The 53,239-nt window shown below is 46.9% G+C and carries 37 protein-coding genes; 17 read left to right on the top strand and 20 right to left on the bottom strand.

Going from position 1 to position 53,239, the window contains the following annotated elements; all coding sequences use genetic code 11:
* Positions 1-81: 81 nt before the first annotated feature.
* From cobT to QT979_RS18835, 4 genes are all read right to left on the bottom strand, one after another.
* Positions 82-1,188: a nicotinate mononucleotide-dependent phosphoribosyltransferase CobT gene (cobT, locus tag QT979_RS18850; protein WP_333311381.1), complete on the bottom strand. Its 1,107-nt coding sequence runs from the start codon at positions 1,186-1,188 to the stop codon at positions 82-84.
* A 72-nt stretch (positions 1,189-1,260) separates the two neighbouring features.
* Positions 1,261-2,016 (bottom strand): DUF2232 domain-containing protein, encoded by a 756-nt coding sequence (locus tag QT979_RS18845; RefSeq protein WP_333215244.1) that lies wholly within the window; start codon positions 2,014-2,016, stop codon positions 1,261-1,263.
* Between the two features lie 257 nt (positions 2,017-2,273).
* Positions 2,274-2,771, bottom strand: a complete 498-nt coding sequence (locus QT979_RS18840; protein ID WP_333215242.1) for a universal stress protein — start codon at positions 2,769-2,771, stop codon at positions 2,274-2,276.
* 89 nt (positions 2,772-2,860) lie between these two features.
* The gene (locus tag QT979_RS18835) at positions 2,861-3,574 is read right to left on the bottom strand and encodes a Crp/Fnr family transcriptional regulator (protein WP_190663937.1); all 714 of its coding nucleotides are present in this window, start codon (positions 3,572-3,574) and stop codon (positions 2,861-2,863) included.
* Positions 3,575-3,847: 273 nt separating this feature from the next.
* Here QT979_RS18835 and QT979_RS18830 point away from each other — a divergent pair, with 273 nt between their 5' ends.
* The 6 genes from QT979_RS18830 (at position 3,848) to pgsA (ending at position 11,668) form a co-directional block, all read left to right on the top strand.
* Positions 3,848-4,015: a hypothetical protein gene (locus QT979_RS18830; RefSeq protein ID WP_333311380.1), complete on the top strand. Its 168-nt coding sequence runs from the start codon at positions 3,848-3,850 to the stop codon at positions 4,013-4,015.
* A gap of 259 nt (positions 4,016-4,274) precedes the next feature.
* A complete protein-coding gene (locus QT979_RS18825) occupies positions 4,275-4,421 on the top strand; it encodes a hypothetical protein (RefSeq protein WP_333311379.1) in 147 nt (48 codons plus the stop codon).
* Positions 4,422-4,808: 387 nt separating this feature from the next.
* Positions 4,809-9,167, top strand: coding sequence for a hypothetical protein (locus tag QT979_RS18820; protein WP_333311378.1), 4,359 nt, complete (start codon positions 4,809-4,811; stop codon positions 9,165-9,167).
* A gap of 319 nt (positions 9,168-9,486) precedes the next feature.
* Positions 9,487-10,152, top strand: a complete 666-nt coding sequence (locus tag QT979_RS18815) for a sugar transferase (RefSeq protein WP_333311377.1) — start codon at positions 9,487-9,489, stop codon at positions 10,150-10,152.
* A gap of 83 nt (positions 10,153-10,235) precedes the next feature.
* Complete coding sequence (locus QT979_RS18810) at positions 10,236-11,081, top strand: ADP-ribosylglycohydrolase family protein (protein ID WP_333311376.1); 846 nt, start codon at positions 10,236-10,238, stop codon at positions 11,079-11,081.
* Positions 11,082-11,149: 68 nt separating this feature from the next.
* Positions 11,150-11,668: a CDP-diacylglycerol--glycerol-3-phosphate 3-phosphatidyltransferase gene (gene pgsA / locus QT979_RS18805; protein ID WP_333215232.1), complete on the top strand. Its 519-nt coding sequence runs from the start codon at positions 11,150-11,152 to the stop codon at positions 11,666-11,668.
* A 104-nt stretch (positions 11,669-11,772) separates the two neighbouring features.
* On the opposite strand, the gene QT979_RS18800 is transcribed toward pgsA, so the two are convergent.
* From QT979_RS18800 to QT979_RS18790, 3 genes are all read right to left on the bottom strand, one after another.
* The gene (locus QT979_RS18800) at positions 11,773-13,518 is read right to left on the bottom strand and encodes a diflavin flavoprotein (RefSeq protein WP_333058217.1); all 1,746 of its coding nucleotides are present in this window, start codon (positions 13,516-13,518) and stop codon (positions 11,773-11,775) included.
* A complete protein-coding gene (locus QT979_RS18795) occupies positions 13,511-14,140 on the bottom strand; it encodes a hypothetical protein (RefSeq protein WP_333058218.1) in 630 nt (209 codons plus the stop codon). Before QT979_RS18795 ends, QT979_RS18800 begins: the two co-directional genes overlap by 8 nt.
* Before the next feature lie 338 nt (positions 14,141-14,478).
* On the bottom strand, positions 14,479-16,206 hold the full coding sequence (locus QT979_RS18790) for a diflavin flavoprotein (RefSeq protein ID WP_333207639.1): 1,728 nt from the start codon (positions 16,204-16,206) through the stop codon (positions 14,479-14,481).
* Between the two features lie 460 nt (positions 16,207-16,666).
* On the opposite strand from QT979_RS18790, the gene QT979_RS18785 reads away from it, so the two are divergent.
* A complete protein-coding gene (locus tag QT979_RS18785; protein WP_333311375.1) occupies positions 16,667-16,906 on the top strand; it encodes a hypothetical protein in 240 nt (79 codons plus the stop codon).
* Positions 16,907-16,909: 3 nt separating this feature from the next.
* Positions 16,910-17,164, top strand: a complete 255-nt coding sequence (locus QT979_RS18780) for a DUF4129 domain-containing protein (RefSeq protein ID WP_333311374.1) — start codon at positions 16,910-16,912, stop codon at positions 17,162-17,164.
* Positions 17,165-17,642: 478 nt separating this feature from the next.
* Here the strand turns inward: QT979_RS18780 and QT979_RS18775 are convergent, their stop codons facing one another.
* Together QT979_RS18775 and QT979_RS18770 are read right to left on the bottom strand one after the other, a co-directional pair.
* The gene (locus QT979_RS18775; protein ID WP_333311373.1) at positions 17,643-19,874 is read right to left on the bottom strand and encodes a Calx-beta domain-containing protein; all 2,232 of its coding nucleotides are present in this window, start codon (positions 19,872-19,874) and stop codon (positions 17,643-17,645) included.
* Between the two features lie 958 nt (positions 19,875-20,832).
* Entirely contained in the window at positions 20,833-22,941 is a 2,109-nt protein-coding gene (locus QT979_RS18770; RefSeq protein ID WP_333311372.1) for a GAF domain-containing protein, read from the bottom strand.
* A gap of 314 nt (positions 22,942-23,255) precedes the next feature.
* Between QT979_RS18770 and QT979_RS18765 the strand changes: the two genes are divergently transcribed.
* Positions 23,256-24,167, top strand: coding sequence for a pantothenate kinase (locus QT979_RS18765; RefSeq protein ID WP_333215216.1), 912 nt, complete (start codon positions 23,256-23,258; stop codon positions 24,165-24,167).
* 78 nt (positions 24,168-24,245) lie between these two features.
* Here QT979_RS18765 and QT979_RS18760 read toward each other — a convergent pair whose 3' ends face one another.
* The 3 genes from QT979_RS18760 to bcp form a co-directional block, all read right to left on the bottom strand.
* On the bottom strand, positions 24,246-25,052 hold the full coding sequence (locus QT979_RS18760; protein WP_333215214.1) for an alpha/beta hydrolase: 807 nt from the start codon (positions 25,050-25,052) through the stop codon (positions 24,246-24,248).
* Between the two features lie 159 nt (positions 25,053-25,211).
* Complete coding sequence (locus QT979_RS18755) at positions 25,212-25,667, bottom strand: NUDIX hydrolase (protein ID WP_333215212.1); 456 nt, start codon at positions 25,665-25,667, stop codon at positions 25,212-25,214.
* A 77-nt stretch (positions 25,668-25,744) separates the two neighbouring features.
* Positions 25,745-26,218 carry a thioredoxin-dependent thiol peroxidase gene (bcp, locus tag QT979_RS18750; RefSeq protein WP_333311371.1) on the bottom strand — a complete coding sequence of 158 codons (474 nt, stop codon included), beginning with the start codon at positions 26,216-26,218 and terminating at the stop codon, positions 25,745-25,747.
* Between the two features lie 465 nt (positions 26,219-26,683).
* Here bcp and QT979_RS18745 point away from each other — a divergent pair, with 465 nt between their 5' ends.
* Positions 26,684-26,875: a hypothetical protein gene (locus tag QT979_RS18745; protein ID WP_190738786.1), complete on the top strand. Its 192-nt coding sequence runs from the start codon at positions 26,684-26,686 to the stop codon at positions 26,873-26,875.
* A 99-nt stretch (positions 26,876-26,974) separates the two neighbouring features.
* Here QT979_RS18745 and argH read toward each other — a convergent pair whose 3' ends face one another.
* The 6 genes from argH to QT979_RS18715 all read right to left on the bottom strand — a co-directional run bounded on the left by argH (position 26,975) and on the right by QT979_RS18715 (position 34,716).
* Positions 26,975-28,360, bottom strand: a complete 1,386-nt coding sequence (gene argH / locus QT979_RS18740; RefSeq protein ID WP_333311370.1) for an argininosuccinate lyase — start codon at positions 28,358-28,360, stop codon at positions 26,975-26,977.
* Positions 28,361-28,648: 288 nt separating this feature from the next.
* A complete protein-coding gene (locus QT979_RS18735; RefSeq protein WP_333311369.1) occupies positions 28,649-28,888 on the bottom strand; it encodes a hypothetical protein in 240 nt (79 codons plus the stop codon).
* Positions 28,878-30,365: a PP2C family protein-serine/threonine phosphatase gene (locus QT979_RS18730; RefSeq protein ID WP_333311368.1), complete on the bottom strand. Its 1,488-nt coding sequence runs from the start codon at positions 30,363-30,365 to the stop codon at positions 28,878-28,880. Before QT979_RS18730 ends, QT979_RS18735 begins: the two co-directional genes overlap by 11 nt.
* 729 nt (positions 30,366-31,094) lie before the next feature.
* Entirely contained in the window at positions 31,095-32,852 is a 1,758-nt protein-coding gene (ftsY, locus tag QT979_RS18725) for a signal recognition particle-docking protein FtsY (protein ID WP_333311367.1), read from the bottom strand.
* A 153-nt stretch (positions 32,853-33,005) separates the two neighbouring features.
* Positions 33,006-33,638: a transcription antitermination factor NusB gene (nusB, locus tag QT979_RS18720; protein ID WP_333209166.1), complete on the bottom strand. Its 633-nt coding sequence runs from the start codon at positions 33,636-33,638 to the stop codon at positions 33,006-33,008.
* A gap of 352 nt (positions 33,639-33,990) precedes the next feature.
* Complete coding sequence (locus QT979_RS18715) at positions 33,991-34,716, bottom strand: DUF502 domain-containing protein (RefSeq protein ID WP_333209167.1); 726 nt, start codon at positions 34,714-34,716, stop codon at positions 33,991-33,993.
* A gap of 1,132 nt (positions 34,717-35,848) precedes the next feature.
* Between QT979_RS18715 and QT979_RS18710 the strand changes: the two genes are divergently transcribed.
* Positions 35,849-38,683 (top strand): PAS domain S-box protein, encoded by a 2,835-nt coding sequence (locus tag QT979_RS18710; protein ID WP_333311366.1) that lies wholly within the window; start codon positions 35,849-35,851, stop codon positions 38,681-38,683.
* Between the two features lie 461 nt (positions 38,684-39,144).
* Here the strand turns inward: QT979_RS18710 and QT979_RS18705 are convergent, their stop codons facing one another.
* The gene (locus QT979_RS18705) at positions 39,145-39,339 is read right to left on the bottom strand and encodes a hypothetical protein (protein WP_333209171.1); all 195 of its coding nucleotides are present in this window, start codon (positions 39,337-39,339) and stop codon (positions 39,145-39,147) included.
* 383 nt (positions 39,340-39,722) lie between these two features.
* On the opposite strand from QT979_RS18705, the gene QT979_RS18700 reads away from it, so the two are divergent.
* The 5 genes from QT979_RS18700 (at position 39,723) to QT979_RS18680 (ending at position 47,440) form a co-directional block, all read left to right on the top strand.
* A complete protein-coding gene (locus QT979_RS18700) occupies positions 39,723-40,073 on the top strand; it encodes an STAS domain-containing protein (protein WP_333209172.1) in 351 nt (116 codons plus the stop codon).
* A 143-nt stretch (positions 40,074-40,216) separates the two neighbouring features.
* Positions 40,217-43,066, top strand: coding sequence for a TIGR03960 family B12-binding radical SAM protein (locus tag QT979_RS18695; protein ID WP_333311365.1), 2,850 nt, complete (start codon positions 40,217-40,219; stop codon positions 43,064-43,066).
* An 807-nt stretch (positions 43,067-43,873) separates the two neighbouring features.
* Positions 43,874-44,002: a hypothetical protein gene (locus QT979_RS18690; RefSeq protein ID WP_333209176.1), complete on the top strand. Its 129-nt coding sequence runs from the start codon at positions 43,874-43,876 to the stop codon at positions 44,000-44,002.
* A 380-nt stretch (positions 44,003-44,382) separates the two neighbouring features.
* Positions 44,383-46,755, top strand: coding sequence for an Rne/Rng family ribonuclease (locus QT979_RS18685; protein ID WP_333311364.1), 2,373 nt, complete (start codon positions 44,383-44,385; stop codon positions 46,753-46,755).
* Between the two features lies 1 nt (position 46,756).
* Positions 46,757-47,440, top strand: a complete 684-nt coding sequence (locus tag QT979_RS18680; RefSeq protein WP_333209180.1) for a ribonuclease HII — start codon at positions 46,757-46,759, stop codon at positions 47,438-47,440.
* A gap of 168 nt (positions 47,441-47,608) precedes the next feature.
* On the opposite strand, the gene QT979_RS18675 is transcribed toward QT979_RS18680, so the two are convergent.
* Positions 47,609-48,787: an S-methyl thiohydantoin desulfurase domain-containing protein gene (locus QT979_RS18675; RefSeq protein WP_333311363.1), complete on the bottom strand. Its 1,179-nt coding sequence runs from the start codon at positions 48,785-48,787 to the stop codon at positions 47,609-47,611.
* A gap of 94 nt (positions 48,788-48,881) precedes the next feature.
* Between QT979_RS18675 and QT979_RS18670 the strand changes: the two genes are divergently transcribed.
* Positions 48,882-53,171: a serine/threonine-protein kinase PknK gene (locus QT979_RS18670; protein WP_333311362.1), complete on the top strand. Its 4,290-nt coding sequence runs from the start codon at positions 48,882-48,884 to the stop codon at positions 53,169-53,171.
* The last annotated feature ends 68 nt before the right edge of the window (positions 53,172-53,239 follow it).

Here is a 53,239-nt window from a genome sequence, read left to right as displayed (position 1 = left end):
GTTTTGACAGCGCCTTCAAGAATTACCTTTTGGTAGTTTCTTTAGAATCCCTGTTGCTTCAGCACAGGGAGTGTCAACTACTTAATGTTTAATCTCACAGCGCGAGGCTAAAGCTTCAACAGCGTGGAGGAGTTGAGTTGGAGTCCAATTTGCAGTCAACCCACTGGCGATCGCACACGCTCCCGCACCGACACCTTCCTTAACATAGCCGCGATCGTAAGCTTGCAGTTGCGCGTAGCGAGATCCAGCAAAACTTAGCTGCGCCGCCAACAGAGGTACACCGCCGATCTCATTAGCGAGTCCTACAGTGTCTCCTGTAGGGTCTTCGGCCACCCAGCGCGTAGTCCCCACCGCAACTTGTTTGGGACGCCATACTAGATCATATTCACGGGCTAAGGCTTGCATCAAAGCGTACACTGCCAGCATTTGTGTACCCCCAGCCAGAAGCACCCCGCAAGTCTGACTCGCGGCGATCGCCATTGCCGCCACAGCTATTTGCATCGGATCGCCCACTGCCGCTACCAATTCCAGGGGAGTGCTGTTTTGTCCGCCAATTTCCCACTCAGCATTATTGAGTCCCGCTGTCACCGCAGCCAATTTTTGAGCGTGATTGCAGCGAGGATGAGAACTATTAACTTTGCCCGCCGCTGCAATACCCAAACCCATTAACACGCCCAAAGCAGTAGTCGTTCCCCCAACTACGCACTCCCCTAAAATTAAATAGCTGCCATTAGTTTGAGCAGCCAATTTTGCTCCCCAAATTAATCCTTGTTCGAGCAAATGTTTGACTGTTTCTAGTTCTAAAGCATTCCCCGAAATCAGACACTTTGCCGGAGTGCCGCCTAAGTCAATTGCAGGTACGGGAGGTGGGAGGGGCAAACCAGGATTAAATAGGTAAAGCGGAAGTTCTAAAGCTTCGACTACAGCGCGAGATATCAGTACCGGCGAGGCACCCGCTTCTAGGGGCGGCAAAGGATATTGGGGCGACGGTTGGGGGCCGTTATACAAAAATTCTGCATCAGCCAAACAAGTAAATTGTCGATCGTGCGGGGTTGCTCCTGCTGCTGAAATCCCCGGAATTAAGCCCGTAGCGGTAAATCCTAACACGCAGGCAAATATCGGTTTTCGTCCCCGATAGCGATCGAGCCATCGCTGCCCCTGTTCAATTTCTGTATAAATACCAATCATAGTTAGTCATTAGTTATTAGTCATCAGTTATCCGTCAACAGTCAACAGTCAACAGTCAACAATTCCCAATAACTACTCTTCATAATCGATCAAAACTTGCACCCAGCTTGGTGGCCGCGGAATTGGATTTCCCAAACGATCTAATAGCAGCAAAGCTACTAAATGCACTACAAATAAATAAACAATATTGTTAACCAAAATCATCCCGGCGGCGATCGCCCCAATTGTGTTCAAACTCGGTACATTAAGCCAGCCCAGCTTCACAAACACCCATTCCACCATCTCTGTTACCTGGGCGGTTACGTAAACCCATAAATCTTGACCCACCAACGCTGACAGCAGCCAAAACCGAAAAAAGAAGCCTACAGTACCAATTACTGCACCCACACTAACAGAGAGTGACCAACTCGCTTTGCGCCTCCAAAGTCCTCCCAGCGCAACTCCCATAATTCCAAAAGGCATCACGTATAAAATGCTCCGCGTCGGGCCCATCAGTACCGACAGCAGCAAACCCGATACCAAAGCTGCCATCCAAGCTGCTCGGTTGCCCCAGCGCAAGTAAACCAGGGCGATGGGTATCGGAAAAAAAACCCGCAGCAAAGGCCCCAGCGGAAAGTAATAATTTACCAGCCAAATTAAGCTAGCGGTACTTGCCAAAAAAGCCGTTTCTACCAGCCTTAAAGGTGCTTCCCCAGAGACGCGCTTCCCCAGATCGGGATTTGTACGATCGCCCGCCATGGCTGCAATATCAGCGGTTTGCGACTCGTTATTTGTACTGGGTGAACTACCCGAATTAGACGCAGCATCTGCTGACAAAAAATCACTCATCCGATTTTAGATTTTAGATTTTAGATTTTAGATTTTACGGGACTTGCGCCCCATGCGGCTGATTCCCGATTTTCCGATTTTAGATTTTAGATTTTAGATTTTAGATTTTACGGGGCTTGCGCCCCATACGGCTGATTCCCGGTTGCACTGTTTGGATGCCTCGCCGCCAAATTTAATATTGCTCCCAGAAACCGGGTTTAGGTAGGAACGCAAGTCTTATTTTAGATGGGTTTTCTCAGCCTAAATTTTCAGCAGCATTATTTTTCAATTTTGGCTTCCTGGATTACCAAAACCGAACAAGATGCGTGGTGAACAACATAATTGCTGACGCTGCCGAGGAAAGCTTCTGTAAACCCCGTGCGGCCACGCCTCCCCAACACTATTAAATCTGCGCCCCAAGTTTCGGCGGATTTACAGATACAATGCCCCGGATCGCCGTCCATTTTGCAGTCAAATTCCACCTGCAATCCTTGTTTTGCTGCGGCGTCGCAGTAATTTTTCAGCAAACCCGAAGCCTGTTTTTCCTCCCTTTCGAGTCGCAAACGTTGAGCTTGATAAGCTTGATCCATTAACTCGACATTCATGCCCAAATCTACCGGAATTGGCACTGCCGTCTCCCCCATGGTGCTGACAGTAACGCAGTTAAATAGCATTACCTGGGCGCGATCGTTCAGAGCTAATTCTAAAGCTTGAGTGAAGACCCGGTGGCCTAGTTCAGAATCATCTAAGGCGGCGAAAATTTTCTTAAAACTCACAGCTTTACCTCCTGCGGGAAATCATTCATATCCGTTAGTTAACAGAGATTGCTTTTGAATCTAATTCAAATTAGCAATCTCTGATACTTCTAGACTAACAGACGCTCTAAGGCGTGCAGGTCGGGAATGCACAAAACGTCACGTTCGCGCTGAATAGTTCCTTTTTTTTCCAGCTTGCTCAGCACTCGCGTTACTGTTTCGCGGGCCAGCCCGCTGAGGCTGCTTAATTCTCTGTGTGGCAGGTTCGGTATTTCTGTACCTCCTGTTTCCAGGATTTTTTTGCCTTGCCCCTCTGCCAAAAATAAGAGAATATCTGCTACTCGCGAGGTACTGTCGGACTCTCGCAAACGCAGGCGGCGGTTGACTTGTCGCAGGCGACGGGCCATCAGTTGAGCTAGCCGAATGCCTGCTAACGGCTCGGTATGAATAAGCTGCACAAAATCCTGAGATGGCATATTGCCGATCAGTGTCGGGGCTAGGGTGATCACATCTGTCGATCGCGGTGCTTCTTCGATCGCGGCCATTTCCCCGAATAATTCTCCTTTCCCTAAAATATTCAGTGTTACTTCTTTTCCGTCTAGGTTGTAGGTGCGAATTTTCACCCAACCATCCAATATAAAATACACTGATGTTCCCCAGTCATTTTCGAGTAAAATCACTTGATTTGACGGATGACTGCGGGTAACAATGTGGACAGTTGCTCTCTCGATTACAGGATCGGGTAATCCTGCAAAAAAAGGAGTAGAAACTATCAATTGATTTATATTAGAATTCGGATCTCGGGTGTTAAAGCGGTCTTCCATGAGGCCATCATTTTAATTTATGCGCTTGAGCTGCGCTGGGCAGTTACAAATAGCTTGCAGCCGAGTCATTCGATTTGAGATTCAAGATTTGAGAAACAAGGAGCTAAAATCAAGGATCTAAAATCGGCAATTTTACCTCTAAAGTTTTGCGGTCAAAGGCTCAATATGGGAATTAATAGCCTCAAGCTCTGATTGGGAGCTAGAAACTAAAGAATATACCATAATTTTTTAGATATATACCACTGAGCAAATTTTATCAACAAAATTTTAGCAATGTGGCAAACGACTGAGCCGATCGAATTACCTTTGAAAGCACTTCGCGAAGACAAGCTTAACACTGCTGAGAGATTTGTTGTCACTCGGCCCTGCTGTCGAGAAGGCAGAATCCACGAGTACCAGCCTGCAAGCACCGTAGACAGATCCCAAGTCCAAACTACCTAGAACCTGGCCAATGTCAGCACGAGGGGCAAAATCCACAGCCATTGCGAGCCTAAAGACAGGCGCTCTTGGCGAGCGAAATCCACCCACTTCCCAGCCAACTTTTCTGCTACCCCAAGATTATTGTACCATTAGTATCTAGCCATGAATACAGATAATAGGCTATAATTAAAGGTTACTCAAATCCAGCATACGGGGACAATTCCGAATATCGGTATCCCAAATCGCAAATTGTTTGAGGTTTTTTCCAAGTCGGTGAAAAATGAACAGACACTGGCGCACCACCATGCTAATGAAACTCGCGGTGACATTGTGTGGCCCGCCGTTCAAGCAGGTGAAGGCAACAGTTCGTCTGGATCGCAGCTCTTACGAGCAGAATCAGCCTCCGGGCAGGGAAACTCGCCCCTGAGTCGCAGAATTTGAAAGCACTTGGAATTGATAGAAGCGGGCATTTGGTGGGGGAGTACCGACTAACCTATCATAGGCAATAGAAGCGCTCCGAAGGCAAAAGGTTAATTAACAGTTGTCAGAAAATATTAGTGAATAATTGACCGAAAGCATCCAGGATAGAAGCCCCCGGATTCATCCGTCCAGAAATAAAAAACCTGTATCCGATAAAGGAACCCCCGAATTTATCCGTGCGGTCAATGCTTAAATCTAAAATCTAAAATCTAAAATCTAAAATCGATTGACGGACTCGCATTCAGATTATTCTATCTATTGGCATCGCTGCCGCCTGACTTCAGTCTTTTGTCGGTAAAGTTTCTCCCAAGCCGCATTCCCAGAGGTTCCGCCCTTGAATTCTCAGAAGTATAAAATTCAAGCACTGATTGCTGAGATAGACGAGGTACTCAGCAAGCCCGCACCCCGATTGCCTTGGACGGGTTCTCTTGATACTGTCCACCAGCGCCAACTTTTAGAGCGAGTTCGCGCTTATCTGGTTTCCTCAGACTCAAAGCTAACGGCCCCAAAGGCCCCCACCCGCCCAAATGTCCGCCCGCAACCAGTTCCAGTACCCAAAGTGCCTCTGCCCGCCCCTGGCCCCTCAGCAGCAGAGCAAATCATGCTTGCCGTAACCGGAGAAATCAGCAACCTGCGTTCCAACCTGACAGGGCCGCTCCAAGAAGACATAGAAGCTTTGCGGCAAGAGCAGCAAGCTCTAATTCAAGAAATCAAACAGCTAGAAGCAAAACGGCAGCAGCAACAATCCCTAGCTCAGCAACAAGCCAACCAACAGCAAATTATTGCTGAATTCTTGCAGGTACTGACTGGTCGCTTAGAAGAAACCTTGGCTAGCGATTTCTCCCAAATTCTCAGTTCCCTAGAAAATCAGTTATTGCAAAGCATCTCAGCACCATACTCTTTGGGCAGTGCGCCTGATGAACAATCGGCTATTGACGTAACACTTAACCGACAAACCTCAGAAGAACACCCGCTGCTGACGCCGGGTCAGAGGTTGGAGCAAATGCAACTTTTCCAATCTCATGCTGACAGTCTGCTGATGAGTCTCGATTCTAGGATGGCTATCGTGTTCGAGGCTTTGCAAGCAAATCTGCAAAGCTATCAAGCTTCCTTGAGACAAGAACTCGAAAATATGTACGGTTTGAGCCAGCAGAGCGAGGCGATGTTCGCGGCTTTGGTCAACCACTTAGCTGCACAGTTGGGGCGAGAAGCTTCATCTTACGTTCAACAGCCGATCGATTTAGCAAATAATCTCGAAACCGTCACCCCAACAGCAGCCGATCAATCTCCTGTCGCTCCAGCCCCTTCAAATACTGCGATCGAACACTCAGCTGCAGAGAGTCAGCCAGGAGACTCGGTGCAGGAAATTCGCACCGGCGAATTCGGAGAACAAGACAGATTTCCCTACGCCGGTACAGAAATTTCTCCGCAATTCAGACAGTTGAGGCGCGATCGCGACCGCATTCAATCCCCAGGTTTGCTCCCGGAGTTGGAAGATAATTTGTTGGGTTCTACCGCAGAAATATCTCGAAATGCAACTCGGTTTACTGGCGGTGAATCGGAGAATAGGTTAACAGAAACCGAAGAAGAGATTGAGGATTTGTATGCAAGTTTGTTTGCGGGAGAAGCGGTTCCTGAAGTAGAATTAGAAAGCGAAAGTTTCCCGATAGAAAATAATGTAATTGAGACCAAAAGTGAAGGCGTAGAATATCAAGCTGCGACGGATCAGGAAACTGCCGGATCGCTAAAAATGACGGAAGATTTGTTTATAAATCTGCTGGATGAAGGCGAATCTCTGGAAGAGACTTTAGTAGATGAAGATTCAGACTTTGTAATGGGGAATTCTGTAGAGTCTCTAACTTTAGATAGTGCAGATTTATTTGAACCGCAAGTGGCAACAGTACCTCAAGTTTCAGAAGCACCACCCTCAACCGCTGAGGTGCAACTTGACGGGGACGATCGAGAAAATCTAGAAACGGGTCAAAACCAAGGCGAGCAGTTCGGCGCTACAGTCCCTCAATCACCAGCTTTGCCGTTGAGAACGCCTGGAGAAATTAGCCCTCACCGACCCAGCGCTACCCCCGCTGTGCCAAGTGCCGGTGACGTTCAAACTGGCGAGTTCGACTCATCCTCGCAGCGGCTCGATGATGGGTACATCCAAGCTTCGCCGGATGAGGATTTGCTGCCGGTCGAGGCATTAGAAGATGACCTCGATCGAGCTCTCAATTTGGACAACAATACTCTGGAACTTTTGGAGGCAGACCTCTACAATCTGGAGGGATTGGAAAATACTAGCTTCGGGCGATCGAATTTCTTAGTCGCTAACAGCTTGGATTTATCGGCGAGTTCCCCCGAAGGTATTGCAAACAATCCCTTTGCGGAGGCGGCAGAGGAAGAACTCGGCACGCTGGAGGAGTTGTTCTCCGATGTGTTGGAACTCTCCTCTGATGATGAACCCTTTGTTTTGGAAGACGAACTTGAGGATGATTTGTTTGCTGAGGAAGACGAATCGAATTTGACGCTAGACGAGATTTTGGCTAGTTTGACCGAGACCGATCGACCTTTGAGTGATTCTCCCCCTCCAGAAACTGCCGAAACTAACGAACTGCGATCGAGTCCTCCAGAAAGTCAAAAAAAAAACCTAATTTCGACAGAGAGTAAAGCAGCGGTTGTTGAGGGGAAAACTGATTTTAGCGAGTTTGCCGGAACACAGCAGCAAGACTCGGCTGGGCATTCTGCAGCAGGTGCGATCGCCCCATCCCCAGAACGCCGGAGTTCTAGCTGGTATTTGGGGATTGATTTTGGTTCCAGCGGCCTGTCTGCGGCTTTGCTCGATCGTACCAGCGGCCAGTTGCACCCAATTTACTGGGAAGCATCGCAGGCTGAGGCTTGGACAGCAGACGCCAGTTGTCGGATTCCCTCGGCTGCGGTGTTGGCCCAAACAGCCCCAGGTAGCCCAGGGTCAGAGGTGACAGTCAAGTCGGTGGGATTCCGACCCCAGGCTTTGGCTGCAGGAGAATTTTTACTGGAAAATTTTAAATTGCCTTTAAAGGTGGGCATTCCTTATCAGCGGCAAGCTGCTGGGATGTACGAACCGCTGTTGCAGTGGTCGCCCTTGCAGGCTGTTTCGATCGCCTTGCCGCTGCAAAGTGTGCGGGCACTGCTGGCTACTTTGAATCCGAGTTTGCGGGGACAAAAATTTGCCGAATCAGGGGAAGTTTTGGATTCTGCACCAAGGGCGAATTTTGCAGGATTGCCAGTTTCCAATTTAATTTGTAGGGCTTCGGGACTAACGCCAGAAACTCTTGATGCGGCGCTTTTAGACTTGCAGGGTGTAATTTTGGGGACTCCGGCCGACTGGTCGGATGTTTATCGGTTTAATCTGCGGGAGGCCGTTTTGGGCGCGTCTCTGGTGGCTTCTGGTTCGCAAATTTTTGTGGTGGAAGATGCGATCGCCACTTTGCTTGCTGCTGTAACTCCTGTGAAAAATGGCATGGAAGTGGAGGCGTCAGCCACGGATTCTGCTAAGGGCGGTGAAGAAGCTGCACCGCTGGCTGTGAATGCTTCATCTTTTAGCGGGGGAACTTTGATTTTGAATGCGGGGGCGGCGACGGTGGAATTAGCTTTAGTTGAGTTGCCGTCCAATCTTCAAGATTTAACTCGTGCTGATTTCACTTGCCAGAGTTTTGGTTTTGCGGGCGAGGCTTTCGATCAGGATATTATCTGTCAGTTGTTGGTTAAAAATGAAACTTGGGGAATGTCGATCGATTTGCCACGTCCGGGGCATCCAGATTTGCCGAGTCGCTATCAATTGCAGCAGCGGTTACAAGGTTCTGCTTTTGGCCTGCAATTGTTAGAGGCGGCAAGGCAAATAAAAGTTACTTTGCAACATCAAAAAAGTTTTGCTTTGGATATTGGTCAGCAGCATTGGGATGTGAAGCGCAAAGATTTGGAAAGTCTGGTTTTAGTACCTTTTGTGCAGCAGTTGAACCGCGAATTGAATGCTTTGCTCAGTCGCGCGGGAATGTCGCCGGCGGGGATCAATCAGGCGATTTGTGCCGGGGGTATGGGTGCTTGGCCTGCGATCGCCCGCTGGTTGCGCCAGAAGCTGCCGAATGCGATCGTGGTTCAAGACCAGGAATTGCAGGGCGATCGAGATATTTTTGAGATTGACAATTCTGCATTAAATTCTGTATCTCAAAGTACAAATTTTCCCCAAAAATTTGGTCGAGTCGCCTGCGGGTTAGCGAGTTTGGCTCTCTATCCTCACATTTTGGATGTGTCGCAGCAGCAGTACAGCGACTTTTTTCTGCTGTGGGAATTAATGCAGGTTTTGGGCCAGGAAACTCTGAGCTTTCAAGAAATTTTGCAGTTGTTGGAACGGCAGGGCGTGAATACCCGCACCTGCGAACCCCGGATTTTGCGGATTTTGGAAGGAAATTTGCCGGCGGGACTTGTGCCTGCGGAGGAAGATTTCATGCTGTTGGCCGAGGAGTCAAGGCAAAATCCCGATTGGGAAGTAATTTTGGCCGAGCCACTTTTCTTTGAAGATGTCTCACGGGGTTATCGTTTGAATATCGAACACGCCTCTGTTGTTCGCGAATATTTAGGCAAACTCGCCTCTAGCAGCCAGCAAAAATTGTTAGAGCCGCTAACACTTGCTTGGGATGTTCGCACCGATATTTATCGCTAAACGGCAAAAAACCCGGTTTCTCAGTAGAATCCTCCCTGTCTTCCGGGAAGAGTCCTAGTCGAAACCAGGTTTTTTTGCGTCCAGGACTAACTTTTTTCTGTAAATTTACGTGAATTTACAGAAAATTTATACGTTTTTATAAAAAGTACATAGAAACTTTATAAAAGGGTTATTGTTTTTTAAAGATTGTGCAAAGCTCAGCATTTCAGGTTCTGCAGATTTGGGATGGCTAATAAGATGGAAGTAAGAGATCGTTAAAGTTGAGAGAAATCATATGAAATTTCCGATGGGTGCCTCGTCGAAATCATCATTATCAGAAATGCTGTCCTTATTTTTTCAAGTATTTACTTACAAAGTCTGTGTATCAAAACAACAGCATCATCGATCCGTAACGAGCAAGGTAAAACGGTCGATCGATATTTTGGGCTCGCTGCTGGGACTGGCAATTGCTGCAGTGGTGGCGGTGCCGGTGGCAGTGGCGATGCTGTTGGACGATCGGGGCCCGCTGCTGTACAGTCAAGTCCGCTGCAGCTTCCAAGGGCGACATTTCAGAATGTGGAAATTTCGATCGATGGTTGTCGATGCAGAAAAGCTCAAACATTTAGTTAGCAACCAAGCCAAGGGTCACATTTTTAAGAATGAAAATGACCCGCGAATTACCCGCGTCGGCCGCTTTTTGCGGTGCACGAGTTTGGATGAGTTGCCTCAATTCTGGAACGTGTTAGTCGGTGACATGAGTTTGGTGGGAACTCGACCGCCCACTCCTGATGAAGTTGCTGCCTATGACGATTTTCACTGGCAACGTTTAAATGTAAAACCCGGGCTGACTGGGGAGTGGCAAGTCCACGGACGGTCTGGAGTTAAAGACTTTAACGATATTGTGCAGATGGATCTCGCCTATCAGGGCAAGTGGTCTGTTGTCTACGACATCACTCTGATTTGCAAAACAATTGGGGTGGTGTTCAGTAAAAACGGTGCGTGTTAATAGACTTGCTGTTTTGGGTTGTTTTTGGATTTTAAGTTTTAGGAAAAAATAGGGGATGAAATAGTAGTAAATAAATTAAATATATGTTAATAGAATTAGCGATTGGTGACGCTTACGGTGCTGGTTTTGAATTTGTTGACCAGCAGACGATCGCAATGTACAACAATCTCAACGGCTACATCCAGCATCCCCGTCACGATATCCGGCCTGGATGTTACACGGACGATACGCAGATGAGTTTAGCCGTCGCAGAAGCTATCGTCAGCCGAGAACCTTGGACGCCGGAACTTTTAGCCAGCAAATTTGTTGCAGCTTTTCACCGCGATCGGCGATTTGGTTATGCTGGCAAAATGTACAATTTTTTGCTACAAGTTCAAGACGGAAAAGAATTCTTAGACAAAATTCACTCCGCTAGCGATAAAAGCGGATCGGCGATGCGAGCCGGGCCGATAGGCATTTTTCCTACTATTGAAAAAGTCATCGAAAATGCTACCATTCAAGCTGCCATTACTCACAACAGTCCTGATGGCATTAAAGCAGCTATAGCGGCCGCTTTGATGTCCCATTACTTTATTTATCAGCTAGGTTTAAAGAAGAATTTGGGAAGTTTTCTAGAAAAGTACGTAGCTGGTGAGTGGTCGATACCTTGGCAAGGAGAAGTCAGCGTTAAAGGTTTGGTCTGTGTTAGAGCAGCTATTACTGCGGTCATGCGAAATGATAGTATGAGCAAACTGCTCCTAGATTGCATTGCCTTTTCTGGAGATGTAGATACAGTAGCCACTATTGCTTTAGCTGCTGGTTCCTGTAGCAGTGAAATTGCCCAAGACCTGCCAGAAAATCTGGTACAAGGATTAGAAAATCAATCTTACGGCCGAGACTATATCATAGAACTGGATCGAGAGTTAATGAATTGTGCGATCGACTTCTGATTTCTTCCTGATATCTGTTACATCCGTTAAATCCCGATACACTGCGCGTTGCCGAACTTCTTGCTATTATGAATTTGCCTAATTTGATTACGTTTTCTCGCTTACTGGGAGTGCCTTTTCTGCTCTACGGTTTGTACGACCCAAGCGCGCAAAGCCGCTGGATTTGCACCGCAATTTTTGTGGTAGCTGCGGCTACTGATTGGCTGGACGGCTATTTGGCTAGGAAACTGAATCAAATTACCGATTTGGGTAAGTTTCTCGATCCTTTGGTGGATAAATTGTTGGTTCTCGCGCCGCTTTTAGTGTTGATTGAGTTGGGGAAAATCCCGGCTTGGGGAGTGTTTTTGATTTTTGGTCGGGAGTTGACAATTGCGGGGTGGCGTGTTAATAAAACTACGATTTCGGGAGCTAATATTTGGGGGAAGTTGAAGACGGTGAGTCAGATTGTGGCGATCGCACTTTTAATTGCTCCTCTTTCCGATGCGTGGAACTTTCCCGCCTTAATTGCTTTTTGGGTTTCTGTGGCTCTAACTTTGATTTCGGGTGCTATTTATCTGTGGCCGGAAAAGACTGCTGAGGAGAAGTAAGTCGGTTTTTAAACCGCAGATGAGGGCAGATTAACGCGGATTAACGCAGATAAAAACTTCGATGAATTTGTAGGGACACGGCATTGCCGTGTCCTAGCCGTAGCTTAATAATGACTCCCTGATTTCCGGTAATGCACCGCTGTCACGCCGTCATTATTGAGCAAATGACCGTTTTCAATCGCCGCGTAAACTACCCAGTGATCGCCGCATTCCATCCGACTTATCACTTGGCATTCCAGATAAGCTAGAGCATCAGTCAAAACCGGACAGCCGTTGCTAGCTTCCATTGTTTCGACTCCGGCAAATCTGTCTTCTCCGGGAGCAAAGTTTTTCATGAAATACTTCCGTAACTGTCGCCCTTCGGCTAAGATATTCAGCACAAATTTATCTCCAGCGTACATCAAAGCTTCGATCGATCGATCTTTCGCCACCGCAATCGTCACACCGGGCGGATTAAACGTTGCTTGCGACACCCACGAAGCCAGCATCGCACTGGCGACTTCCCCCCGCTTCGCCGAGAGTACGCACAGCGAACCAACCAATCTCCCTACTGCTTGTTCAGTGCGATCGCTCCCCGCTGCTAACTGGGGTTTCGGTGCCCGCAATTTTTGCGATCGAATCAAAGCTTGAGCAAAATCCGTTCCCGCTTCTTTACACTCGTGAATCGTCGCCGCCGTCGGCTTAAATTTGGCTCGAATCGGCTCAAATCCAATTCGATAGCCGGCATCTTTCAGCTTATTTTCCACTAAGTCGATCGCCTCTCCACTCCAGCCAAAAGAACCAAAAACCCCCGCTAATTTGCTCTTAGTTGCTGTAGATAAAACTATTCCCAAAGCTGTTTGAATTTGCGTCGGAGCGTGTCCTGCTAGCGTGGGAGTTCCGATGATAAATCCCGCGCATTTTTCGATCGCCTCTTGAATTTCTCCCGGTTCGGCAAATTCGCAGTTAATACTTTCCACCGCCACGCCGGCTTTCGTAATTCCTTTGGCGATCGCCTGCGCTAAAGTAGCCGTATTTCCGTAAGCCGAAGCATAAATCAAAGCAACTGTCAAGTCTTTTGAATTTTGTTGCTGGCTCCATTCCCGATACAAATTGCTCAGTTCATTAAGGCCGTAACGGACGATCGGGCCGTGACCGGGAGCATAAAATGCTGCGGGTAAATCGGCGAATTTATCCATTGCCGTCAGCACTTGTTTTGCCTGAGATGCGTGCAGGGAATCGTAATAATAGCGCCGATCTTCGCTGTAAACGCTCCACCCTTCATCAAATACTTGGTCGCCGCAAACGTGAGCTCCAAATAGTTTGTCAGTGAACACGATTCGAGTGTGCGGATCGTAGGTGCAAAGTTGGTCAGGCCAGCGGGGAGTCGGAGTCGCGATGAATTTTAAGGCGTGACCTTTTCCTAAGTTGAGAGTTTCCTCTCCCCGAACGACCATAATGTTTAATTCTTGGTCGGGGAAAGCGGCGCGCAAACTAATTGCTGCTGGATTCGTGCAAACCAAAGCTGCTTCAGGAGCTAATTCTAACAGAGCTTTAATTGTTACTGATCTGTTAGCATTGAAATGCCCCAAAATTATGTAATCCAGCTTGGTCAAGTCCACCCGTTGCTGTAAAAAATCGATGTAATTTTGAGTAAAAGATTCCCCCGGCGGATCGAACAAAGCAGTTTTGTCAGCTTGAATAATATAGCTATTGGCTGTCGTCCCCTTTTGCAGCGAATACTCGACTTCAAATTTGAGTCTGTCCCAAGTGCGCGATCGCACAATAAAAGTATCGAGTGCGATCGGGATAAACTGCACATCGCGGGGTTTGGCATCCGATGCGAGTCTAGGAGTCAAAGTATTAGTCATTTATTGCACCTATGAGAAACTGAACTACAGAACTTCTTTTGATTTCGTGCCAAAACTTGGTATCTACAATGTCAAACCTTGCACCTCTACCCTGTAAATTGGTATCCAGGTCAATCAGAAATTCCCTGGTTTTCAAATCGTCGCCAATTTGGATAAAGCTCACTCCAATTTCTTCATCTTTATCTATTTTATTTGCCGCACTTACAAGAATTTCGGCAACAGCAGCGGTATTTTCGGGTTTTTGATCTAAAACTGCAACAATTATTGTTCCGTTTTTCCCTTTGGCATTTGGTTTGCTTGCAAAATAATCACTAAAAGTTGCTTTCAGAGCTTCTTCCAAATTAATTGCAGTGGGGTTTTCTGAATCCGGTTCCGTATTTTGTCGCTGCAAAATTTGAGCTAACCGCGCAACATTGGAATTTTGATACTTCCACATAGGAGTAGAAGCTTCGTAAACGGTGATGCCGTCGCTGTCAAATTGCTGACATTTTTTTGCTAAGTCGATCAGAGATGCCTGTGCTTCTACCCAATCCTCGTACCAAGGATGGTGAGGGTCTCTGCTGGCATCGCTTCTGGCAATAATAATTGTGTAATCTCGGTCTTCTAAAAGATTGGCAGGCATTGGCAATTCCCCTATTAAAATGAAGTCTAAATGACAACGGTTTGCCCGGTTTGCTGCTGGTGGCGCACCCAACACCCAGAAGCCGGTAAGGTGCGCCACAAGCACCCAAAGTTGAGAGTTTTTGGCTAGCCAGTTGTGTCCTGGACTGTAATTGTAGGGTGCGTCAGTAGATAGTCGATGATGAAGTCGAATAAAACATCGGCTGACGCACCTTACTAATACGTTTGGGGTATGTTGACTCAGACAGTCAATCAATATATCGTTGAATTTCCCCTTTGCACCTGACAACAGTCAACTGTCAACTATCAACTGACAACTGTCAACCGTCAACTGACTTCCTAATAGTGATTTCCCACTTTGCGGTGGTGAACAGCAGGCAGTGCATCGGGATTGGATACGCGGCCGCTATCAACGATCGCATATACGATATGATGATCCGAAAGTTCCATCCGGCTGACTACTTCGCATTCCATGTAAGCTAAAGCATCTGTCAGAATTGGAGAACCGTTGGTTGCTGGTTGAGTTTTAACTCCGGCAAATCGATCGGCACCAGGAGCAAAACGCTTTAAAAAGTGCCTCATCAAAGTTTGATAATTGCCTTCTTCCAGCACGTTGAGAACAAATTTATCTCCCGCGCGCATCATCGATTCGATCGCCCGATCCTTCGCAACTGCTATTGTTAAACCCAGCGGTTTAAAGCTGGCTTGCGTTACCCAAGAAGCTAGCATCGCACCGCTAACCTCGCCTTTTTGAGCGGTAATGATGTACAGTCCGCCGCTGATTCTTCCCAAAGCTTTATCGAGGTCGCTGTCGAGGGATTTCATCTGTTTGACTGCTTTGTCCCGCGTCAGCCACTGTCCTAAGTCAGTGCCGGCTTCGTCGCAAAGTTGATAACTCGCTTCAGTCGGTGATTCTTTAATTAAAATGTTGGGAAATGCTTCTTTTAAACCCAACTCTTTGAACTTGTTTCGCAGCGGGTAAATCGATGCGTCATCGCCGCCGCCGGATTCACACAAACCGAAAGATTGTTTGTTGTTAGCTGCAACTAAAATTGTGTTGATTGCGGCTTCGGCATTTACAGCAGCAGTACCGCCACTCGGTGGCGAACAAATTACGATACCGGCAGCATTACTGACAAGTTCCGCAACTTCTTGTAAGTCGGCGATTCTCAAATCCATCATTTCCACAGCGACACCTGTTTTGGTGATACCGTGGGCGATCGCTTGGCTGAGTCGATCGCTAAATCCGTAGTCGGAGGTGTAAAATACCGCTACAGTGGTTTCTGCCTTAGCTTGCGCTTGGCTCCACTTTTTGTAGCGTCCGGTAAGTTCCACCACATTGTGCCGCAGCAGCGGCCCGTGACCGGTCGCAACTGTACCGATTTCTCCCAATTCTGCCATCCGCTTCATCGCAGCGAGTACCGATCGAGCATTGGGACCCATCAAACACTCATAATAAAAGTGGTAATCTTCCTCAATTGCTGCTAAATCGTCATCGAAGGTGCTGTCGGAACAGTAGTGCATCCCGAAAGCGTCGCAGGTAAACAGCACTTGAGTTTTGCTGTCGTAGCTGAAAATAGTATCAGGCCAGTGCAAGTTCGGCGCCGATACGAATTCGATAATGTGGCCGTTTCCTAAATCTAGTTTGTCCCCGTTTTTGACCACCAATCGCTCAAATGGTTGGTGTACAAGGTTTTCTAAAAATTGAATTGCTACTTTCGCCCCCACGACAATCGCTTGGGGTGCCAGCGCCAGCACGTCTTTGACTAAACCGCTGTGGTCTGGCTCGGTGTGGCTGATAATTAGATAGTCAATCTCTTTGGGGTCAATTTCGCCCGTTAGAGTTTCCATGTATTGCTGGCGAAACTTCTCGTGCGAGGTATCCACGAGGGCCGTTTTTTCACCGCGAATGATGAATGAGTTGTAAGTTGTACCGTTTTTGAGTCCGAATTCGATGTCAAAGCGGTCTCTATCCCAGTCCAGGCATCGAATTGCCGTTGTGTCAGAGGCAATTTCGACTTTTTCCACCGTCAATCTGCGTTGGACTCGTTCAGTCAGCGCTACCATCAGTGCCTCCTTGTCTTTTACCCATTACCTTATTGTCTTCATTCTGACACGTTTTTTTTGTAAATCTTTATAAAATTTCCTATCACTCAGTTAAGCATCCCAAAACTGATCTCTATGTATTGACAAAAACCTAATATGTGTGCTATGGAAACCGAGTTCGATCGGTTGGGCGATCGAACTTGGTTTTGCATGGAAATTGCGATCGAGCAGTCAGTTAGGATCGCGAATTAAATAACTTACAATTTTAATTGTTATTGTGGGATGGGCGTCCCGCCCGTCCACTCATGACGGGCGGGACGCCCATCCCACTTTCAAGAGTGGAAGTTATTTAATTCTCATTCCTTAGTTAGTACCAACTTAAAAGCTGTACAAAATGTGCAGTAAGACGATCGAATAAAAAAAGCCCAAATCCACAGGGCAAAATCGATTCAGTGAAGTAAAGCTATGTCCGAAAGTTCCTTTGATAAAACTAAAAACTGCCCAAAATATACCGAATGTCAAATTGCCATCTTGGTTTGATTCCCCCATCTTGGGGGCGATCGCTAAACCCAGCTTTCGGTTAATCTTAGCATTGCTCGCAGTCTGGGCAAGTTGGCACATTTGGCAACTGTTACGTTTTTATATTCATAATTTCAAAAATAGGAATCCAACAACTGATGGCAGTGCGAAACAAACAATTAACGATTTGTCGGTAGCATAGTGGTTGTTGCGATCGCAAAAATTGCAGCAACAAGGCAAATACCGCCAAGCTTGCCACTGTCTTTACATGGCTTTGTTGCAGCGGTTAAATGATGCGGGAACCGTAGTTTACCAACCCAGCCGCACTGATGGCGAATATTTGCAATTAATCCAGCAACTACCCCAGCCAGTGCCTTACGAAACTTTGATAAGAATACATCAACAACTATATTTTAGGAATAGGAGAGCTGACCCCTCAACCTTTGAACAGTGTCAGTAAGCTTATCAACAAATTAATGATTAAGTAGGTAAGCGCAAAAAAAATATCCAGCCGATAATTTTAGCATTCGCTTATACTAACAATAATTACACAAAAAAAAGAATCTAAAAAACCCCAAGTTAATAGCCAATTGCCATCTAATTATTTCCATACACAAGAGTCCAAGGTCGTACTCGAATAACGGGCGTAGCATCTAAGAGTACGACCTTGAAAGGGTGCTATCAGACCGGACTAGCAAATGGGTCGAAAGTGACGAAACTAGCACCAGCAATGGGATTCGGGTCGAGGCAGCCCACAATCAGCCCTGTAGGTGAATCCCATTAGCTGTCGGTGCCAGCGACTGTCACACAGCGAAAATTTTACCTGCGTACCTCGCTTTCTTGAAAAAAGCTGTAGTGAGGAATCAGACTGATAAAAAGCATTTAACTACTTGCGAGACATATTAGTAGAGCAAGGATTTCTCGCCCTACTAACAGCCTTAAAGCAAAGTAATTGTAGTGGATCCCGGAATGCCGACATTCGCACCTGGGCCAAAGCTTAAACCCACATTACCACCAGTCAAACCTGGAGTATTGGTAATCGTCAGACTAACGCTAGTTTGACCGGGATTAAAGTTAACCGTGCCTCCAGTAAAATCCCTGAATGGATTAATGGTGTAGTCTATGAAGTTAAAAGGTTGACCAGGACCAGTAGGAGGAGCAATCAAATAGTCCACCGAAGCCGAAACCGAAGTATTGCCAGTCCGATTAATTGTAAAAGTTCCAGACTGACCATCAGCAACAGAACCAGGAGACGAACCGTAAGAGAACACAGTCGGAGCCACAAAAGTAGGATCGATAATGCTCAAAACTGCTACTGACGGACTAGCCAAACTGCCACCAGCCAAGAACAAATTCACCGTTTCAGTAGGCTCCCCCGTGATATTGTCAAATAAAGTTTGAATCGGAACTTGTGCGCTAGTTTGTCCGGCTGCAAAAAAGACCCCTTGAGTCACACTGTTGTAATCCGCTGGAGAACTAGCACTACCGTCACCCGTGCTGAACAAAATCGCACTCGCTGCCGTAACGTTGCCACTGCGATTGATGGTAATCGGCGCAGTGCTGCCCTCGTTGACGCTGTAATTAGCCGCACTGAAGAAATACGTGATTGGCGCCGGAGTTGTCGCCGGAGTTGGGGTCGGAGTTGGGGTCGGCGTCGGCGTCGTCCCAGTTGTCGCCACATCATTAATCGTCAAAATTGACGGATTACTGGCGACATTGCCACCGAAGAGCACCAAATTCACCGTTTCCGGCGATTCCAATGTCAAATCACTCAAAGCCGTCACGGTGAAACTAGCGGTAGTTTGCCCCGCAGCAAAATTCAACACCCCCGCCGACGTTCCAGTGTAATCCGGTGCACTGCCTGTTGAACTTGCCGAACCGTCAAGAGTAGAGTAGTTAATCGATGCAGCCGCCGTGCCACCGGTGCGAGTAACGTTAATCGTCGCCACGCCGCCTTCAGCCACAGTGTAATTTGGCTGGGCGAACTGGAAGAGACTTGGAGATGTCGGCGTCGGCGTCGGAGTTGTCCCCGGAGTCGGCGGCACATCATTAATCGTCAAAATTGACGGATTACTGGCGACATTGCCACCGAAGAGCACCAAATTCACCGTTTCCGGCGATTCCAATGTCAAATCACTCAAAGCCGTCACGGTGAAACTAGCGGTAGTTTGCCCCGCAGCAAAATTCAACACCCCCGCCGACGTTCCAGTGTAATCCGGTGCACTGCCTGTTGAACTTGCCGAACCGTCAAGAGTAGAGTAGTTAATCGATGCAGCCGCCGTGCCACCGGTGCGAGTAACGTTAATCGTCGCCACGCCGCCTTCAGCCACAGTGTAATTTGGCTGGGCGAACTGGAAGAGACTTGGAGATGTCGGCGTCGGCGTCGGCGTCGGAGTTGGCGTCGGCGTCGGCGTCGGCGTCGGCGTCACATCAATGCCTTGATATTGAATACTCCGCACTAGGTAGTCGGAACTATCGCTTTTGGGGGAGGTGCCGAGGTAGGCAGCGGTGGGGTTCGCGTAGGCTGTGGCGGAAAACCGCAGTTCGTCAAAAGCAACGCTAGTGGAATTTGCTTGTATCTGGAATGTGAAATTGCCATCGGCACGATCGCCAGTGACAGTCACTCCATTTGAAGACACACCGATCGGTTTTGGAGCGCTCGGAGCGCTGAGGCGAGTAATCGTAAAATTGGTAGCCGGTACTAAAGCCCCATTATTAAAGAGTTGCAGCGAACCAACTTCATCGCCTTGATCGTTAACTGTAGTAGAACTTGATTTGGGAAATAATCCACTGAGGTCGATCGTGGCGCTAGTGATATCTTTATTATCTGCCCATCTCACCTTCAGCACCTGAGATAGATTGGTGTTGGGGTCAAAGTTGATTTCCGACCGATCTTTAGTGGCGTCGGTAAACCAACCACTATAAGAGCCGTAGACACCAATACCAGCGGGACTGCCGTAGCTCAACCCGCTTTTAGGGGTTTCGTTCGTTGCTAACGTGAGGTTGCTGATGGGAATAGGGTTAGTGTAGTTCGTTTCAAAGCCATCAAAAGCTATCCCAGACAGTTGGATGCCTTGATCCTGGGCGGCAGTCGGCCATTGTTTAATTAGGTCACTGATGCTGCTGTAATTAGTGGTTGTACCTAAAGAACCAGTGAATGAAGTAGCCATAGATTCTCCTTTGATGATGAGTAATTAAGGATTAGAAGTGACTGAAAACCAGAGGTTGGGCTTTCTTGTAGCGATTTGTCACTGCAAGAAAAATTGCCTCATACGTGCAGGTAAATCAAGTAAAAATGCTTGCCCAATCAGCATCTGAAGGTATTATTGCCCCCGATTAAATATTGAGTGTAAATAATTACACCTATTTAGACCTATTTACATAGGGATGTTTAACTTTCATCATCAATAGGTTTTATCCGGAAAAATTGCGATATTTTTTTCAGCCCTATAAAAAGCGGGTTTTACACATCTGTAGAGGAGAGCTTAAATCCCAAATTCCGAGCCGCCCAAGAGGCCGCGTTTACTGCTTCAGCGGACAAAAGTGAATCAGCAAAGACTATTATGAGTAAAAATACTCAGGATTTTATATATCTACGCAGAACCCTGTTAGGAATTTCTAAAAATTGAGGTTCGGGCGTAAGTTAAATCTGATTCTATTAAAAATGCGATGGTAAAAAACCAAGTTTATTGTGGAAGTGAATCAGCAGAAACTTTTATGAGTAAAAACACTCAGGATTTTATATGTCTACGCATAACCCTGTTGGGAATTCCTAAAAATTGAGGTTCGGGCGTAAGTTAAATCTGATTCTATTAAAACAATAGTCCGGACAGTTTTTATATGGCCCAATGGCTTATTCTCTAAGACTTCGCAGCCCCTGTGGATAATTAAATCAATGTCAGCTCCACCCCTGACTTACATTTAATTCGACTTTATTTATGATCCTTGCCCCGCGTAAGCGTGTAGTCTCGTTCCCAAAACTGTCCGGAGTAATGTTAAAAGTGCGATGGTAAAAAACCAAGTGTATTAGTGATCCGTAATGTGATTTACGATCGCCCTCAAGATGTCAAATGGGTTCTCTACTACTGCCAGAGTGACAAAACAGGGTTAATCTGACTAAAGCAAGAATTATGCACTTACCCTCCTCTGATTTGTCAGGGGCAACTCTACAATAAACTCAGTTCCTTCGCCAACCTGACTGACGCAACTCAGCTTGCCACCGTGAGCTTGAACAATTACCTGATAGCACACTGAAAGTCCTAAACCCGTACCTTTACCCACGGGTTTAGTAGTAAAAAATGGGTCAAAAATCTTGTCTTGAATTTCTGCAGGAATGCCAGTTCCCGTGTCGCGGACAGAGATTGTTACCCAGTCCGGCTCGCTTTGCCAACTACGAATAGTTAATTCCCCCGGTTTGCTCGTTGACTGAAGCGCATCTAAAGCATTGTCAATCAAATTATAAAATACTTGGTTAATTTGACTCGCATGACATTGGACGGGCGGCAAACTGCCGTATTGCTTGTCTATTTTGATATGAGTTTTTAGCTTATTTTGCAGCATCAAGAAACTGCTTTCTAAACCTTCATTCAAATCTACTGGTTTTAATTCAGCGTGGTCTAAACGAGAAAAATTTCGCAGCGTCATCACGATTGAGCGAATCCTCCCGCTGCCTTCCCGCATTGAATTGAGCAGTTTACCAAAGTCTTCTCGAATGTAATCGAGTTCTAGTTCTTCATTGATTCTGACAATTGCTTCCGCTGCTTCCGGGCAGGCATTTCCGGCTTGTTCTAGAGCTTCGTTCAAGGCTTTAAAATATTCTTGAGCGTGAAACAAGTTAGCGTGGATGAAATTGTTGGCGTTGTTAATTTCATGAGCAATGCCCGCCACCATTTGCCCCAAACCTGACATTTTTTCGCTTTGAATCAATTGCTGCTGCGCCGATCGCAATTCTTCTAGTGCAGCCTGCAACTGCTGGGTTTGAGCTTGAGATTTTACCGCCGCATCTTGGACTTGGCTGTAAAGTTCTGCTTGCTGAATGGCGATCGCCATTTGGTTGGCTATCTGGGAGAGCAACTCCATTTCTTGCCGCTGCCAATTGCGGGTATCCCGGCACTCGTGAGCAATCAGCAAACCCCACAGCCTACCGGGAAACTTAGGATTATAGCTTCCGGCTGTGTCCGGGGTATTTTCTTCAGTTCTGGATGTAACAATCGGCACAATCAGATTAGCTTTAACCTGCAAACTATTTAAGAAATCGACATGACAAGGCTCTAAACCAGCATTAAAAATATCATTAATTGCTTTGACTCGCCCTTGCTGGTAAAGATCGGCGTAATCTCCCCGGAAACACTTATCAGCCCCCATATCTCCTAAAATTGAAGGCCAAGGAATCACCATATCTTCAACCACAACTTTTCCTTGCCAGTTGTCTTGAAACTGATAGATGATTACTCGATCGCACTGCAACATTTGGCGGACTTCTCTCACCGCTGTTTGTAAAATAGTTTCCAGATCGAGGGTACTGCGAATTTGGTTGCCGATCAGCCGTAGCAGCGATTCTCGTTCGGCTTGGCGCCGGGTTTTGCTATAGAGTTTGGCTTGATTGATCGCGATCGCCAATTGCGATCCAACCCCTTCTAAAAGCTGCCTTTCCCAATCAGTCCATTCCCGTTCGCGATCGCACTGATGCAAGCCAATTATGCCATTCACTTCACCTTGATAGCGAGTAGCTACTGCCAGCATTGACTTAATCTCCAAAGCTTCGGCAATTTTTCGGGTTTGTGGGTTCAATCCCGGAAAATCGAGAAACTTCGTCACTGCTAGGGAATCTTGTTGAGACACGACTGCAGCTAAATGCGGGTTGTCAGTCATCGGTACTTTCATTCCCAGTTGGATCGGATAGTCCCCCGCGTTGTACTCTCCGCGCGTAACTAAAATTTTTTCTGTATTTGATTCTTTGACTAAAATGCTCACGCGACTGCACTGTAATGCTTGCCCCAGCAATCTGCAGGCCGATGTCAAAATTTCTTCTATGTCAAGTGTACTGCGAATTTCGTTATTAATTTGGTTCAGCAAGTTTGATAACTGAACTTGCTGCTGCATCTGCACTATTAGGGCTTTTTGTTGGTCTACTTCCGGCAGCGAAAGACTTTCTTCCTGCCTCCAGTTTTCAGATTCAGGCAACCGCGAAGTTACTCTTTGCCAGGGGTTTTCGTGCTCTTGTATTTTTAAAGACATATTTACTCAGGAGTTGTACAGTATTTTGATTGAGTCTGGTTTTTTAAACCTATGCTTACCCCGCCAACAGCCCCATCGCAGCTACCAGGACTTTGGAATATCTTAAGACATTATAAAGGATGCCGCCTGAGCAAAGCAATTATTTGCTTTACAAATATTTATATTTAGCAAGTATGCCCTCAGCAGCCGACAATACTAATTGGCGCGTGGCATGGAACTTGGTCAGATGTCAAATAGAGTTAACCGCCCGTTTAAGCGAATAAAATTAATCTAAAATCTATCTTTAGTTCAATGTTTGCGCCGGATCGATCAATATGGAAAATTCAATTCCCGACAATTTCCGTTCGCCAGCAAGCACCGACAACATTACTTCTGGATTGACAGGTAAAGCCCAGATTAAAATAGCTTTGGCGATCGGCAATTCCCGGCTGCACTGGGGATTATTTGTGGGCAAAACCCTGGAGAAAACATGGGATACACAGCATCTAAATACTGATGCGGTTTCCCGGCTCTCGGAGGAGGAAAAAGCCGAATATTTGGTGCAAATAGTAATGAGGTCGATCGAGGAAATATCTTCTCAAAATCTCCTTTGTCTTCCTGCTACTACCGCTTTTTCTAATCCTCGCACACTTTCTTTAGTGCCGCTGCCTCTAATTTTGGCTTCAGTAGTTACCCAGCAAACAGCAATTTGGCAGAGTTATCCTGATGTCCGAATTATTACTTTAGACCAGTTGCCGATCAGGGGACTCTATCCTACCCTGGGAATTGACAGAGCTTTGGCTGTACTGGGCGCTGGCCACCAATTGGATTGGCCAGTTTTACTTATAGATGCTGGTACAGCTTTAACATTTACTGGGGCTGATGTCAATAGGTATTTAGTTGGGGGCGCAATCTTACCAGGTTTGGGTTTGCAGTTATCGTCGCTATCTAAAAAAACTTCTGCATTACCTTTAATCACTTTACCACAAAATCTGCCATACCGCTGGGCGAAAGACACTGCTGGGGCAATTCAAAGCGGAGTTGTGTATGCGACGGTGGCAGGAGTTAGGGATTTTATTGAAGATTGGCGGTGTTTGTTTCCTGATAGCAAAATTGCGGTCACGGGGGGCGATCGCACTATGCTTTTAAAATACCTCACCGCAGCCTTTCCTGATACAGCCGCAGGCTTAATTGACGCACCAGAGGCTATTTTTTGGGGAATTAGCCTGTTAACTGTTGACTGTTGACTGTTGTCAGTTGACTGTTGTCATTTTATCCATTCGCAATTCCCAATTCCCAATTCCCAATAATTACCAATTCCCAATTCACCTAGCAAACTCGCGAATATAGTTGGCCACAACATCCGGGACTTCCTGCGGCAAATTGCTTTCCCCCGGACTGACCAATTGCAGTTCGGCATTAGGAGCCAGAGCAGCATAGGATTGACACAGAGACGAAGCTGCGGGAGTATCTTCAGAACCTTGCAACAGCAAAACAGGCACTTTTAGCAAAGACAAATTCTCATCAACTAATTCCGCTGTAATTTCCGCCCGCCGGCGCCCGAACAGCAACTGCACGGCAACAGGGGACTCCATCAACTGCTGTCTGAACTTTAGCAATCCGTCAATCTTTTTTTTGCTACCCAGCAACTTAGCAATTGGATAGATCGATCGTAGCAACCACAAAGCCAGCGGTGGTTGGCCCATTAGCCAGCTAGCCGTCTGCCACCGCCCCCGCCGGTTGCCAACCTTGACGCCTTCTGGGGCCAACAACACCAAACCCTGAACTCGATCGGGATATTTGATAGCGTAGCTGGTGGCCACCCAGCCGCCCACAGAGTGAGCGATTAAATAAACCTGTCGCAACTTCAAAGTATCGAGGTATTGGGCGAGACATTCTACTTCCAAGTCGATCGAATAATGAAGATTTGGGCGTTCCGAGTCGCCAAACCCCAGCAAATCCGGTGCGAAGCAGTGGTAGTAGGGGCTCAAATGTTCGATCGTCCTCAGCCACTGACTGCTGTCGTGCCAAGAACCGTGCAAAAATACTAAATTCGGGCCTTGACCGACTTCGTGCCAGAAGATTTGCCCTACAGAGAGTTTGACCCGAGAATTGCGTAGCGGTGAGTACATCCGGTTAAATATTTAGTAATAAAAAGATGATTAATTTAATGTTCAGAGTTTGTGAATAAAAGTAGGAAAACAGTGAAAATTAATTCCACATTTATATACAGAAAATTTTTGACGGCGAGGTAATTTCCGACTTTGATCAAATTTGGATGCCTCGCCGATTTACGCCAAAGTTGTCAGGCCTTGAAAATAGTCCTGTAAGTGTTGGTTGTTATCGTGGCTGAGCGCGCCCTCCGGCAGCGATGCGGGCAAAAAAGCCTCAACCTCGCTGACTTCAAGCGTATCCTGAACTTGCATTTTTCCCTCTACCTCTGCTGCCACCACGATACAAATCGAGTGCAAGCGAGGGTCTCTATCGGCTGCCGAATAAACACCCACCAAGCGACGGATTTTAACTAAATCGAGTCCTGTTTCCTCCGCTAATTCCCGGCGCACAGTTGTGGGAATATCCTCTCCCCAATCCACCATACCTCCCGGCAGTGCCCAGCGACCGTTGTCGCGGCGGCGAATTAACACAATTCGCCCGTCAGGCAATACGGGAATCACCGCAGTACCAGTGACGGGATGTCGAAAAATCAGTCCCAGCACAGTTTGTACAATTTGCCACAATCGACGCATAAACTCAAAAGCTTGTTTAGGGGAAAGTAATTTCAGGTTTCTTAGCTGGCAGCTCAAAAGTCTTAATTTTTAATTTTTCATTCAGGCGAGAGGTCTGGCAAGTCTGCTAATATCTCGGCTGCGTGAGTTTCTGGTTTGACTTTCCGATAAACCTTTTCAATCCTACCATCAGGGTCGATCGCGAAGGTCGATCGAGTAATTCCCATAAATTCTTTTCCCATAAACTTTTTGAGTCCGTAACAGCCGTAGGCGGTAGCAACTTCGGCGTTTGAGTCGCACAGCAAGGGAAAAGGCAGTTGATATTTAGCTGCAAACTTGGCGTGGGCCCCCGCCCCGTCTGTACTGACGCCCAGGACTGCTATATTGCGCGACTGGTAGTCTGAGTAAATGTCGCGAAAGCCGCAAGCTTCTTTGGTACAGCCAGGGGTATTGTCCCTAGGGTAAAAATAAAGTACAACTCGCCGCCCTCGAAAATCTGCAAGGCTGACGACATTGCCTTGCGCGTCGGGCAGGCTGAAGACAGGAGCTACGTCACCGGGATTTATAGTCATTTGTCGTATTTGTCAAGAGTTTATAGAAATCTTCTGGAAGATTGACAACATTGGGTCCCGATCAAACCCAGATTCCCAGGGACTTGAATCCCGGTGTTCTTTTTTCTGGGTCTTGTACCGGGTGTGCTATGATCGTCATCGGTCTAAAATTGAGTATAACTAGCCAACGTAAAAACTTAACTGGATTAGTTGAGTGCGTAGTCACACCTAACGGTGTTGCGGTTTAGGAAAGCTAAATTTGAAGAAAACCTAACTACATAAAGAGAACTGATCGAGTACGGTAGGGCATACCGGAATTAACGCTTGGGGAGAAGACACCTATATTTTGGCTGGAGAAATCCTGTCGCCAGTAAGTGACTTCGCTGAACCAAGAATCTCAGTCACCAAGAGTGCACAGAGTGTCAAACTTAAGAATCCCTGGGCGTGAAAGCCCGGGGACTGTCAATGTTTATTAGTGAGGTCAGAATGGCTAAGCGCCGCAATCTCAAGAAAGAGAAGGCACAACGAAATCAAGCATACGCTCGCAAGTTTCGCAAGCGGAGAAATCAAGATATGTTCTCCAACAAGAGAAGACGATTTGACGGCGGTAACGGCGGTGGCATGGGCGCCATGAGCGGTGGCGGCAGAGACAAAGACATGGCTGCTGCTGAAGATTAATTGAGTCAGGCTATCTGCCGAACTTAGAACCAGAGTGGAAAGCACGATCGTTCTAAGGAGAGATAGCCAGCCGGAATTTGTCGAATAATTCAACGATGTTTAGGCGATCCGATCGCGCGCAGCGATAAGTGATTTTCTCACTTGTTCAAACCCGGTACCCCCGTAACTATTGCGAGCCGCCACCACTTGCTGAGGTGCGATCGCGCTGTAAATGTCTGTCTCAAAAGCTGGGTGCAAGTCTTTCCACTCCTCAAGTGTCAAATCTTTGAGGAGTTTGCCCCCCGAAAGGCAAGTTTTGACGACTTTGCCGACAAGGTTGTAAGCTTCCCGGAAGGGAACGCCTTTGGCGGCCAAGTAGTCGGCTACGTCTGTAGCATTAGAAAAGTCTTCTGTAACGGCAGCGGCGAGGCGATCGCCATTAAAGGCGATGCCTTCCCGCAGCAAAATGGTCATTGCTTCCAAGCAACCTTGTACCGTTTTGACAGTATCAAACAAAGCCTCTTTATCTTCTTGCAAATCTTTGTTGTAGGCCAAAGGAAGTCCCTTCACTACTACCAACAAGGCTTGCAAGTTACCGAACACCCGCCCCGCTTTGCCTCGCACCAACTCCGGCACGTCGGGATTTTTTTTCTGGGGCATGATGCTAGAACCAGTAGCGCAGCTATCTTTGAGCGTAATAAATCCAAATTCGTGAGAAGACCACAAAATCATTTCTTCTGACAAGCGGCTCAGGTGTACCATAATCAAGCTGGCGGCAGCGAGAAATTCGATCGCAAAATCTCGATCGCTCACTCCATCTAAGCTATTAGCATAAACCTTGTCAAATTGCAAGAGTTCTGCAGTATAATGTCGGTCGATCGGGAAAGTCGTCCCCGCCAGCGCGCCACAACCCAAAGGCGAAACATTCACCCGCTTGCAGATATCGCCGAGACGTTCCCAATCGCGATCGGTCATTTCAAAATAAGCTAAAAGGTAATGAGCCAAACTGATCGGCTGAGCGCGCTGCAAATGAGTGTAACCGGGAATTAAAGTTTCCACGTTACGATCGGCAATATCGAGCAAAACCCCTTGAAATTCCCGTAATTGCTCGCGAATTTCTGCGATGCGATCGCGCAAATACAAGCGAGTATCAGTGCCAGCTTGATCGTTGCGCGATCGGGCAGTGTGCAACTTTTTCCCAGCATCTCCCACAATATCCGTCAGCCGCTTCTCTACAGCGAAGTGAACGTCTTCTGCATCAACTCCGGGAACAAAAAGTCCTTGGCGGTATTCGCGGCGAATCTGTTCCAAACCATTGACTAACTGTTCGCCTTCTGCTGCGGAAATAATCCCCGTTTTGGCCAGCATTTTAGCGTGAGCGACAGAACCAGTCAAGTCATACTCAATCAATTCAATATCGAAGCCAATACTAGCATTGAATCGGGCGATCGCCGGGTGCAGCGCCGATTCAAATCTTTGACTCCAAGTTTTTTGTTGTGTTGTCATTGCTGAAGCTAAAACTAGATTATATCTCTGTTGCAGAAGTCTATAAAAACCGATTTGTAGCAAAGACTTTAGTCCTTCCTCCGGTTTGTAGTCAGGACTTTAGTCCTCCCTTCCCAATTCACCAAGAAAAAACTCACGTCCTGACTAACAACTTTTTATACATCTTTTTACCAGAAAAAACTGAAGTCTGGACTACAAAATTGTGAAACTTTTGCTGCATCCGAAAGAAGTGAAGTTGGGGCGACAAACCTTTTAAATCTGTTACCGATACATTCTTCGACAAGAAGTTTAACGAAAAATCCCTTTAAAGAACCAGCCCACAAAAATACCTATAAAAAAAGCTCCTATTTGACCAGTCGAAACAAAATTGTTCCAAGCTTTCTGGAAATTCGTAAAAATTTCGTAACTTTGACCCAAAAGCACCGTCGAACTCAAATGAGATTTCAAAACTACCATGTGAGCAGCATCGTGCCAATTAATCGAGTTGATTAATCCAGCAGTAATTTCCGGCATTAAATTAACTATCATGGTGATTTTCTCCTGCTAAAGGTGTTACCCTGAGTACAACCAGTGTCATATCATCTTCGTTACGATTGCCGATGCCGATAAACTGGTGAACGCGATCGAACAAATAATCCAAAATTTCTTCAGACTGCTGATAATTTTGACAGGCCCACTGAAAAGCCGAGGTCAAGTTATCCTCATCAAACCGATCGCCCCTTTGATTAGAAGCATCGGTAAATCCGTCTGTGTAATAAATAATAGTATCTCCTGGCTGCAATTGAATGTGGGCTTCTTGGTAATGCGAATCAGCATCCAGCCCAATTAACATTCCCTCCAAAGTATCAAGCTGAAGAATCGAATTAGTTGCAGCTTGCCACAGCAAAGGCGGGTGGTGAGCAGCATTGCTGTAAGACAAAACGCGAGTTTTAGGGTCATACTCCGAATAAAACAGAGTCACAAAACGGTGGGAATTTTCCAAATCCGCGTGCATAACCCGGTTTAAATGTTGCAAAATTCTCGACGGCGAGTGGCGGTTCAAAACCTCCGCCCGCAGCATACCCCGTGTCATCGTCATCAACAGGCCAGCCGGTACCCCTTTGCCCATCACGTCGCCGATCACAATGCTCCAGCGGCCCTTGTCGATTTTGGACTTGAGATTTTTAATTAGGGATGGGGGGTGTTCCCCCTCATCTTCCTTGCCGATCGGGTCATAGTCAGCGGGAATAAAATCATAATAATCTCCGCCGACTCTGCTCGCAGTTTGGCAGCGGGCGGCCACGTCAAGGCCCGGAATTTTCGGACAACTACGGGGTTGCAGCCGCAATTGAATTTCCGCCCCGATTTCTAACTCTCTGTCTAAGCGGTCTTTTTCCGCCAACTTAACAGTAAGTTCGTCTTTGCAAATAGCCACAGCGGTTTGATCCGCCACCAACCGAACTAATTTCTGTCTGCTGGGAGTCCAGAGATATTCCGGGTCACTGCTAAAAACATAAAGCCGTCCGCGTTCCAAATTGTTGACCAAAATTGGCGCCCCAAACAAATGAACATCCGGGCCCAAATAACGACCGACTTGCAGGTCGAGACTAGAAGTTTGCCCAGAGGTTTCCGAAAACGTTCCAGCAGTAGCGCCCGCACCTGCTGTAGCTTGCCTGGTGGCTATTTCCAGCGCTTTTCGCATATCTTGGCACTGCCGTCCTTCCTGACAATGCAACTGCTGGAACCTGACTTGACCGTTGGGTTTGAAAAGCACTAAAGCTCCCCCGTCGGCGTCCGTAACGCGAGTCGCCACCAAAGGCACCAACTCCAAAAATTGGTTGAGATTGTTAAAACTTCGCAGGGCAAATCCCAGCGAGCCCAACATATCTTGAACGTTGTGCTGATATCGGTGCAAACGCGCCACCAGTTCTTTGAGGGCAAATACTGGCGTCGCATCGGTGGAATTGCGACCCGAAGGGCGGTCAGCAGGTTGAGGTGAGGGGCGAGGCAAAGGCACAGCAGTCATTGTAAATGTGTGATTTTCGATCTTAGACGGAGTAATGATTGAGGACTTACGGGCCACTTGAACAGAAACCCGTTTTTTTTTCGAGCAAGTAGTTTGGTTTGATCGAGTAAGTTGGGCACTAGGACATGAGTATAAACTTAAGTCTAAAATTCTTAAGAAATCTGGTTTATAGCTGAGTCTAGATACCCCTAAATCCACGCCGCTTGCTTTATTTGGGGGGCCCTAAGACCGCAGCGGCTTCCCTTAAGCAGGGGGACTTTAACCATTTGCTGTCGCCCTTCTTAAGGGGAGGGCCAGGCAGGGCTGTTTCGGGGCAACTACGGGGGGATTGCCCCTACGGAAAACCAAGGTTTTGTAGGGCGGTGCCCCTGTGCCCGCCCAGCCCATAAACGAGTCGGGGTTTCAGATATCGGGGCAGCCACGGGGGGCAGCCACTACGAGAGAATGAAACAGCCCTGGAGGGCCAGGGGTATCGGGAAGATTGTGCAATCAGACAGCAGACTGATACTAAATTTGAGCTTAATTTGACACGCTACTGGCACTTTGAATCCAAACCAGCAAGAACAGGGGAAAGTATTGTTTCTAGGTATTTAGTTTTCACTCGCCGCCCGTGGTGGCGCAAGTCCTGCGATGGTAGTTTGAGGTTAAGGATTTGAGATTTTGAACCTCTGTACCCGCCTCCAAAAATCGGGACGACCACAGATACCTGATCAATCTAAAATCTAAAATCTAAAATCTAAAATCGAGTAGGGCTTCCACAAATTCGTAACTAGAAAACGGGCGCAAGTCTTCGATGCTTTCCCCGACTCCAATAAAGCGGATGGGCAGACCAAGCTGCTGCACTACTGCTAGGGCAACACCACCTTTAGCAGAACCGTCGAGTTTTGTCAATACTACTCCACTTAATTTGGCCGATTCTGCGAACACTTCTGCCTGTCGCAAACCATTTTGACCCAGTGTGGCATCCAAGACCAGTAGAGATTCTACGGTAGCGCCTGGGGCTTTCTTGTCTACAATGCGACGGATTTTACTTAATTCGTCCATCAGATTTTTTTTGTTTTGCAGGCGGCCTGCGGTGTCTACGATCAGCAGTTCTGTGCCGCGGGCGCTGGCGGCGGCGATCGCATCAAATACGACAGCAGCCGGATCGGTATTTTTTCCTGGGTTGGCGATAATTTCAACGCCACTGCGGGAACCCCAAACTTTCACCTGTTCGACGGCGGCGGCGCGGAAAGTGTCGGCGGCGGCAATTAGGGTTTTGTAGCCGGATTTTTGGGCAATGTGGGCAAGTTTGCCGATCGTCGTAGTTTTGCCCGCACCGTTGACTCCTACGATTAACCAGATGTTAAAAGTGTCTTTTTCCGGGGCAAATGTCAGGCTGTAGGCGGGATTACCGGCGGCGGTTTCGGCACAGGGAGCGTCCAGAATGTCGCGCAGGATGGTTTTCAGGTAGGCGAGAGCCTGTTCTGGGGGCAGCACTTCTTGTGTGAGTCTTTCTTGGAGGCGACTGATAATGATGTCGGTGGCTGCGACTCCGACATCGGCTTGCAGGAGCAAAGTCTCAATTTCGGCTACTGCGTCTTGATTGAGCGGCCCTTGACCGACGATCGCTTTTAGTCGATTAATTAAGCTGCGACGAGTTCTTTCTAAGCCTTTCCGCAGTTTTTGCAGCCAAGTGATTTCTTCGACAGATACTTGGTCTGGTCGGCGGCCTTGACTGGCTAAGATTTCTGAAGACCACAGGAAGCCTTCGTCAAAGGCGAAACCGGGAATTTCTTCGATAATTGCGGCTCTCTCGGCGGCGGCTGCAATTACGTCTGGTTCTTCAATGGCAGTTTCTTTGAGGCGTTCGATGCGCTCCATGCGATCGGCCTGAGCTCTGGCCCAAAAGGGCAAGGCTTCGGCTGCTTCGCCGTCGGATGCGAGTGAGTCGGTTTCTACAACCTCGGTTGCAGGTTCGGCAATTTCTATATTTTCTGCTGTAACTTCTAATTGTTGAGCTATCGGTGCAATGTCGATCGCCCCGGCTGTGGGTTGCAGGGTTTCTGCAATTTCTGCAGGCGTTGCTGCATCGAGTTCCGAAACCTCGGTTGCTTCAACTGTTGCTGGTGCTGCAACTTCTGGAACTTCTGCAACAGTTGGTGCTGTGGGTGCTGGTTCAAGTTCGATCGTCTCTGTTGCTTCAATAATCGCCGGTTCTGCAACTTCTGCAACTGTCGCGATTTCTGCTTCGGCTGCTGGAACATCGGGCGCTGCTGTCTCGGAAACTTCTGTTTCGGGTTTTTGCTGTTTTTGAATATTTTTGTAAGCAGCTTTTGCCCAATTAAGATAATCTTCGGCTACAGCAGGAGAAGCTTGCTCTGTTGTATCTGTTTGAGGCTCAACCGGTGCGGATTTTGCCGACTCATCTTGCGGCTGTTCGGGTGTTGCCTCTGTTTCAGAAGATTTGTTTTCGCTGTACTGGCGACGAAACCAATTAAATACCATAGGAAATTGGGAATATAGTTATTAGTCCTTAGTTTAGAGCGGATTGCGGATTGCGGATTGCGGATTGCTAATGACTCTGGGTACGGTTCGCGCCCCGGCCGCACCCTCCGGGTAAGGTGTCCACCAAGCACCCGGAGGACTGATGACTAAGGACTAGGGACTAACAACTTCTGCATTGATTTTATCGACTACTCGGCGAAGGACTCCGTTGATGAAGCGATGTCCTTCGTCGCCGCTGTAGCGTTTTGCCAGTTGGACGGCTTCGTTGACGCTGACTTGTTCGGGTAAGCCGAGATATAGCATTTCGGCGATCGCGATTCTCATGATATCTCGATCGATCCGGGGCAACCGTTCTATTTGCCAGTCTACAAGGGATTCCGAGAGCAATTCATCAATTTGAACACGGTTGGCGCTGACTTTCGTCAGAATTTGCAAAGCATAGGTGCGGACATCTTGCTGGTTGGCTAGCTGGATTAGTTCTGGAAACTCCATTGCTGAACCGAGACGGTTGATTGCGGTTTGGGTGAGTTCGACTGCTTCCCGTACCATTGTTCTAGCACTTTGTATATCGGAGGCGCGGATTTCGCTGGCAAGCAGTTTGTCGCTACTCCGCTGCACTTCGGATGCTGCTGCTTCTAGGGATTCTTGAACTTCTGCTGTCAGGGTACGGATGGCGGCGAGGAGAACATCTTGCAGTTTCTTGGCTTCTAAGATTTCTGGATTCGTCGGCAGTTGGCTGATGCCGAGGAGGGCGAGTTCGCGTGCTGTTTCGCGGGCTTTTTTCATAGTTTTTAGATAGGAATTGAGAATTTAGGAATTTGGGAATTTTTGAGATTGCTAGGCGCTGGTTCAGAGCATAGACTTGGACTTTAGCAGAAAAACTCGCAAAAAACCCGCCCTGAGTCACGATTGTTTCTGGGTAGGTTTTGGAGAGATATTATCTGTTATGGGGAAAGTAAAGTTTAGAGTTTCAAACCCGCTAAACCGCGAGCATCTGAGTTTTGCTTTTACAGGAGTGCGAGCGGGACGCCCGCTACATATATATATGTAGCGGGCGTCCCGCTCGCACTCCTAAAAAACGCTTTTTACTCTCATTGAGATGCTCTCTAAACCTGACTCTACAGATTGATGTCTTCGTTTAGTCTTCTTCGACTGGAACAGCCTGGTATCTTGATTCGGATACCAAGGGTTCGAGTGTTTTGCCCTTAATATTTTCGGGGGTTACTGCAATTGAGTTGTTGGGGTTCACGATGCCGCCGGAGATGATGACTTTAAAGGCATCTTCGATCGACATAGACAAATTGACTAAATCTGCCTCCGGGACTATAGCGTACCATCCGGTGGTGGGGTTGGGAGTGGTGGGGATGAAAATGCCGATCGGGGTTTCACCGGAAAGGTGAGGCGGGATGTCGTTACTCTCGATCGTACCCGTCACAAATGCTAAAGTCCAGATTCCCCGCCGGGGATATTCCACTAACACCACGCGGCGAAATTTGTCGTTTGAGTTGAGGAGGGTTCCCAGCAGTTGTTTGAGGGTTTTGTAAACCGAACCCGCTAGGGGAATTGCCTGCAACACCCGTTCGCCAAAGTCTAGCAGCCACTTGCCGAAAATGTTGCGGGCCATTAAACCGATGACTAAAATGCTCAGCAGGGGTACAGCCAGCCCTACTAAAAGATTTAGCAGATTCACCAAAATCGGGTGGAGTCCGTCAAAAGGGTTGATCTGCTTGGGAATTTTGGTGAGAAAATTGATCACCCAACTGGCGACGGTAATTGTCAGCCAGATGGTGGTAGCTAAGGGTATCACTACCAATAGTCCTGCGATCAGGTCGTTTTTTAAGTCTTGTTTGATGCGTTGGAGCACGGCGGGTCAAATCTCCTCGTAACTGGTTGCCAATAACCTGAATAAACCTGAGACTAAAGCAACTGCACGGGCTTTACTGGATGTCACCATAGACAATCGTCTTCAATTCTGCTAAACCCTACCCTTTCTGAGGGGGAAGAGTTAGGGATCGCCGGTGCTGTACCTTTATTTTAAAGAATTATTGCAAGTTGGCGCTTAGTTTTAATATATGCGGGCTGTGCACCAGCTCACCGTATTGTATATTTTAAGACATTTTGGGTCGGTTCAATCAATAAGCCGATCGGTCAGAGACAGCCGGGGAGTCGCAGTGTAGCGAGTCCAGATCAAATTTTCTGTGATTTGCATAGGAAATTAATTGGTCGATCGAGCTTTCTCAGATTTTCGGCTGGGTGGCACTTCGTTGTACCGAATTCAGGGGAACCTCTGCAGGTTGACTACAGAGTCTCTGCCAAAATATATCTTTGGATAGATGCAGTATAACTATATCTTAGTATGAAAGCGGTGATTTTTGATGGGCGACAGCGATAAACAAAACAACAGTTACCTACCATGCAACTGTTGCATGGTAGGCAAATCCGGCAAAAAGTAAAGCATACAGACCAGCAACTTTGACTTTTTTGACAGGATTGATCGATATTCAGGAAATAAGGGCATAATTCAACCGAATTCGAGCTTGAGAGGAGCGGCAAAGCAATATAGAATTAACTTGGGCATCACTACAAAAAAATAATCTGCCAAACGAGGTAGCAGTAGTTAGTAGCAAGCGAGATAAATTACTACATAGCTAGTTGTTTCTAGCCAGAAGCGCAAAACTATTTGTTTAACAGGGTATAGCTAAACTGCTACATAGAAGCAAGACTCCAGCGATGCCGATTTCTTGGAAGCCGACGGAAGTTAAGGAAAAACAAGCGTACTAGCCGCTCAAGTCAGAGCGGGGATTTACCCCGCTGCAAGCAGCAATAGACTTGATTAGAAGCTAGGATTGAGATATGAATGCTCAACTCATGAAACCAATTGATTTTTACATTTTTTTATGCCATTAAAAACGCAAGACTTTTGTGGGCTTCACTTAAAGCCGCAGCCAGATCAAATTTTGTATCAGATAATTAATATTTAAGTAAAAGGAATTTTTGTGAAAACGCTCAGTATCCTCTTAGTAGAAGACAGTCCCCTAGATGCCGAACTGATTGAGGCATATCTAATGGATGGCGGGCTCCAATTTTCTCTGGTGTGTGTGGAAAATCGAGAAGACTTTGCCACGGCGCTGGAAAAACAACGTTTTGACATTATTTTGGCAGATTATATGCTGCCTTGTTTTAACGGTATAGCTGCGCTGGAAATTGCCCACACTACTTGTCCGGGAGTGCCGTTTATTTTTGTTTCGGCTACTTTGGGTGAGGAAGTAGCGATAGAAACTTTGAAAAGCGGCGCTACTGATTATGTTCTCAAACGCCGTTTGATACGGCTGGTGCCGTCGATTGAGCGGGCCCTGCGGGAAGTTCAAGAACGGAACGAGCGCAAGCAAGCCGAAGCACAGCAGCAGGAGAGCGAAGCTCGATTTCGGATCATGGCGGATACCGCGCCGGTAATGATTTGGATGTCGGACACTGACCAACTTGGCGATTACTTTAACAAAGTTTGGCTGGAGTTTACCGGTAGAACTTTAGCGCAAGAAATGGGCACGGGTTGGATGGAAAACTTGCACCCTGATGACTTGCCAGAATGTCTGGATATTTACCAAAAAGCCTTCCACGCTGGCAGCGAGTACCGGCTCGAATGCCGGCTGAGACGCTATGACGGTGAATACCGCTGGGTTTTGGGTACAGGCGTACCCCGGTACAGACCCGATCGCACTTTTGCAGGTTACATCGGTTCTTACATCGATATTAGCGATCGAAAACAGGCAGAACAAGAACGCGCTGCCGCTTTGTCCCGCGAACAAGCAGCGAGGTTGCAAGCAGAAGAAACAGCTAAAGCGCTGCAATCGGCAAACGATAAAATTACTAACATTCTCGAAAGCATTACTGATGCTTTTATCGCTGTTGATTTAAATTGGAACTATACCTATCTCAACCACCAAGCTATTGAGCTGTTAGGCAGACCACAAGCAGAACTGATTGGTAAAAAAATGTGGGATATATTTCCCTGGGCTGTGGATTTACAGTTTTATAAAATGGCGACCAAAGCATTAGCAGAAAAGGTAACGATCGAGTATGAAGAATTCGTACCGTTATGGAATAAGTGGTTGAAGATGCGTTTTTATCCTTCTGATTCTGGTTTGTCGGGTTACATCCAAGACGTTACCGATCGCAAGCAAACAGAAGCTGCACTCCAGGCTAGCGAAGAAAAGCTGAGAATGTTAGCCGAAGCTAACTTGATAGGAATTATCTTCGGGGATGTTGACGGCGGTATCATCGAGGCCAATGATGAATTTTTGCGGATAGTTGGTTACACGCGGGAACAGTTGCAGCGCGGTGAATTAAACTCGATTGACATCACGCCGCCGGAGTACCAGTCTCTCGACAAGAAGGGGATGGCAGAGGCACAAGCAACGGGGGCTTGCACTCCCTACGAAAAGGAATTCTGGAGGAGAGACGGTAGCCGGATTCCGGTGTTGATCGGATATGTTTTGCTGGCGCAAAAGCGGCAAGAATCTGTGGGTTTTATTCTCGATTTAACGGTTGGCAAGCAGTTGGAAAGAGAACTGCAAGATCGAGCCGAGGAATTGGCGCGGGCGAACCGGATTAAAGACGAGTTTCTAGGAACTTTGTCCCACGAATTGCGGACGCCGCTGAATGCGATGCTGGGATGGGCACAACTGCTGCGAAACCGCAAGTTTGACGAAAAAACGACTGTTCGGGCTCTGGAAACGATCGACCGCAATACACGAGCGCTGGCAACTCTGATCGAGGATTTACTGGATGTGTCACAGATTATTACCGGGAAACTGTCGCTGAATTTGCGTTGGGTGGATGTGATTTCGACTGTTGAGGCTGCGATCGATACTCTCGCGCCCGCGATTGCGGCCAAAAATATTGAAATTGTGACGGATTTCGACCCAACGGCAGGACGGATTTTTGCCGATTCCGGTCGCTTGCAGCAGGTAGCGTGGAATTTGCTGTCGAATGCGATTAAGTTTACTCCAGATGGCGGGCAGGTGAGGGTGGCGGTGCGAAAGATGGAGAGGACTTTGGCCCGTGAGGAATCCGCTTGCTGTAAAAATTTGTCGCCCGCTAGTGTCGAAATTGAGGTTAGTGACACGGGACAAGGGATTTCAGAAGAGTTTTTGCCGCACGTTTTCGAGCGGTTCAGCCAAGCTGACAGCTCTACAAGGCGATCGTACAACGGATTGGGTTTGGGTTTAGCCCTAGTGCGGCATTTTGTGGAAATGCACGGGGGGACGGTGCAAGCCGAATCGGCAGGGAAGGGAAAAGGGTCGAGGTTTTTAGTGAGATTGCCAATTCAACAGCTTCATTGCGACGCTGGATTGTCTGTTGCTGGACTTGTGGAGTTAGCGATTCCTCAAAGCAGGGCGCGAGCCCCTGTAAAGGACTCTTTTGTCAGCAGCAATCTTTCTGGAGTGCGAGTCTTGGTGGTCGATATCGACGCGGATTCCCTGGATTTTGCGTGTACAGTGCTCGAAGATTGCGGGGCCCAGGTGGAGTCTGCTAACTCTGGAATGGCTGCCATGGAGGCGATTGAAAGGCTGAATCCGGATGTGTTGGCGATCGATATCGGGATACAGGCCCTTGACGGAGAGGCTCTGCTGCGGCAAGTGCGATCGCGGATGGTGGACAGGGAAATTCCGGCGTTGGCGTTCACGGCGGTTGGTAGGGTAGAGGAACGGATACGGGCACTGCAGCAAGGTTTTCAAATTTACGTGCCCAAGCCGATCGAGCCTGCTGAGTTGGTGGCGGTGGTGGCAAGTTTGGCGGCGCGCTCAAAGATTTTAGATTTTAGATTTTAGATTGACTCCGCGATGACGGATGTCGTAACTACACATCATTTTTCTTGCATTCGAGCGATCGGAAAATTCGGCAGAACAACGTTTTTCTTAGTAGGAATCAGAACTCTATCTAACTTGTCAAGCCCCAACAGTTATAAATTTAATTAGCCTCAAAGTTGGTAATTTTTGATACTGATAGCAGTTTCTAAAACGAATGCAACTGTAGAAAAGTTCCCAACCCTGATCATCATCAGTAGTCCGACTTCTAAAATCTAAAATCTAAAATCTAAAATCTAAAATCTAAAACTGTATGAGTTGCAGGGACGATCGTCCTTAACTGTATCTCCTCAAATATCAAGTTCAGTAAATACGTGCTTCAATTGAAAAATGCCATGTCGGGGTCAATGCTTCTCGCACTCCTCTATTTCGCGCCCTACAAGGATTTTGTGTCGCTCTTGGATTTTTCTGGGCCCTGGTTTCAACTATCGACTAGATACCAGTTGCACCCGACCGGCATCCATTTCATCCATTAATAACTCTAAAGCCTCATAATCAATATCGGAGATGTAGCCCAAACGGGTGAGCTCGTAGTTGATTTCGTTTTCAATGTCAGGCGTTAACTGCTTAATGTAGAGGGCTTTTTCTACAAGATTACGAATAGCATAGGTTGCTTGCATAGTAGCTCAGAGAACTCCGTACAATTTAATTATTATCTGAACAGCCGATCGCGCGCGTGATCTAAATCAGAACTAACAAGTGATTTCAATTACATTATTCACTTTTATCTAACAGCCAGGGGACAGTCGATCGCATTTTTTAGAATTCTCAAGACTAAACCTGCCCGCATAAATAAAAAATAGTATAGTAGCTTACGTTTCCTTCGCAAATCTTGCACAAAATTTTATAAAAAAGAGTCAATAAATAAAGATTCAGTAAAATTACTGAAAACAACTGGTCGATTTCGCTCAGAGCAAGTTAGGCTCAGAGTAATCAAGTAGGTTTAGGCTTACATCTGTCCAGCACAGTAGTTGAAAGTACGTAGCAACCATAGGTTTGACATATGCAGACACTTCTTGCCCATAAACCAATTACGGTGATTCGACCCCTAGACCACCTGAATGCAGCCACCTGCGGAGAATTCGGACGGCAACTCATGACAGCAATTGCAGCCCCCGGGGTTGTAGCGGTACTCGTAGATTTGGGCGCAGTAAAATTTATTGACAGTGCCGGTTTGATGGCATTGGTTTCGGGCCTGAAGCAGGCGAAAAAAATGGGGCGCAGGTTTAGTCTTTGCTCAGTATCCCCCGGGATTAAGATGATTCTGGAACTCAGCCAACTCGATCGAGTTTTTGAGATATTTGAAAATGTCGATAGCTTTGAAGCCGAAAACTCCTGCGTAAAACAACACTGATAGAGCCTCCTGGGCGACGAGAACAGGCAAAAAAACACAGCAAATTCGGTTAAATGCCCGAAAAGACAGACTACTGTCGTTGGCGTGTTGGCAGATTTTAAGGTAGGCTGCTTAAGAGTCGCAAATATTTAGCGAGTCGAGCCGTGGCAGTAAAAGTCGAAGAATTACTTACAGCAGACATTAATCAGCCTGCTCGTTATCTGGGAAATGAATTGGGGGCTACGCACAAGCCTTGGGACGGGGCGTTGGTGCGCTGGGTTCTCACTTACCCAGAAGTTTATGAAGTTGGTGCTTCCAATCTGGGGCACATCATCCTTTACAACATTTTGAACGCAGGGCCGAGACAGTTGTGCGATCGAGCTTATTTGCCCGCACCAGATTTGGCAGCAAAACTGCGATCGACCAAAACTCCGCTGTTTGCCGTAGAATCGAGGCGATCTCTCACAGAATTTGATATTCTGGGCTTCAGCCTCAGCTACGAACTCGGAGCCACAAACATTCTGGAAATGCTCGATTTAGCCGGCATTCCCCTAACTTGGCAAGAAAGAGCAACAAATCCCCAAAACGGTCAAATACCGCTGATTTTTGCTGGCGGGCAAACGGCAACTTCCAACCCAGAACCCTACGCAGACTTTTTTGACTTCATCGCTTTGGGTGATGGAGAAGAGTTGCTGCCAGAAATTGGCTTGATTTTGGCAGAAGGCAAAACAAATAATTTGAGCCGAGAAGCATTGCTGCTGGATTTAGCGCAAATTCCAGGCGTCTACGTCCCGCAATTCTACGATATGGCGGCCGACGGTTCTGTTCATCCCAACCGCCCGCAAGTTCCAGAACGAATTCTGCGCCGCGTGGCAACTCCCATACCAGCTTATTCGATCGGCCTGGTTCCCTACGTCCAGACAGTACACGACAGATTGACAGTAGAAATCCGCCGGGGATGCACCCGCGGCTGTCGCTTCTGTCAGCCGGGAATGCTGACTCGCCCCGCGCGCGATGTCGAACCGCAGCAAGTCGTAGAGGCGATCGAACAGGGGATGCAAGCCACCGGGCACAGCGAGTTTTCCCTGCTTTCCCTGAGTTGTTCCGATTATCTGGCACTCCCAGCAGTTGGGATGGAAATCAAAAATCGCCTGAAAGATAAAAATATTTCTCTGTCTCTACCCAGCCAGCGGGTTGACAGATTTGACGATAATATTGCCGACATTCTCGGCGGTACGCGACAAGGCGGTTTGACTTTTGCCCCAGAAGCTGGTACTCAGCGAATGCGCGACATCGTTAACAAAGGTTTGACCAACGAAGAATTGCTTCGGGGTGTCAAAACTGCGGTCGATCGCGGCTGGGATAAAATCAAGCTGTATTTTATGATCGGTTTGCCCGGAGAAACAGATTTTGATGTTCTCGGCATCGCCGAAACAGTCCGCTGGCTGCACAGGGAATGCAGGATCGATGGCAGGCGAGGACTCACTTTTAACTTGACAATTTCTAATTTTACGCCTAAGCCTCACACTCCTTTTCAGTGGCACTCGGTTTCTACTGCTGAGTTTTCCCGCAAGCAAAAACTCCTGAAGGAAGAGTTTCGGGGAATGCGGGGCGTCAAGGTGAATTACACTGATGTGCGGATTTCGGCAATGGAGGATTTTGTCGGACGGGGCGATCGACGTTTGGCTGCTGTAGTCCGCCGCGCTTGGGAACTTGGCGCGGGTATGGATGCGTGGTGGGAAAGCTTGGATAAGGCATATAAAGCTTGGACTCAGGCGATCGATGAGTCGGGCCTTACCTGGAAATACCGCCAAGTCGAAAGCGGCGAGTGGAATCTTTTTGAGAAGGAAGAGGAGAAGGAAGAAGGAAGTTCGGCAACGGATTCTGTAACGGATGTAACGGATGTAACGGATGTAACGGATGTCAGTTCGATGTCCGTCGGAAGAAGGAAGAAGGAAGAAGGAAGAGAAATCAAGGAAGATTTTCCCAATTCTTCGGATCTCCCCCTCTCCCCCTCCCCCTCTCTCCCCCTCTCTCTCGATCAGGCCCTGCCTTGGGATCATTTAGATACGGGGATCGACAAAAACTGGCTTAAAATTGACTTGCAAAAGGCTTTAGAAGCAGCGACGGTTCCCGACTGTTCCTTTGAGGGGTGTTCGCGCTGCGGGGTTTGTGGCACTGATTTCGGACACAATGTGGTTGTGGATGCGCTGCCAATTCCTGAGTTTGCTGGGGAGTTTGTCCCGAATACGGAGCGGAAACAGCGTTTTCGGGTTTGGTTCGGGAAGGTGGGCGATATGGCTTTGGTTGGTCATTTGGATTTGATCCGATTGTTCGATCGAGTGGTCCGCAGAGCCGATTTGCCGATTTCGTTTACCGGCGGGTTTCACCCGAATCCTCGGATTTCTCTGGCAAATGCTCTGCCTCTGGGTGTTACCAGCACTGGGGAAATTGCCGACTTTGAGCTCACTGAGTCGATCGATATTGAGAGTTTTCGGGAAAAGTTGGCCGCTAAGCTGCCGGAAAATATTCCGATTTACAAGGTTGAGTCGATCGATCTCAAGGCTCCTTCTGCTAACCAGTTGTTAGAAGCAGCGGAGTACGTAATTACTGTCGCTGTAGGGGGTTCGCTGACAGAAAATGGCGAATTAGACCTGGAAAATGCTGCTCCTGTCTCCGTGGCTCCTGATGCCAATTGGGAAGCTTGGGTTAAGACGATCGCCGAAACCGAGGCTTTTTGGCGGGTGCATACTACTAAGTCGGGAAAGACGAAGGATGTCAATTTGCGCGATCGGCTCCACAAACTAGAACTTGTAGAGCAGAAACCAGACAGCACCTCTGCTAAGAGTGCTACATCCGAAGGTAGAGCCGTCTTGCGCTTTACCGGCAGTTGTCGCAGCGATGGCAACTTGCTAAAGCCAGAACATATTGTGTTCATGCTCGAACAAGTCAGCCAGCAGGAAATTCAGCTTCTACAGGTTCAGCGTAGTCAGCTAATCCTGGGTTATGGTTAAGATAGGGAAGCCGTGGTGGAATATTTCACCTTTGGCTCTCGATCGGGATGTGTCGTTTCACGCTATAATCGCTTGTTATGGAAGCCGCGGCGGCTCGAGCGCTTTAGTCGCTCGCCGCCCTCGTCAACCAGCAACGCGGGCTGGGTGCAAATTGCTTCTGTTCAAGACTTCAAGCCTTTTTGTTGTACATTCACGGGCTAAATCTAGCGCCAAACCTGCAGGAGCGGGGTCTGAACCAAATTTAGCGATTAATTTCGATCGATCGACTGGTTGTCGGTGGTCGGCTTATTCAAAAATCTCACGGTTCAAACCGCAGAACGGGTATTCAACAATAGATGTTTTTGGCGGGTCAAAAAACGGAGATAAGCCCCCGACTTAAGTCGTGGAGAACCAAAAATTTTAGATTTTAGATTAAAGTTCCAGCTCCCAGATTCATCTTTGGAGTAAATCTAAAATCTAAAACCTAAAATCTAAAATCGACTGACCCGTCAAAAAACGGAGATAAGCCCCCGACTTAAGTCGTGAAGAACCAAAAATTTTAGATTTTATACTTTAGTTCAATCTCCCAGATTCATCTGTGGAGTAAATCTAAAACCTAAAATCTAAAATTTAAAATCTAAAATCGACTGACCCGTCAAAAAACAGAAATAAGCCCCCGACTTAATTCGTGGAAAACCAAAATTTTAGATTTTAGACTAAATTTCAATCTCCTAGATTCATCTGTGGAGTAAATCTAAAATCTAAAATTTAAAATCTAAAATCGACTGACGAGGTTTTAGGGTTCGCAGGGGCAGAGGTTGCAGTCGAATGCCAAGCTGGTGTGTGTTGAGTGCGATCGCACAAGAATTCAACAAAAGTGTAGGCGCTTTCACTCCTACCTACTTTCCCTCAAAACCAGCCCTCAACCACCACGCAAGCGGAGTTATCAGTTCGTAGTGTTAAGTTGTGTGTTAAGAAATTGGTACGGTGTCAATGAATTTATTCGCGCTCGTTCAAAGGAAGAGTTGTAAGTGTTGAATTTTGAGTATTGATTTCGCAATTGTCAACTCAAATCTCAATATTGCTAACTCGATAAAAGCCTCCTTATTTCTATCTCTCAGATTTATCTGCTGAGCATAACTCATAACTCTGTACGGGCGGGTTTAACTACTTTATCTGTAACAGTTAACAGTTAACTGTCACAGATAACTTTCCTTCCACCCTGCACCAACTCACAGCTAATAACTCTTCAAGCTACTACTAATTACAGTCTAAGTCAGAGGCACTATGAGTGCGTAAGTGTCTCTAACTTGCTGCCAGTTTTTTGAGGAAATTGAATGACAAAGCAGATAGTTATAGCAGAGCAGCATCGCATTGCTGCCGTCTTTTCAGAAGATCAAATCCAAGAACTTGTGGTAGCCACAGGCAGCCACCAAGTCAGTGACATTTACTTGGGAATTGTTGAAAATGTACTCCCTGGGATAGATGCGGCCTTCGTTAATATTGGCGACCCAGAACGTAACGGGTTTATGCACGTCACAGACCTCGGCCCGCTGCGCCTTAAACGCTCGGCAGGAGCAATTACAGAACTCCTGACCCCCCAGCAGAAAGTGGTGGTACAGGTAATGAAAGAACCGACGGGCAGCAAAGGCCCCCGGCTGACAGGCAACATTACCCTGCCGGGCCGCTATTTGGTACTGATGCCCTACGGCAGGGGAGTCAATCTCTCGCGGCGGATCAAGTCGGAAGCCGAACGCAACCGCCTCAGAGCCCTGGCTATTTTGGTGAAACCGGCCGGGATGGGGCTGCTGGTACGCACTGAGGCTGAAGGGATGACTGAAGAAGCCATCATGGAAGATTTGGAAGTCCTCCAAAAACAATGGGAAGCCGTTCAACTCGAAGGCGGTACTTCGCGAGCGCCGGCACTGCTCAACCGGGATGACGATTTTATCCAGCGGGTGCTGCGAGATATGTTCAGCGGTGACGTGAATCGGATTGTGGTGGACTCGCAAAATGGAATTAAGCGGGTGAAGCAGCAGTTGATGAGCTGGAACGGTGGTAAACTTCCTGCGGGAGTTTTGATCGACCACCACCGAGAGCGCGCCTCGATTTTAGAATTTTTCCGGGTTAATGCTGCGATTCGAGAAGCCCTCAGACCAAGGGTTGATTTGCCTTCGGGTGGTTATGTGATTATTGAGCCGACTGAGGCGCTGACGGTGATTGATGTCAACTCTGGCTCGTTTACTCGATCGGCGACGGCTCGGGAAACGGTACTCTGGACAAATTGCGAAGCAGCCACGGAAATTGCTAGACAACTGCGGTTACGCAATATTGCCGGGGTGATTATTGTTGACTTTATTGACATGGAATCCCGCCGCGATCAGTTGCAGGTGCTGGAACATTTCAATAAAGCTCTCAAAGCTGACAAAGCTCGACCGCAAATCGCTCAACTGTCGGAATTGGGACTGGTAGAACTGACTCGCAAGCGCCAAGGTCAAAATATTTACGAGTTGTTCGGCCACAGTTGCCCTACTTGCAGCGGGTTGGGTCATCTGGTGCACTTGCCTGGGGAAGAAGACTTCGCCGCAGCGGTGCGGGAATCGGGCGATCGTACTGTTGCTACATCGAACCGCGTTTTGTTGAATTTGCCAGAAGGATTGGAACGTCGCAGCTTGACGCCTGTGGCGGCTGCAACTCCTGCCCCGGTGCGGGAAGAACGCCCCCCCGAACCTGCTAGGGCTGCTTGGGAACCTCAAAGCGAAAGTTTGGATTTTGAGACCGGCAGCAACGCATCGCCTTTGGACTTGCTCAACCATCCCAGCTATCAGGATTTGGGGAACGGAACTAGACGCCGCCGCCGCCGCCGGATTGGCGAAGAGCCTTTTGCTCTCCCGGCGGAGGAGGAACCGGTACGTAGCAAGTTGCGGCTGCCGAATACTTCGAGCGCGCCCGTCGCGGATACGCGCTCTGAGTATCTGGCCCCCCCCGGCATCCGGGCCGCTTCGGAGGGCTTCGGGCTGGTGAATATGGCGACTGTTGGCAGGCGCGAGGATTTCGATCGCGTGCGGCCGGCTAAGTCTGAGTTGATGAAGCCGATGGTTGAGCCTCCAGAGGTGATTTCGGTGGAAATGACGGCGGAGGAGCAGGATGTTTATGCTCTGATGGGGGTTTCTCCTTTGGTGCTTACTGATCGCAGCGTGAAAAATCCTAAGAATGCGATCGTTTCGGTGACTCTCCCCGGAGCGGCGCCGAACAAGCCGCCTTTCGAGCAGCTCGAATTTGAATTTGAACCGACGGCGCCTGCACAGAATGCACAGGAACGGGATTATTATCCAGAAAGGTCGGTAGTTGAGCCTGTTTTTTCTGAGGATGATGAGGCCCAACTTTACGGCGAGAGTTCGATCGACGAAACTGATGATTTTGATCGGATTGAGGAACCCAGCGATGTGATGGGCGAATCCTATGAGCCGATCGAATCCTATGAACCGATCGAATCCTATGAACCGATCGAATCCTATGAACCGATCGAATCTAATGAGCCGATCGAATCCTATGAACCGATCGAATCTAATGAGCCGATCGAATCTAATGAGCTGATCGAATCTAATGAGCCGATCGAACCCAGCCAACCCAGCGAACCCAGCGAACCCGAGGAGCCTGCTATCAACCGCCGCCGCCGCCGCCGCTCGTCAGCCGTTGTGGATGAGTGATATGAAGTCAGAGGGAAGAAGGAAGGAGTCAGAGGGAAGAGGGAAGAAGGAAGAAGTAGAAATTTTTACTCTCTTCCCATCTTTCCATCTTCCCCTTTCCCCCTCTCCCTCGAACGCTCTGGTAATTGCGGGTGTGGATGAAGTCGGACGAGGAGCTTTGTTCGGGCCGGTGGTGGCTGCTGCCTGCATTTTGCCCGACGAAGTTCTCGATGAATTAGCAAGTTGCGGGGTGCGAGATAGCAAGCAGTTGAGTGCCGCAGCCCGGAGTCGGTTAGCTGTGAAGATCCGGGCTGTGGCGGTTGACTGTCAAATTGGTGCGGCTTCGGTGCGGGAGATCGATCGCCTCAATATTTTGCAGGCTTCTTTGTTGGCGATGAAGCGGGCGATTTTGAAGTTGAAGGTAACGCCGGATTTGTGTTTGGTTGATGGGAATCAAAGGATTCCCAATTTGGCGATCGAGCAAGAGACGATGATCAAGGGTGATGCGCGATCGATTCAGATTGCTGCTGCTAGTATTGTGGCGAAAGTTTGGCGCGATGAATTAATAGTACGTTTGGCTGTTAAGTATCCTGAATATGACTTGACAAATAACAAGGGATACGGTACTGCTAAACATAAATTGGCTTTGGAACGCTGCGGTGTATCTGTCTTTCACCGACAATCTTTTAGTCCTTGTCAAAAATAGTTAGTTGTATGGAATAATACAACTCCGGTTAAACTTCATCTTGCACCATTCTCAAGAACAGACAATATGCCTGTTTCACAAAAATTTAATTTTATTTATTGTGGGATGTAGGGGTTGGGCATCTTGCCCGCCCCTAAAAGGCTTATTGAGAAGGGTGCAAGATATCATTTATAACCAATTTTGGGTGTATGGCCCAGAGTATCCAAATTGACTCCGCACTGCCTGCCAGTTAGCCATAAGTTTAGCATTACCTTTGACAACATCAGGAGCATCTATCCCGACAATATAAACTTCGATAGGCTCGTAACCAGGTTGTTGATACATATTCCACAAATCGGAATTATCAAACATATCGCCTGATGCCGGAACATAGCAAATCGAGTCTGGTCCCATAATATATGGTTCGCCTTGAGTATTCAGACTAGCAAAGATGTTTTCATTTTGGTTATATATCCACAAGTCTGTTCCCGATTTATCCGCTGCGCTAACCACAATTTGACCAATATCCGTCCCTCCTTCTGCTTCAACCATTTGCGTAATATATCCGTGAAAAATCGGCTTTGCCTTTCTCGGTTGGGCAGCACCTTCATTCAGATATTCAACGATACTATACGCACGTTCTTTACCCTCAGTAGACTGGTAAATAGAGCCAATTCTTAAAGCATCAATTAGGGTGCCAGAAACAGGCGGGTTGTCATTCAAAGTTTGACCGTTCATTGCATAGATCGCGAGTCCAGCAATTCCGCCAAACGGTTCAGTCATAACTAAACCAATAATTGCTTGCTCTAAACTATTTTCATCTGGAACATTAACTTGCCCTGTATTAAATTTACTGTCGGGAGGAGCTTCGCTAGCTACATAGTTAGGAAACAGCGGAATTGAGCCAGCGAAAGTTGTTAGCGGTAGGGTGGGGATAGAACGACCCGCACCGTCGGCATTAATAATCGGAATTTGTAATTGAGCTGCTACAGTTAGAGGAGAAGCAGCATTAATTGCCCCGATTTCTATAGGCAGGACAAAATTAAAGCGATCGAAATTCTCATAACCACGGTAGAAAGATTTTCCTGTACGCTGGCACCATTGTTGTAAAGCTAGAAAAGCATTTGTGGGGGCATGAGGATTGGCTGTTTTGAATAACGCATCGGGCGAACCCATGTTTGCAGACACGGCAATCCATTGATCGCCTGGAATCTCTTTTACCTCTAATACTTCAACAACGGTGTCATCTAGAACGCCATCATCAATGATTTTGTTAGAGACAAGATAAGAGCCTCCGCCCCCAGAAGCCAAGACACAGGCTCCAATATTTACTAGCTTCATCCCATTCTTATCGAGTCGAACAGACATCAGCACCCTCCAAACGGGATAAAAAATATACTCGCCAGCTAATTTTTGACTATACGATAATATATAAAAAAGTACAACTAGGCGGGAAAGACAGATGACTGATGCCCCAATCGCCCTTCCAGGTTATCAAATCGCCCAGCAAATCTACGCTGGCTCTCGAACCTCAGTATATCGAGGTCTGCAAGAATCCGATGGCACACCCGTTGTCCTCAAAATTCTTAACAGCGAATGCCCCACCGTCTCCGAATTGGTTCAGTTTCGACATCAGTATAATATAGTTCAAAATCTTGATCTCCCAGGAATTGTCAAACCCTACAAATTAGAAACATACCGCAATCGATTTGTCCTGGTAATGGAAGATTTCGGTGGCGTTTCTCTGAGAACATATTCTGAAACCAACAAGACACTAGCTGGCAAGGAAGCCCAAAGTACATTTCTTAACATCGGCGAGTTTCTCAAAATCGCGATCGAAATTGTCAACATATTACACGAACTGCATTCACGCCAGATCATTCATAAAGATATTAAGCCAGAAAATATTCTAATCAACCCGGTTTCTAAACAGATAAAAATCATTGACTTCAGTATTTCTTCCCTGTTAGTCAGAGAGAACCAAGAAATTCAAAACCTCAATATTTTAGAAGGCACTTTAGCCTACATCTCTCCCGAGCAAACCGGACGAATGAATCGGGGAATTGACTACCGCACCGACTTTTATTCTTTGGGAGTAACTTTATACGAGTTGCTAACGGGACAATTGCCATTTCCAAGTAGCGATCCGATGGAATTAATTCACGGCCACATTGCGAGGAAGCCCAAGCCTCCGATAGAACTCGCTCCGACCCTCCCGAAGATGTTAAGTGATATCGCCATCAAGCTGATGGCAAAAAATGCCGAAGACCGCTATCAGACAGTTTTCGGCATCAAACACGACTTGGAAAAGTGTTTAGAAGAATATTCAGCTAATGGCACTATTGCGCCCTTTGAATTAGCAGCAAGAGATATTTCAAATCGCTTCATTATTCCAGAAAAACTCTACGGCAGAGAAACAGAAGTAGCCACTTTGCTAGCAGCATTCGATCGAGCAAGTCAAGGTAACAGCGAAATGATGTTAGTAGCTGGTTTTTCTGGGATTGGCAAAACAGTTGTAATTAATGAAATTCACAAGCCGATCGTCCGCCAGCGCGGCTACTTCATCAAAGGAAAATTCGACCAATTCAAGCGTGACATTCCCTTCTGGGCTTGGGTGCAAGCTTTCCAAAATTTAATGCGACAAGTGCTGACAGAAAGTGTTGCAGAAATAAAAAAATGGCGCACCACAATCTTAGAAGCTTTAGGCGAAAATGGACAAGTAATTATTGATGTAATTCCAGAATTAGAACTCTTGATTGGCAAGCAATCACCAGTTCCAGACTTAGAAGGAAGTGGCGCGCAAAATAGATTCAATCGGGTATTTGAAAAGTTTATTCGAGTGTTCGCAACCGTCGAACATCCCTTGGTAATTTTCCTAGATGACTTGCAGTGGGCGGATTTGGCTTCTATAAAATTAATGCAATTGATCTTAGGCAATAGGGAGACTCGCTATTTATTGCTGCTGGGTGCATATCGGGATAATGAAGTTTTTCCCGCACATCCGCTGATGCTGACTTTAGAGGAGATTCGGAAGGCCGAAGCAACAGTCAATCAAATCACACTCTCTCCTCTCGATCAATCTAACTTAAACAAACTGATTGCCGATACATTAAGTTGCCCGTCAGAAAGAGCACTCCCTTTAACAGAAATAATATTTCATAAAACTAAAGGCAACCCATTTTTTAGCAATCAATTTCTTAAATCCCTACAGGAAGATAGATTAATCACATTTGATTTAGAAAGCGGTTATTGGCAGTGCGAGATTGCTAAAATCCGAGAAATTTCTGTCAGCGATGATGTTATCGAGTTTATGGCATCCCAGTTGCAAAAACTTCCAGTAAATACTCAAAATGTATTGCAATTAGCTGCTTGTATCGGCAACGAATTTGATTTAAAAACACTGGCAATTGTCAATGAAAAATCCCATGCCCAAACAGCTACTGACTTGTGGAAGTCGTTACAAGACGGGCTAATTATGCCGATCGGCGAAGTTTACAAATTTTTTCAGGAATCTGAAACGCTGGAAGTGGAAAACTCTCAGGAGTTATTAGTTGCTTACAGGTTTTTACACGATCGCGTACAACAAGCAGCGTATTTCCTAATTCCAGAAAACCAGAAACAGTCAACCCACCTGAAGATCGGCAGATTGCTGCTGCACAAGGGCGGGCAGGGGGGCACCGCCCCTACGGCTGCGGAAAGGGAAGAGAATATTTTTGATATTGTCAATCAATTGAATATGGGGGCTGAGTTAATTCAGAGTCAAACAGAACGGGATGAACTTGCTGAGTTAAATCTAATTGCTGGAGGTAAAGCTAAAACTTCCACAGCTTATGCTGCTGCGGTCAAATATTTAAGTGCAGGGAGGAGACTTCTAGCAACAAATAGCTGGCAGCAGCAGTACGCTTTAAGCTTAGCATTGTACTCAAAAGCCGCAGAAGCAGCACATCTCAAAGGGGATGTTGAGGAGATGGAATATGCGATAGAGGTTGTATTGAAACAGGCTAAAACACTGCTAGATAAAGTGAAAGTCTATCTGGTAAAAATTCAAAACAACATCGCTCAAAATAAACTATTAGAAGCAATAAATATTGGTTTGGAACTGTTGCAGCAATTAGGAATTACTTTTCCAGAGTCTCCTTGCCATTCGGATATCCAGCTTGCTCTGGAAACCTTGCGATCGCAGTTGGCACAAAGAGCGATCGAAGATTTAATCGATCTGCCAGAAATGACTGATTTAAATAAGTTAGCAGCTATGCAAATTGCCAACAGCATTTTTTCTGCTGCTTACAATACTGTTCCCATACTGTTACCGCTGATTGTATTTAAACAAGTTGATTTATCGCTTGAATATGGGAATACTGCTTTGTCTGCGTTTGCCTATGCTAACTGTGGTTTACTGCTGTGTGTTATTGGAGAAGATATCGACACTGGCTATCGATTTGGACAACTAGCTTTAAGTCTATTAGAACGTGTTAATGCCAAAAAATTAAAAGCCAAGATTTATACGATTGTTTATTTTCATATTGCGTACTGGAATCAACACGCCAAAGAAACTTTAAAACCTTTGCTAGAAGCTTACTCTAGCGGACTAGAAACGGGAGATTTAGAATATGCTGCTTTATCTTTGATGGATTACAGCTTGTATTCATTTTTAATGGGGAGAGAATTGAGCGAGCTGATACGAGAAATTAACTCTTATAATGAAGCACTGGTTCATATTAATCAAGAAAAATTCCTTCCCATAAATCAATTGCTCCATCAGGTTGTAATAAATTTGAGTGGTGCTGCCGAAAATCCCTATCGTTTAATTGGCGAAAACTATAATGAAGAAGAAACACTAATACTGTATCAAGAACAGGGAAATAAAACTTTTCTGTTTGTATTGTATTTTCATAAACTCGTTCTCTGTTACTTGTTTGAAGAATTCGATCGCGCTGTTGAATGCACGGCCAACTCAGAAAAAAATCTAGACGGAGTAACCGGAACGCTATTTTTCCCCCTGCAAAATTTCTATGGTTCTTTAACTCTGCTTTCCAAATATCCCGACGCTACAAAATCGGAACAAGAACAAATTCTTAAAAAAGTAGCTGCAAATCAAATAAAGCTAAAGCAATGGGCGCATCATGCACCCATGAATTTTATGCACAAATTCTATTTAGTCGAGGCTGAGCGACATCGGATTGCGGGCGAACATATTGAAGCAATAGGAATGTACGATCGCGCGATTGTCCTGACCCAAGAAAACGAATATCTAAACGAAGAAGCACTAGCCCACGAACTCGCAGCTAAGTTTTATCTTGAATGGGGTAAAGAAAAAATTGCCACAGTCTATTTAACAGATGCCTACTACGCTTACGCTCGTTGGGGAGCATTAGCCAAAGTTGCGGATTTAGAAAAACGCTACCCTCAATTGCTCACCCCAATTCTCAACCAGAAAAATACCATTACTACAAGCCAGACAATTGCTCGCATCACCGCTGCTACCATCACTTCCACCAGTTCTAGTATTTCAGAATCACTCGACTTTGGAACAGTAATGAAAGCATCTCAAGCACTTTCAGGAGAAATTCAGCTTGATAAATTGCTCTCAACCTTAATGCAAGTAGTGATGGAAAATCTCGGAGCAGAAAAATGCGCTCTGATTTTGAAAAAAGCAGGCAGTTTAATAATTGAAGCCACTGCAATTAGTGGTATCTCAGAAACAATTGTGCTGCAATCAATTTCTCTGGAAACCAGCAATGACCATTGGTGACAAGTTAAGGAAAAAGGGAAATTGTCAAGGGTAGTATTTGCATGGGTCTGGGATCGTGGGAAACTTAT

Source organism: Microcoleus sp. w2-18bC1 (assembly GCF_036700365.1).
Taxonomy (GTDB): Bacteria; Cyanobacteriota; Cyanobacteriia; order Cyanobacteriales; family Microcoleaceae; genus Microcoleus.
The sequence above is the reverse complement of the archived record's forward strand: the minus strand, read 5'-3'. Positions and strand labels throughout refer to the sequence as shown.

What these genes read in the sequence shown, in the direction of transcription:
- cobT (WP_333311381.1), bottom strand. Translation starts at nt 1,188, where the DNA reads ATGATTGGTATTTATACAGAAATTGAACAGGGGCAGCGATGGCTCGAT.
- QT979_RS18845 (WP_333215244.1), bottom strand. Translation starts at nt 2,016, where the DNA reads ATGAGTGATTTTTTGTCAGCAGATGCTGCGTCTAATTCGGGTAGTTCA.
- QT979_RS18835 (WP_190663937.1), bottom strand. Translation starts at nt 3,574, where the DNA reads ATGGAAGACCGCTTTAACACCCGAGATCCGAATTCTAATATAAATCAA.
- QT979_RS18830 (WP_333311380.1), top strand. Translation starts at nt 3,848, where the DNA reads ATGTGGCAAACGACTGAGCCGATCGAATTACCTTTGAAAGCACTTCGC.
- QT979_RS18825 (WP_333311379.1), top strand. Translation starts at nt 4,275, where the DNA reads ATGAACAGACACTGGCGCACCACCATGCTAATGAAACTCGCGGTGACA.
- QT979_RS18815 (WP_333311377.1), top strand. Translation starts at nt 9,487, where the DNA reads ATGCTGTCCTTATTTTTTCAAGTATTTACTTACAAAGTCTGTGTATCA.
- QT979_RS18810 (WP_333311376.1), top strand. Translation starts at nt 10,236, where the DNA reads ATGTTAATAGAATTAGCGATTGGTGACGCTTACGGTGCTGGTTTTGAA.
- pgsA (WP_333215232.1), top strand. Translation starts at nt 11,150, where the DNA reads ATGAATTTGCCTAATTTGATTACGTTTTCTCGCTTACTGGGAGTGCCT.
- QT979_RS18800 (WP_333058217.1), bottom strand. Translation starts at nt 13,518, where the DNA reads ATGACTAATACTTTGACTCCTAGACTCGCATCGGATGCCAAACCCCGC.
- QT979_RS18795 (WP_333058218.1), bottom strand. Translation starts at nt 14,140, where the DNA reads ATGCCTGCCAATCTTTTAGAAGACCGAGATTACACAATTATTATTGCC.
- QT979_RS18790 (WP_333207639.1), bottom strand. Translation starts at nt 16,206, where the DNA reads ATGGTAGCGCTGACTGAACGAGTCCAACGCAGATTGACGGTGGAAAAA.
- QT979_RS18775 (WP_333311373.1), bottom strand. Translation starts at nt 19,874, where the DNA reads ATGGCTACTTCATTCACTGGTTCTTTAGGTACAACCACTAATTACAGC.
- QT979_RS18770 (WP_333311372.1), bottom strand. Translation starts at nt 22,941, where the DNA reads ATGTCTTTAAAAATACAAGAGCACGAAAACCCCTGGCAAAGAGTAACT.
- QT979_RS18765 (WP_333215216.1), top strand. Translation starts at nt 23,256, where the DNA reads ATGGAAAATTCAATTCCCGACAATTTCCGTTCGCCAGCAAGCACCGAC.
- QT979_RS18760 (WP_333215214.1), bottom strand. Translation starts at nt 25,052, where the DNA reads ATGTACTCACCGCTACGCAATTCTCGGGTCAAACTCTCTGTAGGGCAA.
- QT979_RS18755 (WP_333215212.1), bottom strand. Translation starts at nt 25,667, where the DNA reads ATGCGTCGATTGTGGCAAATTGTACAAACTGTGCTGGGACTGATTTTT.
- bcp (WP_333311371.1), bottom strand. Translation starts at nt 26,218, where the DNA reads ATGACTATAAATCCCGGTGACGTAGCTCCTGTCTTCAGCCTGCCCGAC.
- QT979_RS18745 (WP_190738786.1), top strand. Translation starts at nt 26,684, where the DNA reads ATGGCTAAGCGCCGCAATCTCAAGAAAGAGAAGGCACAACGAAATCAA.
- argH (WP_333311370.1), bottom strand. Translation starts at nt 28,360, where the DNA reads ATGACAACACAACAAAAAACTTGGAGTCAAAGATTTGAATCGGCGCTG.
- QT979_RS18735 (WP_333311369.1), bottom strand. Translation starts at nt 28,888, where the DNA reads ATGATAGTTAATTTAATGCCGGAAATTACTGCTGGATTAATCAACTCG.
- QT979_RS18730 (WP_333311368.1), bottom strand. Translation starts at nt 30,365, where the DNA reads ATGACTGCTGTGCCTTTGCCTCGCCCCTCACCTCAACCTGCTGACCGC.
- ftsY (WP_333311367.1), bottom strand. Translation starts at nt 32,852, where the DNA reads ATGGTATTTAATTGGTTTCGTCGCCAGTACAGCGAAAACAAATCTTCT.
- nusB (WP_333209166.1), bottom strand. Translation starts at nt 33,638, where the DNA reads ATGAAAAAAGCCCGCGAAACAGCACGCGAACTCGCCCTCCTCGGCATC.
- QT979_RS18705 (WP_333209171.1), bottom strand. Translation starts at nt 39,339, where the DNA reads ATGCAAGCAACCTATGCTATTCGTAATCTTGTAGAAAAAGCCCTCTAC.
- QT979_RS18700 (WP_333209172.1), top strand. Translation starts at nt 39,723, where the DNA reads ATGCAGACACTTCTTGCCCATAAACCAATTACGGTGATTCGACCCCTA.
- QT979_RS18690 (WP_333209176.1), top strand. Translation starts at nt 43,874, where the DNA reads ATGCCAAGCTGGTGTGTGTTGAGTGCGATCGCACAAGAATTCAACAAA.
- QT979_RS18685 (WP_333311364.1), top strand. Translation starts at nt 44,383, where the DNA reads ATGACAAAGCAGATAGTTATAGCAGAGCAGCATCGCATTGCTGCCGTC.
- QT979_RS18680 (WP_333209180.1), top strand. Translation starts at nt 46,757, where the DNA reads ATGAAGTCAGAGGGAAGAAGGAAGGAGTCAGAGGGAAGAGGGAAGAAG.
- QT979_RS18675 (WP_333311363.1), bottom strand. Translation starts at nt 48,787, where the DNA reads ATGTCTGTTCGACTCGATAAGAATGGGATGAAGCTAGTAAATATTGGA.
- QT979_RS18670 (WP_333311362.1), top strand. Translation starts at nt 48,882, where the DNA reads ATGACTGATGCCCCAATCGCCCTTCCAGGTTATCAAATCGCCCAGCAA.